At 66.3% G+C, this 56103-nt stretch carries 52 protein-coding genes and 2 tRNA genes (2 of these 54 running past the window's edge); 23 read left to right on the forward strand and 31 right to left on the reverse strand.

Going from position 1 to position 56103, the window contains the following annotated elements; all coding sequences use genetic code 11:
* The 3 genes in view from waaC to NX784_RS10230 are tightly spaced (at most 46 nt apart) and all read left to right on the forward strand, a layout consistent with a single transcriptional unit that may run on beyond the window.
* Positions 1 to 822, forward strand: partial view of a lipopolysaccharide heptosyltransferase I gene (waaC, locus tag NX784_RS10220; protein WP_258816542.1) — the 3' portion only. 150 nt of this gene lie to the left of the window's left edge; 822 of the gene's 972 nt are visible here — the last part of the coding sequence; the start codon falls outside the window, past its left edge; its stop codon occupies positions 820 to 822.
* Entirely contained in the window at positions 822 to 2084 is a 1263-nt protein-coding gene (gene waaA, locus NX784_RS10225) for a lipid IV(A) 3-deoxy-D-manno-octulosonic acid transferase (RefSeq protein WP_258816543.1), read from the forward strand. Before waaC ends, waaA begins: the two co-directional genes overlap by 1 nt.
* Before the next feature lie 46 nt (positions 2085 to 2130).
* Positions 2131 to 2685, forward strand: a complete 555-nt coding sequence (locus tag NX784_RS10230; RefSeq protein WP_258816544.1) for a YcxB family protein — start codon at positions 2131 to 2133, stop codon at positions 2683 to 2685.
* A gap of 57 nt (positions 2686 to 2742) precedes the next feature.
* Here NX784_RS10230 and NX784_RS10235 read toward each other — a convergent pair whose 3' ends face one another.
* The 7 genes from NX784_RS10235 to NX784_RS10265 all read right to left on the reverse strand — a co-directional run bounded on the left by NX784_RS10235 (position 2743) and on the right by NX784_RS10265 (position 10755).
* The gene (locus tag NX784_RS10235; protein WP_258816545.1) at positions 2743 to 3648 is read right to left on the reverse strand and encodes a M48 family metallopeptidase; all 906 of its coding nucleotides are present in this window, start codon (positions 3646 to 3648) and stop codon (positions 2743 to 2745) included.
* Positions 3649 to 3692: 44 nt separating this feature from the next.
* The gene (locus NX784_RS10240; protein WP_258816546.1) at positions 3693 to 4433 is read right to left on the reverse strand and encodes a lysophospholipid acyltransferase family protein; all 741 of its coding nucleotides are present in this window, start codon (positions 4431 to 4433) and stop codon (positions 3693 to 3695) included.
* A 32-nt stretch (positions 4434 to 4465) separates the two neighbouring features.
* Positions 4466 to 5038 (reverse strand): D-glycero-beta-D-manno-heptose 1,7-bisphosphate 7-phosphatase, encoded by a 573-nt coding sequence (gene gmhB / locus NX784_RS10245; protein ID WP_258816547.1) that lies wholly within the window; start codon positions 5036 to 5038, stop codon positions 4466 to 4468.
* 5 nt (positions 5039 to 5043) lie between these two features.
* Positions 5044 to 7140, reverse strand: a complete 2097-nt coding sequence (gene glyS, locus NX784_RS10250) for a glycine--tRNA ligase subunit beta (protein WP_258816548.1) — start codon at positions 7138 to 7140, stop codon at positions 5044 to 5046.
* A gap of 18 nt (positions 7141 to 7158) precedes the next feature.
* Positions 7159 to 8082, reverse strand: a complete 924-nt coding sequence (gene glyQ / locus NX784_RS10255; protein ID WP_258816549.1) for a glycine--tRNA ligase subunit alpha — start codon at positions 8080 to 8082, stop codon at positions 7159 to 7161.
* Between the two features lie 200 nt (positions 8083 to 8282).
* Positions 8283 to 9863, reverse strand: coding sequence for an apolipoprotein N-acyltransferase (lnt, locus tag NX784_RS10260; protein ID WP_258816550.1), 1581 nt, complete (start codon positions 9861 to 9863; stop codon positions 8283 to 8285).
* Between the two features lie 13 nt (positions 9864 to 9876).
* Entirely contained in the window at positions 9877 to 10755 is an 879-nt protein-coding gene (locus NX784_RS10265) for a CorC family transporter (RefSeq protein WP_166864124.1), read from the reverse strand.
* 152 nt (positions 10756 to 10907) lie between these two features.
* On the opposite strand from NX784_RS10265, the gene NX784_RS10270 reads away from it, so the two are divergent.
* Together NX784_RS10270 and NX784_RS10275 are read left to right on the forward strand one after the other, a co-directional pair.
* On the forward strand, positions 10908 to 11363 hold the full coding sequence (locus tag NX784_RS10270) for a (2Fe-2S)-binding protein (RefSeq protein WP_258816551.1): 456 nt from the start codon (positions 10908 to 10910) through the stop codon (positions 11361 to 11363).
* A 14-nt stretch (positions 11364 to 11377) separates the two neighbouring features.
* Entirely contained in the window at positions 11378 to 13624 is a 2247-nt protein-coding gene (locus NX784_RS10275; protein ID WP_258816552.1) for a xanthine dehydrogenase family protein molybdopterin-binding subunit, read from the forward strand.
* Positions 13625 to 13660: 36 nt separating this feature from the next.
* On the opposite strand, the gene ybeY is transcribed toward NX784_RS10275, so the two are convergent.
* Genes ybeY through miaB form a run of 3 tightly spaced genes read right to left on the reverse strand, consistent with a single transcriptional unit; the run spans position 13661 to position 16576 of the window.
* Positions 13661 to 14134 carry an rRNA maturation RNase YbeY gene (gene ybeY, locus NX784_RS10280; protein ID WP_258816553.1) on the reverse strand — a complete coding sequence of 158 codons (474 nt, stop codon included), beginning with the start codon at positions 14132 to 14134 and terminating at the stop codon, positions 13661 to 13663.
* Entirely contained in the window at positions 14115 to 15218 is a 1104-nt protein-coding gene (locus tag NX784_RS10285) for a PhoH family protein (protein ID WP_258816554.1), read from the reverse strand. Before NX784_RS10285 ends, ybeY begins: the two co-directional genes overlap by 20 nt.
* On the reverse strand, positions 15215 to 16576 hold the full coding sequence (miaB, locus tag NX784_RS10290; protein WP_258816555.1) for a tRNA (N6-isopentenyl adenosine(37)-C2)-methylthiotransferase MiaB: 1362 nt from the start codon (positions 16574 to 16576) through the stop codon (positions 15215 to 15217). The genes NX784_RS10285 and miaB overlap by 4 nt, the downstream gene beginning before the upstream one ends.
* Positions 16577 to 17310: 734 nt before the next feature.
* Between miaB and NX784_RS10295 the strand changes: the two genes are divergently transcribed.
* A complete protein-coding gene (locus NX784_RS10295; protein ID WP_258816556.1) occupies positions 17311 to 17727 on the forward strand; it encodes a hypothetical protein in 417 nt (138 codons plus the stop codon).
* Positions 17728 to 17831: 104 nt separating this feature from the next.
* On the opposite strand, the gene NX784_RS10300 is transcribed toward NX784_RS10295, so the two are convergent.
* Complete coding sequence (locus NX784_RS10300) at positions 17832 to 18674, reverse strand: HDOD domain-containing protein (protein WP_258816557.1); 843 nt, start codon at positions 18672 to 18674, stop codon at positions 17832 to 17834.
* Positions 18671 to 19003: a hypothetical protein gene (locus NX784_RS10305; protein WP_258816558.1), complete on the reverse strand. Its 333-nt coding sequence runs from the start codon at positions 19001 to 19003 to the stop codon at positions 18671 to 18673. The genes NX784_RS10300 and NX784_RS10305 overlap by 4 nt, the downstream gene beginning before the upstream one ends.
* 100 nt (positions 19004 to 19103) lie before the next feature.
* Here NX784_RS10305 and NX784_RS10310 point away from each other — a divergent pair, with 100 nt between their 5' ends.
* Both NX784_RS10310 and NX784_RS10315 read left to right on the forward strand, forming a co-directional pair.
* Complete coding sequence (locus NX784_RS10310) at positions 19104 to 19655, forward strand: DUF1697 domain-containing protein (protein WP_258816559.1); 552 nt, start codon at positions 19104 to 19106, stop codon at positions 19653 to 19655.
* Positions 19656 to 20060: 405 nt separating this feature from the next.
* The gene (locus tag NX784_RS10315) at positions 20061 to 22025 is read left to right on the forward strand and encodes an AAA family ATPase (RefSeq protein ID WP_258816560.1); all 1965 of its coding nucleotides are present in this window, start codon (positions 20061 to 20063) and stop codon (positions 22023 to 22025) included.
* A 55-nt stretch (positions 22026 to 22080) separates the two neighbouring features.
* On the opposite strand, the gene NX784_RS10320 is transcribed toward NX784_RS10315, so the two are convergent.
* Together NX784_RS10320 and NX784_RS10325 are read right to left on the reverse strand one after the other, a co-directional pair.
* The gene (locus NX784_RS10320) at positions 22081 to 22710 is read right to left on the reverse strand and encodes a Vgb family protein (protein WP_258816561.1); all 630 of its coding nucleotides are present in this window, start codon (positions 22708 to 22710) and stop codon (positions 22081 to 22083) included.
* A gap of 9 nt (positions 22711 to 22719) precedes the next feature.
* Positions 22720 to 23940, reverse strand: coding sequence for an HTH domain-containing protein (locus NX784_RS10325; RefSeq protein ID WP_258816562.1), 1221 nt, complete (start codon positions 23938 to 23940; stop codon positions 22720 to 22722).
* Between the two features lie 85 nt (positions 23941 to 24025).
* Here NX784_RS10325 and NX784_RS10330 point away from each other — a divergent pair, with 85 nt between their 5' ends.
* Together NX784_RS10330 and NX784_RS10335 are read left to right on the forward strand one after the other, a co-directional pair.
* A complete protein-coding gene (locus tag NX784_RS10330) occupies positions 24026 to 24829 on the forward strand; it encodes a DUF899 domain-containing protein (protein ID WP_258816563.1) in 804 nt (267 codons plus the stop codon).
* Complete coding sequence (locus NX784_RS10335) at positions 24829 to 25425, forward strand: copper chaperone (protein ID WP_258816749.1); 597 nt, start codon at positions 24829 to 24831, stop codon at positions 25423 to 25425. Before NX784_RS10330 ends, NX784_RS10335 begins: the two co-directional genes overlap by 1 nt.
* Here the strand turns inward: NX784_RS10335 and NX784_RS10340 are convergent.
* Complete coding sequence (locus NX784_RS10340; protein WP_258816564.1) at positions 25402 to 27093, reverse strand: cation:proton antiporter domain-containing protein; 1692 nt, start codon at positions 27091 to 27093, stop codon at positions 25402 to 25404. The genes NX784_RS10335 and NX784_RS10340 overlap by 24 nt on opposite strands.
* A gap of 148 nt (positions 27094 to 27241) precedes the next feature.
* Positions 27242 to 27877 (reverse strand): TetR/AcrR family transcriptional regulator, encoded by a 636-nt coding sequence (locus tag NX784_RS10345; protein ID WP_258816565.1) that lies wholly within the window; start codon positions 27875 to 27877, stop codon positions 27242 to 27244.
* 97 nt (positions 27878 to 27974) lie between these two features.
* Here NX784_RS10345 and NX784_RS10350 point away from each other — a divergent pair, with 97 nt between their 5' ends.
* The 6 genes from NX784_RS10350 to NX784_RS10375 all read left to right on the forward strand — a co-directional run bounded on the left by NX784_RS10350 (position 27975) and on the right by NX784_RS10375 (position 34827).
* Positions 27975 to 29156, forward strand: coding sequence for a lipid-transfer protein (locus NX784_RS10350; RefSeq protein WP_258816566.1), 1182 nt, complete (start codon positions 27975 to 27977; stop codon positions 29154 to 29156).
* A 10-nt stretch (positions 29157 to 29166) separates the two neighbouring features.
* Entirely contained in the window at positions 29167 to 30303 is a 1137-nt protein-coding gene (locus tag NX784_RS10355; protein ID WP_258816567.1) for an acyl-CoA dehydrogenase family protein, read from the forward strand.
* Complete coding sequence (locus NX784_RS10360) at positions 30303 to 31457, forward strand: CaiB/BaiF CoA transferase family protein (protein ID WP_258816568.1); 1155 nt, start codon at positions 30303 to 30305, stop codon at positions 31455 to 31457. Before NX784_RS10355 ends, NX784_RS10360 begins: the two co-directional genes overlap by 1 nt.
* A gap of 28 nt (positions 31458 to 31485) precedes the next feature.
* Positions 31486 to 32769, forward strand: a complete 1284-nt coding sequence (locus NX784_RS10365; RefSeq protein WP_258816569.1) for a DUF445 domain-containing protein — start codon at positions 31486 to 31488, stop codon at positions 32767 to 32769.
* 14 nt (positions 32770 to 32783) lie between these two features.
* Positions 32784 to 33110: a putative signal transducing protein gene (locus NX784_RS10370; RefSeq protein ID WP_258816570.1), complete on the forward strand. Its 327-nt coding sequence runs from the start codon at positions 32784 to 32786 to the stop codon at positions 33108 to 33110.
* Between the two features lie 214 nt (positions 33111 to 33324).
* Positions 33325 to 34827 (forward strand): hypothetical protein, encoded by a 1503-nt coding sequence (locus tag NX784_RS10375; RefSeq protein WP_258816571.1) that lies wholly within the window; start codon positions 33325 to 33327, stop codon positions 34825 to 34827.
* 93 nt (positions 34828 to 34920) lie between these two features.
* Here NX784_RS10375 and NX784_RS10380 read toward each other — a convergent pair.
* The 6 genes from NX784_RS10380 to NX784_RS10405 all read right to left on the reverse strand — a co-directional run bounded on the left by NX784_RS10380 (position 34921) and on the right by NX784_RS10405 (position 39667).
* Positions 34921 to 34997: transfer RNA gene (locus NX784_RS10380), tRNA-Met, on the reverse strand.
* A 69-nt stretch (positions 34998 to 35066) separates the two neighbouring features.
* Positions 35067 to 35143 (reverse strand) — tRNA-Met (locus tag NX784_RS10385).
* 86 nt (positions 35144 to 35229) lie between these two features.
* Positions 35230 to 36183: a tRNA (adenosine(37)-N6)-dimethylallyltransferase MiaA gene (miaA, locus tag NX784_RS10390; protein ID WP_258816572.1), complete on the reverse strand. Its 954-nt coding sequence runs from the start codon at positions 36181 to 36183 to the stop codon at positions 35230 to 35232.
* 8 nt (positions 36184 to 36191) lie between these two features.
* Positions 36192 to 38153 carry a DNA mismatch repair endonuclease MutL gene (mutL, locus tag NX784_RS10395; RefSeq protein ID WP_258816573.1) on the reverse strand — a complete coding sequence of 654 codons (1962 nt, stop codon included), beginning with the start codon at positions 38151 to 38153 and terminating at the stop codon, positions 36192 to 36194.
* Positions 38154 to 38226: 73 nt separating this feature from the next.
* Entirely contained in the window at positions 38227 to 38733 is a 507-nt protein-coding gene (locus tag NX784_RS10400; protein WP_258816574.1) for a cupin domain-containing protein, read from the reverse strand.
* A gap of 16 nt (positions 38734 to 38749) precedes the next feature.
* Entirely contained in the window at positions 38750 to 39667 is a 918-nt protein-coding gene (locus NX784_RS10405) for a peptidylprolyl isomerase (protein WP_258816575.1), read from the reverse strand.
* A 184-nt stretch (positions 39668 to 39851) separates the two neighbouring features.
* Here NX784_RS10405 and NX784_RS10410 point away from each other — a divergent pair, with 184 nt between their 5' ends.
* Together NX784_RS10410 and NX784_RS10415 are read left to right on the forward strand one after the other, a co-directional pair.
* Positions 39852 to 40496, forward strand: a complete 645-nt coding sequence (locus NX784_RS10410; RefSeq protein ID WP_258816576.1) for a VTT domain-containing protein — start codon at positions 39852 to 39854, stop codon at positions 40494 to 40496.
* Positions 40497 to 40642: 146 nt separating this feature from the next.
* Positions 40643 to 41728, forward strand: coding sequence for a carbonic anhydrase (locus NX784_RS10415; RefSeq protein WP_258816577.1), 1086 nt, complete (start codon positions 40643 to 40645; stop codon positions 41726 to 41728).
* Between the two features lie 12 nt (positions 41729 to 41740).
* Here the strand turns inward: NX784_RS10415 and NX784_RS10420 are convergent, their stop codons facing one another.
* Genes NX784_RS10420 through tsaE form a run of 4 tightly spaced genes read right to left on the reverse strand, consistent with a single transcriptional unit; the run spans position 41741 to position 44790 of the window.
* Positions 41741 to 42079, reverse strand: coding sequence for a hypothetical protein (locus NX784_RS10420; RefSeq protein WP_258816578.1), 339 nt, complete (start codon positions 42077 to 42079; stop codon positions 41741 to 41743).
* On the reverse strand, positions 42076 to 42894 hold the full coding sequence (locus tag NX784_RS10425) for a D-hexose-6-phosphate mutarotase (RefSeq protein ID WP_258816579.1): 819 nt from the start codon (positions 42892 to 42894) through the stop codon (positions 42076 to 42078). Before NX784_RS10425 ends, NX784_RS10420 begins: the two co-directional genes overlap by 4 nt.
* A 34-nt stretch (positions 42895 to 42928) precedes the next feature.
* A complete protein-coding gene (locus tag NX784_RS10430; protein ID WP_370662924.1) occupies positions 42929 to 44326 on the reverse strand; it encodes an N-acetylmuramoyl-L-alanine amidase in 1398 nt (465 codons plus the stop codon).
* Positions 44290 to 44790 (reverse strand): tRNA (adenosine(37)-N6)-threonylcarbamoyltransferase complex ATPase subunit type 1 TsaE, encoded by a 501-nt coding sequence (gene tsaE / locus NX784_RS10435; RefSeq protein ID WP_258816750.1) that lies wholly within the window; start codon positions 44788 to 44790, stop codon positions 44290 to 44292. The genes NX784_RS10430 and tsaE overlap by 37 nt, the downstream gene beginning before the upstream one ends.
* 31 nt (positions 44791 to 44821) lie before the next feature.
* On the opposite strand from tsaE, the gene queG reads away from it, so the two are divergent.
* Positions 44822 to 45937 carry a tRNA epoxyqueuosine(34) reductase QueG gene (gene queG, locus NX784_RS10440; protein ID WP_258816581.1) on the forward strand — a complete coding sequence of 372 codons (1116 nt, stop codon included), beginning with the start codon at positions 44822 to 44824 and terminating at the stop codon, positions 45935 to 45937.
* A gap of 3 nt (positions 45938 to 45940) precedes the next feature.
* On the opposite strand, the gene NX784_RS10445 is transcribed toward queG, so the two are convergent.
* The 3 genes from NX784_RS10445 to NX784_RS10455 form a co-directional block, all read right to left on the reverse strand.
* A complete protein-coding gene (locus tag NX784_RS10445) occupies positions 45941 to 46294 on the reverse strand; it encodes a DUF3052 family protein (protein ID WP_258816751.1) in 354 nt (117 codons plus the stop codon).
* Positions 46295 to 46434: 140 nt separating this feature from the next.
* Positions 46435 to 47028: a response regulator transcription factor gene (locus NX784_RS10450; protein WP_258816582.1), complete on the reverse strand. Its 594-nt coding sequence runs from the start codon at positions 47026 to 47028 to the stop codon at positions 46435 to 46437.
* Between the two features lie 39 nt (positions 47029 to 47067).
* Entirely contained in the window at positions 47068 to 49074 is a 2007-nt protein-coding gene (locus NX784_RS10455; protein WP_258816584.1) for a PAS domain-containing sensor histidine kinase, read from the reverse strand.
* Positions 49075 to 49196: 122 nt separating this feature from the next.
* Between NX784_RS10455 and NX784_RS10460 the strand changes: the two genes are divergently transcribed.
* From NX784_RS10460 to NX784_RS10475, 4 genes are all read left to right on the forward strand, one after another.
* Complete coding sequence (locus tag NX784_RS10460) at positions 49197 to 50225, forward strand: TRAP transporter substrate-binding protein (RefSeq protein ID WP_258816585.1); 1029 nt, start codon at positions 49197 to 49199, stop codon at positions 50223 to 50225.
* 421 nt (positions 50226 to 50646) lie between these two features.
* Entirely contained in the window at positions 50647 to 51177 is a 531-nt protein-coding gene (locus NX784_RS10465; protein ID WP_258816586.1) for a methylated-DNA--[protein]-cysteine S-methyltransferase, read from the forward strand.
* Entirely contained in the window at positions 51150 to 52055 is a 906-nt protein-coding gene (gene xerD, locus NX784_RS10470; RefSeq protein WP_258816587.1) for a site-specific tyrosine recombinase XerD, read from the forward strand. Before NX784_RS10465 ends, xerD begins: the two co-directional genes overlap by 28 nt.
* Positions 52056 to 52129: 74 nt before the next feature.
* A complete protein-coding gene (locus NX784_RS10475) occupies positions 52130 to 52312 on the forward strand; it encodes a hypothetical protein (protein WP_258816588.1) in 183 nt (60 codons plus the stop codon).
* A 161-nt stretch (positions 52313 to 52473) separates the two neighbouring features.
* On the opposite strand, the gene NX784_RS10480 is transcribed toward NX784_RS10475, so the two are convergent.
* Both NX784_RS10480 and NX784_RS10485 read right to left on the reverse strand, forming a co-directional pair.
* A complete protein-coding gene (locus tag NX784_RS10480) occupies positions 52474 to 55572 on the reverse strand; it encodes an efflux RND transporter permease subunit (RefSeq protein WP_258816589.1) in 3099 nt (1032 codons plus the stop codon).
* A gap of 3 nt (positions 55573 to 55575) precedes the next feature.
* Positions 55576 to 56103, reverse strand: the 3' portion of a protein-coding gene (locus tag NX784_RS10485; RefSeq protein WP_258816590.1) for an efflux RND transporter periplasmic adaptor subunit. It continues 690 nt past the right edge of the window; 528 of the gene's 1218 nt are visible here — the last part of the coding sequence; the start codon falls outside the window, past its right edge — the gene reads right to left on this strand; its stop codon occupies positions 55576 to 55578.

Raw genomic sequence — 56103 nt, forward strand, 5'->3', positions numbered from 1 at the left:
GTGCGCAAGGTGATCCCGTTTGCGCTGCGGCGCTGGCGCAAGGGCCTCGGCAACGCGGCCGTGCGCGCGGAACTCTCCGGCTTCTTCCGCGACTTGCGCGCCGAACGGTACGACTACGTGTTCGACACGCAGGGCCTGATCAAGACGGGCATCGTGATGGCGTGCGCCCGCGCCGGCCAGAAGATCGGCATGGCCAACGGTACCGAGGACTCGGGCTACGAAGGCGTCTCGCGCATCTTCCACAGCCGCAGCATTCCCGTCGCCCCGCGCACGCACGCGGTGGCGCGCGGGCGCGAGGTGGTGGCCGCGGCGCTGGGTTATGCCGTCGACACGCCGCCCGATTTTGGTCTGCCGGCGCCGGACGCGGGCGCGCGTCCCGCGTGGATGCCGGCCGGTGACTACGCCGTGTTCTTCCACGGGACGGCGCGCGACGCCAAGAAATGGCCGGCGGCGCACTGGATCGCACTTGGCCAGGCGCTGGCGCCCATGACGATCCTGCTGCCATGGGGCTCGCCGCGCGAGAAGGAAGAGGCCGAGCGTCTCGCCGCCGCGCTGCCGCATGCGCGCGTGCTGCCGAAGCTGTCGATGATGGACGCGGTGGAGCTGGCGCGCCACGCGGCGCTCGCCGTCGGCGTCGACACGGGCCTCACGCACATCGCCGCCGCCTTCGTGCGGCCGACGGTCGAGATCTATGCCGATTCGCCGCGCTGGAAGACCGAGGGCAACTGGTCGCCGCGCATCGTCAACCTGGGCGACACCGGCGCGCCGCCGTCCGTCGACGACGTCGTGACGGCCGCCCGCCGCCTGCTGGAGCGGCGTTGATGCGCGTGCTGTATTCGCTGATGTGGTGGGCCGCGCTCCCGCTCGTACTGGGCCGCCTGTGGTGGCGCGGCCGGCGCGAACCCGGCTACCGCACGCACCTGGGCGAGCGCCTGGGCTTTTACGGACACGCGGTCGACGAGCGCCCGACGATCATGGTGCACGCCGTCTCCGTCGGCGAGACGCGCGCGGCGGAACCCCTCGTCGAAGCGCTGCTGGCCGCGCGGCCCGACTGCCGCATCCTGCTCACGCACATGACGCCGACGGGCCGCGCCACCGGGCGCTCGCTGTTCGCGCACCATGGCGACCGAGTGATCCAGTCGTTCCTGCCATACGACACGGGCTTCATGGTCGGCCGTTTCCTGCGCCATTTCCGGCCTGCCGTCTGCATCCTGATGGAGACGGAAGTGTGGCCGAACCTGATCCACGGCTGCGCGGCGTACGAGGTGCCGGTGGCCCTCGTCAACGCGCGCCTGTCGGAGCGGTCGCTGCGCCGCGGCCGCAAGATCGGTTCCTTGATGACGGATGCTGCCCGTGCCATTACGTTGGTCGCTGCGCAGACGGATGCGGATGCGACGCGCATCGCGTCGCTGGGCGCGCCCAACGTCGCCGTCACGGGCAGCATCAAGTTCGACGTCGTGCCGCCGCAGGCCGCGCTGGACACCGGGGCCATGCTGCGCGCGCGCTTCGGCGGCCGTCCCGTGCTGCTGTGCGCCTCGACGCGCGAAGGCGAGGAGGGGCTCATCCTCGACGCGTACCGGGCCATGGACGCGCGTCCGGCCGGCATGCTGCTCGTGCTGGTGCCGCGCCATCCGCAGCGATTCGACGAGGTCGCGCGCATGGTCGAGGACCGCGGCCTGACGCTGGCACGCCGGTCGGCGCTGCCGGAACGCGTGGATACCGACGCGCTGCTGGGCGATTCGATGGGCGAGATGTTCGCCTACTACGCGGCCTGCGACTGCGCGTTCATCGGCGGCAGCCTGCTGCCGCTGGGCGGCCAGAACCTGATCGAGGCCTGCGCGCTGGGCAAGCCCGTGCTCGTGGGCGAGCACACCTTCAACTTCCTGCAGGCGACCGAGGAAGCCGTCGTCGCGGGCGGCGCGCTGCGCGTGGCCGACGCCGCAGCGCTCGTGCGTACGGCCGCCGGCCTGCTCGACGACGATGCGCGCCGCGCCGCGATGGGCGCGCACGCGCTGGCCTTCGCCGCCCGCCATCGCGGCGCAACAGTGCGCACTGTTGAACTCTTGCAACAAATTATCGCCTAGCTTTTGTTACCATTCTCTTTAGATTAGAAAACGAAAGGGGATGCACATGTTGTGGTCAAATCGCTCGCGAGCGGCCGGCAACGTGGATGGCGGGGCCGCATTGCTGGACCAGCCGGACACCGAGGATCTTGGCGCCGACGCGATGCCGGCGGCCACCATCCCGGTCGTGCATCCGCCCGCGGAGCGCTACAGCCTGCACTTCTGGGTGCGCTACTCGTTCGCGGAATACGTCGGCTTCATGTGGGAGCACGGCGGCTACCTGATCCGCCGCCGCCACATCCGCTGGCCGATGGGTGTCTACCTGCGCCTGAAAAGCACGCTGTCGGCCGCCACGCATTTCGTGCTGCTGCAGCGGGGGAAGCGCACGTACGAATTCCAGATCGACCGGCACGGCATCGTGCGCACGAGCGATACGGGCGTGAGCCTGATCGACTGGAGCGACGTGCAGCGCATCCGCACGTATTCGAGCGGCTTCATGATGATCCTGAAGCGGGGGACGCTGCCCATTCCGTTTCGGTGCCTGAACAAGGATGAAGTGAGCGCGATGCGCGGGATCGTCGAGGCACGCGCGGCGGGTGAGCTTCAGTTCCGCGCCTCGTAATTCGTCGCGCCAACGGATCGCGAAAGTCCTCGCGGGGCACGTCAACCGAGCATCACATCATTCGTCCGGGAAGAGAACCGGCATCTCCACCGACCGCTTCTTGAGCGCCGCCTTGGCGCCATCGTAATCCGGAAACACCTCGCCGACGACGGCCCAGAACGCAGGGCTGTGGTTCATCTCGCGCAGGTGCGCCAGTTCGTGCACGACCACGTAGTCCAGCAGCGCGAGCGGGTAGTGCACCAGTTTCCAGTTCAGGCGGATGTTCCCCGCCACGGTGCACGAGCCCCAACGCGTGCCGGCCGACGAGATCGCGAACGCGTTGTACGCGACGCCCACGCACGGCGCGTACAGGTCGAGACGTTCGCGGAAGATCCGTTTCGCCTCGTCCTGGAACCACAGCTTCACGCGCGCGCGGATCTGCCACGTCTCGAGTCCCGGCGTCACGCCGAGGCTCAAGGTGCGCGCGTCGGCATCGTAGACGCAGTGGCTGCGCGCGGCCGGTTCCAGGCGCAACGTGATGTCGGTACCCAGGTAGGGCAGTTGTGCGCCATCGACCCATTCCACGGGCGCGCGCTGCGCGCGCTGGGCGCTGCGTTCGCCCCGCTCGAACAGCTTGGTGAGGATCCAGCGCTGCTTGGCGCGGATGGCGCGTTCGATGTCGTCCAACGGCGCGCGGTTCGGCGACGTGACGAACAGGCCGTCGTCGCAGACCATGAAGCCGTGCGAGCGGCGTGCCGACCGGCGCAGCGCGTAGTGCACGGTGTGCGATCCGAGCTGGATGCGCCGCAGCGGCGGGTCGTTCGGGCCGACGGGGGGAATGGGCAGGGTACGGGTCGGCACCGGCGGTGCCTTGAACAGCGGCGCCGGCGGCACGGGCTTGGCCGCCGGTGCCGGTGCCGGCGTGGGCGCAGGCTTGAGCGCAAAGAGCTCCAGCTGGTTCGCGTCGGTCGTGGGGGAGGTCATGGTGGGCGGCTTCGATGATGCTGGGGTCTGCGCGCCCAATTCATTCAAGTACCTGAATAGGCGTGGGGCGAAATGACGCGCATTTCCGATTCTATCCAATTTTCGACCTCTTGCATCAGACTGTCGGGAGTGTGGTTTTCCGGCGAAATCGGCTTGCCGATCGAGACCGTGATGAGACCCGGCCGCTTGATGAACGAGTTCTTCGGCCAGCACTCACCTGAATTATGCGCGATCGGCACGACAGCCGCACCTGTCTCGATCGCCAGGCGCGTACCGCCGCTCTTGTACTGTCCTTTCTGACCAACAGGGATGCGTGTCCCTTCGGGGAACATGATGATCGACATGCCGTCCGCGAGGCGCGCCTTGCCGACCTTGACCACATGCGCGAACGCGCGCTTGCCCTTGCTGCGGTCGATCGGAATCATGCGCAGCAGCGCCATGCCCCAGCCGAAGAACGGGATGTACAGGATCTCCTTCTTGAAGACGTACACGAGCGGCCGCTTCATATTCGGCAGCATGAAGATCGTCTCCCATGCCGACTGGTGCTTCGACAGCAGGATCGCGGGTTGGGGCGGCAGGTTCTCGTAGCCTTTCACCTGGTAGCGGATGCCGCAGATGACGCGGGCGCACCAGATGATGAAGACGTTCCAGCGCGACGTGACGAAGAAACGGGTCCGGTACGGGAACGGCGCCGCGAGGAAGCAGACGCAGGCCCAGACGACGGTGGCGACCGTCATGACGATCGTGAAGAGCAGGGAACGCAGGAACAGGGCAGCAGTACGCAAAGACGTGGTCTCCAGGGCAGGAATGGCGGCGATCACGCGCTCGTCGCGGGTGTGGCGCTGGGCGCGGTCGTCGTCTTCAGGAAGGCATCGACCATCGCGGCGAGGTCGGGGAAGACTTGCGTGCCGGGCGGCAGGCCGCCTGTCGCATACGTCTTCTCGCCCTTGCCGGTCAGGACCAGGTAGGGCACGCAGCCGCAGATGAAGCCGGCCTGCAGGTCACGCAGCGAGTCGCCTACCGTCGGCACGCCCTTCAGGCTGATCTTGAAGCGCTTGCTGATTTCCTCGAACATCCCGGCCTTCGGCTTGCGGCAGTCGCAGTTGTCGACGGCCGCGTGCGGGCAGAAGAAGATCGCGTCGATGTCCGCGCCGACCAGCTGCGCGCTCGCGTGCAGCTTCTGGTGGATCGCGTTCAAGGTGGCGATGTCGAACAGCTCGCGCGCGATGCCCGACTGGTTCGACGCGATGACGACGCGGTAGCCGGCCTGGTTCAGGCGCGCGATCGCCTCCAGCGAGCCCGGGATCGGAATCCACTCCGCGGGCGACTTGATGAATTCGGACGAGTCATGGTTGATGACACCGTCCCTGTCGAGGATGATCAGCTTCATTGCGATTACGCTGCCAGTTTCGAAATGTCGGCCACGCGGTTCATCATGCGGTGCAGGATGGCCAGCAGGGCCAGGCGGTTGTTACGCAGCGCGACGTCGTCGGCCATCACCATCACGTCGTTGAAGAACGCGTCGACGTCGTCGCGCAGCTGCGCCAGCGTCTTCAGGGTGCCCGTGAAGTCGCCCCGGTCGAATGCCGTGTCGACCTCGGGCTGCACGCGCTGCACGCTCGCGTACAGCGCCTTCTCGGCGGCGTCCTGCAGCAGCGCCGCCTCGACGTTCCCGGCTTGTGCGAGCGCTTCCTCGTTCTTCTTGAGGATGTTGGAGATGCGCTTGTTGGCGGCGGCCAGCGATGCGGACTCCGGCAGCGCGGCGAACGCCTGCACGGCTTCCAGGCGCTGCACGACGTCGTCCACGCGGTCCGGGTTCTGCGCCAGCACGGCTTCCACTTCGTTCGGCGCGAAGCCGCGGTCGCGCAGCAGGCCGCGCAGGCGGTCCAGCATGAACGCGGTGACGTCGGCCGTGGGATCTTTAAATGTCGGCATGTAGTCGAACACGCCGGCGGCATCCTTCAGCAGGTCGGACAGCGCGAGCGGCAGGCGCTTCTCGACCAGCATGCGCATCACGCCCAGCGCGTGGCGGCGCAGCGCGAACGGGTCCTTCTCCCCGGTCGGCTGCAGGCCGATCGACCAGATGCCGACCAACGTTTCCAGCTTGTCCGCCAGCGCGACGGCGAGACCCGTGTTCGTCGACGGCAGCGCATCGCCCGAGAAGCGCGGCTGGTAGTGCTCGGACGCGGCCAGCGCAACCTCTTCATGCTCGCCGTCGTTGCGGGCGTAGTACGTGCCCATGATGCCTTGCAGTTCGGGGAACTCGCCGACCATGTCGGTCAGCAGGTCGGCCTTCGCCAGCTGCGCACCGCGCTCGGCCAGCAGCACGTCGTAGCCGAGGCGGCGCGCGATGGCGCCCGCGAGGCGCGTCACGCGCTGCGTGCGCTCTGCCTGCGTGCCCAGCTTGTTGTGGTAGACGACGTTGGCCAGCAGCGGCAGACGCGATTCCAGCGACTTCTTCTTGTCCTGCTCGAAGAAGAACTTGGCGTCCGACAGGCGCGGGCGCACGACGCGCTCGTTGCCGCCGATGATGGCGGACGGGTCGTCGGTCGCGAGGTTGGAGACGATCAGGAAGCGCGAGCGCAGCTTGCCGTTCGAGTCCGTCAGCGCGAAGTACTTCTGGTTCGTCTGCATCGTCAGGATCAGGCATTCCTGCGGCACGGCGAGGAAGGCATCCTCGAACTGGCATTCGTAGACGACGGGCCATTCGACGAGCGCGGCGACTTCGTCCAGCAGCGATTCCGGCATCAGCACCTGGTCGGCGCCGGCCTTGGCCAGCAGCTGGGTGCGGATCGATTCCTTGCGTTCGTCGGCATTCGCGACGACCTTGCCGAACACCTTCAGCAATTCGTTGTAGACGTCGGCGTGCGGGATGTCGAACGGATGGCCATTCGACAGGAAGCGGTGGCCCAGCGTCGTGCGGCCCGCGTGGAGGCCCAGCAGCGACAGCGGCACGATGGATTCGCCGAAGAGCGCCAGCAGCGAATGCACGGGGCGTACGAACTGCACGGTGGCGCCGTCCGGCCGCTGGTAGCTCATCACCTTCGGGATCGGCAGCTTGGCGACCGTCTCTTCCAGCACGGGTTGCAGGCCGGCTGCGAGCTCGCTGCCCGGCGCCGTGTACGTGTAGAAGAAGCTGTCGGCCTTGCCGTCCGGCGCGCGTTCCAGGTCGGCGATCCGCAGGTCGGGGAAGCCGAGGGCGGCCAGCTTCTTGGCCAGCGGCGCGGTCGGATTGCCGTCCTTGTCGAGGGCGACCGTCACCGGCAGGATTTTTTCGCGGATGGTCTTGTCCGGCGACGTGCCGCGCACGTTCGTGATCGAGACGGCCAGGCGGCGCGGCGTCGCGTACGACGTGACGACGCTGTCGGCGCCGAGGAAGTCACGGGCCTTCAGGCCGTTCGCGATGCCGCCGGCGAAAGCGGCGCCCAGTTTCACGAGTGCCTTCGGCGGCAGTTCTTCGGTCTGCAGTTCGACGAGTAGTGTCTGATTCATAGTGGTCTTGTTCTGTTCTTAGGCCGCCGCCTGGTCAGCGTTGGCAGCTTGCGGCAGCATCGGGAAGCCCAGCTTCTCGCGCGAATCGTAATAGGCCTGGGCGACGAGGCGCGACAGGGTGCGCACGCGGCCGATGTAGGCGGCGCGCTCGGTGACGGAGATGGTGCCGCGCGCATCCAGCAGGTTGAAGCTGTGCGAGGCCTTCATGATCTGCTCGTAGGCGGGCAGGGTGAGCGCCAGCTCGATCAGGCGCTTCGCTTCGCTCTCGTGGTTCGCGAACGCCTGGAACAGCAGCTCGGTGTTCGAGTGTTCGAAGTTGTACGTGGACTGCTCGACCTCGTTCTGGTGGAAGACGTCGCCGTAGCTCAGCGTCTTCTTTTCGCCGTTCTCTTCCCACTCCGTCCACACGAGGTCATACACGTTCTCGACGCCCTGCAGGTACATCGCGAGACGCTCGATGCCGTACGTGATCTCGCCCAGCACCGGCTTGCAATCGAGGCCGCCGACCTGCTGGAAGTACGTGAACTGGGTGACTTCCATGCCGTTCAGCCAGACTTCCCAGCCGAGACCCCAGGCACCCAGCGTCGGGCTTTCCCAGTCGTCCTCGACGAAGCGGACGTCGTTCTTTTTGAGGTCCAGGCCCAGCGCTTCCAGCGAACCGAGGTACAGGTCGAGGATGTTTTCCGGCGCCGGCTTCAGCACGACCTGGTACTGGTAGTAGTGCTGCAGGCGGTTCGGGTTCTCGCCGTAGCGGCCATCCTTCGGGCGGCGCGATGGCTGCACGTAGGCGGCGCGCCAGGGCTCCGGTCCGATCGCGCGCAGGAAGGTGCCGGTGTGGAAGGTACCCGCGCCGACTTCCATGTCGTACGGCTGGAGCAGGGCGCAACCCTGCTTGTCCCAGTAGGTTTGCAGAGTCAGGATGATTTGTTGGAATGTGAGCATAGTATCGGCTGTGTGCTGGCGGCTTGGCGCCGAGGCTTCGCGCGCACGGGGCGCGAACACGGTGAGTTTGCTAAAACACCAATTCTAGCGTTTTTTGCGGGCCGGTTCGAACGAATCTCGGTTTGGGTGGCCGCCCGGCGGTTTTGATTCGGCAGACTTTACTGATTAATACGGCAGAGTGGAAGACCTCGGGCGCGATTTTATGCATCGCCCTGCCGGCGGCGCCGGCCCCAGGCCCAGGCGCCGGCCAGCAGCAGGGCACCCAGTCCCAGGAACAGCAGGTTGCCGAAGCGGACGTACGGCGTGCTGCCGGCCATGCCCTGCACCGTCGCGGCCAGGGTGCCCTGGCTGTAGAACGGCAGCAGCGCCGTGACGTTGCCGCGGCCGTCGATGACGGCGGTGGCGCCGTTGTTCGTCGCGCGCAGCATCGGGCGGCCCGTCTCCAGCGTGCGCATGCGCGAGATCTGCAGGTGCTGCGGGATCGCGACCGATTCGCCGTACCAGGCCAGGTTCGACACGTTCAGCAGCACCGTGGCGGGACGCGCTTCCTCGCGCAGGTTGCGTGCGATCTCTTCGCCGAACACGTCTTCGTAGCAGACGTTCGGCAGCACCAGCTGGTCACGCACGGCGAACGGCGCCTGCACGGCGGGGCCGCGCGTGAAATCGCCCAGCGGGATGTTCATCAGGTCCGTGAACCAGCGGAAGCCCGTCGGGATGAATTCGCCGAACGGCACGAGGTGCTGCTTGTCGTAGCGGTACGACTGTCCCTGCGGGCCGATGCCGGCCACGCTGTTCGCATACACCGTCATGCTGTCCGCGAGCGGAATACCGAACAGGTAGGCGCTGCCCGTGCGCGCAGCGTAGTCGCGGAACGTCTGCAAATAGTCCGGCGGCAGCTGGTTCGGGAACACGGGGATCGCCGTCTCCGGCGCCGCGATCAGGTCGGCCGGCGCGGCCGTCATCATGGTGCGGTAGCGCGCGAGGATGTCGCCCAGGTGTTCGGCGCTGAATTTCTCGTCCTGGCGGATGTTCCCCTGCAGGAGGCGCACGGTCAGGGGTTTGCCGGCAGGTGCCGTCCACGCGACGTGCGTCAGGCCCCAGCCCGCCAGCAGCAGCGCGGCGAACAGCCCGACGGCCGGCAGCTTGCGCCGCTGCGTGAGCATCGCGATGCACGCTGCGCACACGGCCACCAGCACGCCGATGCCGTACACGCCGACGATCGGCGCGAAGCCGCCCAGCGGGGCCGTCACGTGCGCATAACCGGATGCGGCCCACGGGAAGCCCGTGAACACCCAACCGCGCATCCATTCCGACACGCCCCAGCAGACGGGGAACACGAGCAGCAGGAAGGCGGCGACCGGCAGCGACCAGCGCTTGCGCAGCCACGTGGCGACGCCGGCCGCGAACGCGCCGAACAGGCCCATATAGAGGCCCAGCAGCGCGATGGCGATGGCGGACAGCACGGCCGGCAGGCCGCCGAAGCGGTTCAACGCGATGTACAGCCAGTGCATGCCGGCCACGGACCAGCCGAAGCCGAACGCCCAGCCGAGGAACACGGCGCGGCGTACGGAACTGCCCATGCCGACCTGATAGAACAAGTAGGCGAGCGCCACGAACTGGATCGGCCACCAGCCGAACGGTTCGAACGAAAACAGGCTGCAAGCGCCCGCGAGGGCGGCGACGAGGAGGCCGGTGATACTCGGCCGCGTGCCGCGCAGCGCGGGATCGGGCGCCACGGCGGGCTTGCGGCGGCGCCGCAGGTTCAGGCTGGAGTCGAGCAATGCGGGACCTGCGTCAGTCGTGATCGTCGTCGTTGGCGGGGAGTTTTTCGACCAGCAGCACGTGGATCTGGCGCGCGTCGGCGCGCAGCACCTCGAAGCGCAGGTTCTCGAGGTCGAACACCTCGCCCTTGTGCGGCATGCGGCCCAGGTGGCTGGCGACGAGGCCGCCGATGGTGTCGACGTCGTCCTCGGGCAGGTCGACGCCGATTTCTTCGTTGAACTGCTCGATCTCCGTCAGCGCCTTCACGCGCCAGCGGGGGCCGATCTGGCCTTCCTTGATCGAGAGGATGTTGTCCTCTTCCTCGTCGAAGTCGTATTCGTCCTCGATGTCGCCGACGATCTGTTCCAGCACGTCCTCGATGGTGATCAGGCCGGCCACGCCGCTGTACTCGTCGACGACGATGGCCATGTGGTTGTGGTTCGCGCGGAAGTCGCGCAGCAGGACGTTCAGGCGCTTCGATTCGGGGATGAAGATCGCCGGGCGTAGCATGTCGCGCACATCGAACGATTCTTCCGCGTAGTAGCGCAGCAAATCCTTGGCGAGCAGGATGCCGACCACCTTGTCGCGCTCGCCCTCGATGGCGGGGAAGCGCGAGTGAGCCGTCTCCAGCACGATCGGCAGCCATTCCTCGATGGGCTTCGTGATGTCGATCACGTCCATCTGGGAGCGCGGGATCATGATGTCGCGCACCGACAGGTCGGACACCTGGAACACGCCCTCGATCATGGACAGGGCGTCGGCGTCGATGAGGTTGCGTTCGTGGGCGTCGTGCAGAACTTCCAGCAGTTCGGCGCGGTTTTCGGGCTCGGGGGAAATCAGTGCGGTCAACCGTTCGAACAGCGACCGGTGGGTTTTGCCGTCCGAACGGACGTCAGCAGGGTGCTCTGGCATAGTTGGCGTGAAGCCGTTGTTGCGATGGGCCATAGGATACACCAAAAGCCGGAATGCCCGTTTTTTACGCAGCATGCGGCCCCATGCACGCGTGCGCCATTGACCCGACCATTCGTCCTATAGTTGGCAATACGCTACGGAAAGGAATCCCCATGCCCGCCTTGAACGTGAACGGCACGTCCGCCGACCTCGACATCCCCGACGACATGCCCCTGCTGTGGGCCATCCGCGATGTGCTGGGCCTCACCGGCACCAAGTTCGGTTGCGGCGCCGCGCTGTGCGGCGCGTGCACCGTGCACCTGGACGGCCAGGCCATCCGCTCGTGTGTGACGCCCGTGTCGGCTGCCGCCGGCAAGAAGATCACCACGATCGAGGCGATCGCCAACGACCCCGTCGGCGCGAAAGTGCAGGATGCGTGGCGCAAGATCGACGTCGTCCAGTGCGGGTACTGCCAGTCGGGCCAGATCATGTCCGCCACCGCGCTGCTGCACGCGACGCCGAAGCCCAGCGATGCCGACATCGACAACGCCATGGCCGGCAATATCTGCCGCTGCGGCACCTACAACCGCATCCGCAAAGCCATAAAAATCGCGGCAGGCCAGGCATGAAAGGGAGCGAACGCATGGACCAGACCACGAAGGAACCCGCGTCGAACAAGCGCCGCCAGTTGCTGAAAGCGGGCGCCGTCGGTGGGGGCGGCCTGCTGTTCGGCTTTTCGCTGTTCGGCTGTACGAAACAAGGCCAGGCGCCGGCCGGCGACCGCAAGGAGCCGCCGTCCGAAAAAGCGGTCGGCCAGGCGTCGACGGCGATGACGAACGAGGCGCCGGGCCTCGCGCACGACGCCTTCATCCGCGTCGACCGCGACGGCATCGTCACCCTCATCATCCACAAGGTCGAGATGGGGCAGGGCACGTTCACGTCGCTGCCGATGCTGCTCGCGGAGGAACTCGGTGCGGACCTGTCGAAAGTGAAGCTGGAACAGGCACCCGCGAACAATGCGCTGTACGCCGACGCGCTGCTGGGCGGCCAGGTGACCGGCGGCTCGACGTCGATCCGGTCCACGTTCAAGCCGCTGCGCGAGGCCGGCGCCAAGGTGCGCACGGTGCTCGTGCAGGCCGCGGCCAAGAGCTGGAACGTCGACCCGGGCGAAGTGAACGTCGTGGCCGGGACGCTCCGCCACGAGGCATCGAACCGGTCCGTCCATTTCGGCCAGGTCGCCGACGCGGCGTCGCAGCTGAAGTTTCCGGCCGAGGTCAAGCTCAAGGACGCGTCGCAGTTCGCGCTGGTCGGCAAGCCGGTCAAGCGCCTGGATTCGCTGGCGAAGGTCAACGGCTCCGCGCAATTCGGCATCGACGCGCGCCTGCCGAACATGGGGATCGCGGCCGTCGCCGCATCGCCGGTCCTGGGCGGCAAGGTCGCGGCCGTCGACGAGCAGAAGGCGATGGCCGTGAAAGGCGTGCGCCAGGTGCTGCGCATCGAGGGCGCCGTCGCGGTCGTGGCCGACCACTTCTGGGCCGCTAAGCAGGGCTTGCTTGCTGCCGCACCGCGCTTCGACGACGGCCCCAATGCGAACGTCAGCCTCGCCGGCATCGTCGCGGACATGATGAAGGTGTCGCAGAACGCGGGCGCCGTCGCGACCAATAAAGGCGACGCGCTCAAGGCGCTGGACGCGGGGCCCGGCCGGCGCATCGACGTCGTCTACGAAGTGCCGTTCCTCGCGCACGCGACGATGGAACCGATGAATTGCACGGTCGACTTGAAGCCGGACGGCTGCGACATCTGGGTCGGCACGCAGGTGCCCGCGCTCGCGCAGGGCGCGGCCGCGAAGATCACGGGGCTGTCGCTGGAGAAGGTCCGCGTGCACAACCACTATATCGGCGGGGGCTTCGGTCGCCGGCTCGAAGTGGACAACGTGATCCAGGCCGTGGAATTCGCCAAGCTGGCCAAGGGGCCGATCAAGATCATCTGGACCCGCGAGGAAGACATCCAGCACGACATGTACCGCCCGTACTACGTCGACCGCATGTCGGCCCGCATCGACGACAAGGGCATGCCGGTGGCGTGGTTCCACCGCGTGACCGGGTCGTCGATCATGGCGCGCTTCGCGCCGCCGATGGTCAAGAATGGCGTCGATCCGGACGCGGTGGAAGCGGCGGCCGACCTGCAGTACTCGATTCCCGCCATCCGCGTGGAGTACGTGCGCCACGAGCCGCCGGGCCTCGCGACGGCGTTCTGGCGCGGCGTCGGGCCCACGCACAACGTGTTCGTCGTCGAGAGCTTCATCGACGAGCTGGCGTATGCGAGCAAGGCCGATCCCGTCGCGTTCCGCCGCTCGCTGTTGCAGAAATCGCCGCGCACCCTGGCCGTGCTGAACCTGGCGGCCGAGAAGGCCGGCTGGGGCAAGCCGCTGAAGCCGGTCGCGGGGCGCAAGCTGGGCCGCGGCGTGTCCACGCAGTTCGCGTTCGGCAGTTATATGGCGCAGGTGGCGGAGGTGTCCGTGGGCCCCGACGGCGACGTGCGCCTGCACCGCGTCGTGTGCGCCGTGGATTGCGGGCAGAACGTCAACCCGGACACCATCGTCGCGCAGATGGAAGGCGGCATCATCTTCGGCGCCAGCGCGGCGCTGTGGGACGAGGTGACGGTGGAGAAGGGGCGCGTGCAGCAGACGAACTTCTCCGACTACCGCGTGATGCGCATGCCGGAGTCGCCCGTCGTGGAGGTCTACATCGTGAACAGCCACGACGATCCGGGCGGCATCGGCGAGCCGGGGACGGCGGGGATCGGGCCGGCGCTGGCGAACGCCGTGTTTGCGGCGACGGGCAAGCGGGTGCGCAAGTTGCCGATCGGGGAGCAGCTCAAAAAGGCGTGACGCGAATGTCGTCCCCGCGCGCGCGGGGACGGCGGGTCAGTCGTTGTCCGCGTACGGATCCGGATACCCGAGCACTTCCATGATGTCGCGCTCGAGCTGCTCCATCTCTTCCGCTTCCTCGTCCGTCTCGTGGTCGAAGCCCTGCGCGTGCAGCACGCCGTGCACGACGAGGTGCGCCGCGTGTTCCTCGACGGTCTTCTTCTGTTCGTCCGCTTCGCGCTGCAGCACGTCCGTGCACAGCACGATGTCGGCCTGCGTCGGCTCGTCGTCGGCGATTTCCGCGCCCTCGTTGTAGGCGAACGTGAGCACGTTGGTGGCGTAGTCCTTGCCGCGGTACTCGCGGTTCAGGGTCTGGCCTTCCTCGGCGTCGACGAAGCGGATCGCGAATTCGGCCGGGCCGAGGAGGGATGCGCGCACCCAGCGCTCGACGAGGTCGGGCGTGAGGTCGGCTTCCAGGCGGGTGTCGGGATACTGGACGTCCAGTTCGAGGTTATGCTTTTTTTCGGACATGGCGGGTGGCTGGTTTGTTCAAGGTGCCCGGAAGCGCGCCGAGTTCCTGCATCGACGCGGCCTTTTCGTAGGCGTCGACGATGCGGGCCACCATCGGATGGCGCACCACGTCGGCGCTGGAGAACTGGGTGAAGGCGATGCCGCGCACGTCCTTCAGCACGTGCATGGCGTCCACGAGGCCGCTCCGCTGCGTCTTGTGCAGGTCGACCTGCGTGACGTCGCCCGTGACGACGGCCTTGCTGCCGAAGCCGATCCGCGTGAGGAACATCTTCATCTGCTCGACGGTCGTGTTCTGCGCTTCGTCCAGGATCACGAACGCGTGATTCAGCGTGCGGCCGCGCATGAACGCGAGCGGCGCGATCTCGATCACCTGTTTCTCGAACAGCTTCTGCGTGCGGTCGAAGCCGAGCAGGTCGTACAGCGCGTCGTACAGCGGGCGCAAATACGGGTCGACTTTCTGCGCGAAGTCGCCGGGGAGGAAGCCCAGGCGTTCGCCCGCTTCCACGGCGGGACGCGTCAGGATGATGCGCTTGACGGCGTCGCGCTCCAGCGCGTCGACGGCGCAGGCGACGGCGAGATACGTCTTGCCCGTGCCGGCCGGGCCGATGCCGAAGCTGATGTCGTGTTCGAGCACGGCCTTCAGGTACTGGATCTGGTGCGGCGTGCGGCCGCGCAGGTCGTGGCGGCGCGTCTTGAGCATCGGGCTGACGAGGTCTTCGTCGTCCTCGGCCGCGCCATCGCCCTTGTCGGCTTCCTCGGTGACGGCGGCGCCCGGTTCCTTCGGAGGCGTTTCGGCATCCGCCGTCTTGGGTTTCAGGCCCGCGCGCTGTTCGACGAGCGCCAGTTGCACCTCCTCGATCGGCACGACCTTGTCGGCCACGGCGTAGAAGCGCTCCAGCAGTTCGACGGCGCGCTCCGCATTGGTGCCGCTGACGATGAACTTCTCGCCGCGCCGGAAGATGGTCACGTCGAGCGCGGCCGAGATCTGGCGCAGGTTCTCGTCGAGCGGTCCGCAGAGGTGGGCGAGCCGCGTGTTATCGAGCGGCTCGGGGATGAAGTACGAAGGCGGGGTAGGCGTTTTCAACTGGCTTTGGCAATCGTATCGAGGCTGGCGACCAGGTCGCCGCGCAGGGTGTAATCCAGGCTTTCCGTGATGCGCACGTCGACCAGCTGGCCGACGAGCACGTCGCCGGACGCGCCGGGGAAGAAGTTGACGACGCGGTTGTTCTCGGTGCGCCCCTGCAGTTCGCCACCACCTTTCTTGGACGGGCCTTCGACCAGGATGCGCTGCACGGTGCCGACCATCGCGGCACTGGTCTTGCGGGTGTTGGCATCGATTTGCGCCTGCAGGCGCTGCAGGCGCGCGAGCTTGACCTCGTGCGGCGTGTCGTCCGCCAGGTTCGCGGCCGGCGTGCCGGGGCGCTTGCTGAAGATGAACGAGAAGCTGTTGTCGAAGCCGACGTCTTCGACGAGCTTCATCATCGCCTCGAAATCGGCGTCCGTCTCGCCCGGGAAGCCCACGATGAAGTCGGACGAGATCGAGATGTCGGGGCGCACGGCCTTGATGCGGCGGATGATCGATTTGTATTCCAGGCCCGTGTAGCCGCGCTTCATCGCCTGCAGGATGCGGTCGGAACCGTGCTGCACGGGCAGGTACAGGTGATTGACCAGCTGCGGGATCTTCGCGTACGCGTCGATCAGGCGCTGGGTGAATTCCTTCGGGTGGCTCGTGACGAAGCGCAGGCGCTCGATGCCGGGGATCTCGGCCACGTATTCCAGCAGCAGGGCAAAGTCCGCGATCTCTCCGCTTTCCATCGCGCCGCGGTAGGCATTCACGTTCTGCCCCAGCAGCATGATTTCCTTGACGCCTTGCGCGGCCAGGCCGGCGACTTCCGTCAACACGTCCTCGAAGCGGCGCGACACTTCCTCGCCGCGCGTGTACGGCACGACGCAATAGCTGCAATATTTACTGCAGCCTTCCATGATCGACACGTACGCGACGGGCCCGTCGACCTTGGCCGGCGGCAGGTGGTCGAATTTTTCGATTTCCGGGAAGCTGATGTCGACCTGCGCGGCGCCCGTGTGGCGGCGCAGCTGGATCATCTGCGGCAGGCGGTGCAAGGTCTGCGGGCCGAACACCATGTCGACGTGCGGCGCACGCTTGACGATGGCTTCGCCTTCCTGCGACGCCACGCAGCCGCCCACGCCGATGATCAGGTCGGGCTTCGCGCGCTTGAGTTCCTTCAGGCGGCCGAGGTCGGAAAACACTTTTTCCTGCGCCTTTTCGCGCACGGAGCAGGTGTTGAACAGGATCACGTCGGCGTCATCCGGCGTGTCGGTGCGTACGAGCCCGTCGGACGCGCCCAGCACGTCCGCCATCTTGTCCGAGTCGTACTCGTTCATTTGGCAACCGAAGGTCTTGATGAATACTTTTTTCTGCATGGAATGCTTATGAGTGCGGTTGGGGACCTGATGCTTTGACAAGTGGAGGTCCAGTTTACCGTAAATCGGATACGGGCCGGCAAAGCGGGTGCGTGCGGCCGTGCGCGCCGCCGCCGCCTGCTTCGCGGCATTAGGAATTTCCGGTGATAAATCTATATACAGTAGGTTACATTGTTAAATCTTGTATTCTTCTTGCCAGCTGTTATCTTTAAAGTTGCCGATCCGACTCGAACAGGTTTCCCGTTGTGAATCAACCAGTTCGTGTAGCTCGGCAATTGCAAAATTAGTCTAAAAAAACACTTGCGTGCGCCACAATTTGTCACCATGTGCTGAAATGACTATGTGACAAGCTTTCCACCGGTTAGCTTGATTTCGGCCAACGATTTTCGTGCTCAGGTCGAGTGTGAACCCGGCATATGAGTTTGATAATTTGTCCGAAAAACAAGTGCATGTGGGAAGCGGGAAGTACAAAAACCGCAGCAGCGACTGCTTTCTGTCGCGGCGCCCCGTCCGGCAACGCAGCCGCCTGGCGGCGCGCGGGGTACGGACAGGTTCCGACGCTGCATCGGTTTTTGGTGCTTCCCGCCGAGGGGGCGCACGCGGTCCGGTAACGTCGCCGGGAGGTCAGGTGAAGGCCTGGTCAGTCGGCAACGCGATCCGGGAACTTAGGTTGACGAAACTTAGTCATTAACACGGTTCGTAAAAGAACTATTTTAACCATTCACGAGGTCATCATGGCACATCATGCTTTGTCATCACAGGAAAGCTACAACCCTAACCACTTGCTGGACATTTTGCTCGGCAAGATGCAGCTGAAGAACGATGCGGCGCTGTCGCGCATGCTGGAAGTCGCTCCGCCGGTGATCAGCAAGATCCGTCACCACCGCCTGCCCGTCGGCGCTTCATTGCTGATCCGCATGCACGAAGTGACCGGCATGAGCATCCGCGATCTGCGTGACCTGATGGGCGACCGTCGCACCAAATATCGCCTGTCGGATGCGCAAGGCCGTCCGAAGCCTGAAGAAAAAGCTGCACAGCAAGCTGCCCAGCAAGCTGCGCAACAGCAACAGGGCCAGCAAGTTCAGCAGGGCCAACAGTCGCAACCGAACGACGCTTCGCCATCCAAGCCGTCCGGCAACTATGCGCACTGAAGCCGCAGGCATGACAGCCGGTCCTGTCATGCCTTCGGCTGGACCCGGCAGCGAGACGTCGTCGCTGCCGTCACCATGACCATCCTGGGCCTGGACGGCCTCGTTCAAGCCATCAGGATGGTCGACATCTCGCCGAACTGCACTTCCGTTTCGCGGAACAGGTGCAGATAGGCTTCCTCGTTCAATCCCATCGCATCCCACGCGACGCTGGAGACGCGCGGAACCACTTCGTCGTCTTCGCCCGCCAGGTCGAGCGCGTGGACGATGGCATTGGCCACGTGCACGATGGCCGCAAGGAAACCTGCGCCGTGCAGGTCCGGCGCGTGGTGGCAGGCGATCGCGTGGCGCATCGTGTCCGAGAAATTCCAGTGGTCGGCCAGTGCGACCCCGGCGTCGACGTGATCGATGCCCAGCACCGCGCGTTCCGCGTCCAGCCAGTCGCCGCCATGCTGCGCGCGCCACGCGACGACCTGGGCATAGGCGTCGGGATGGCCCGTCACCAGCACGAGCTTGCCGATGTCGTGCAGCAAGCCGGCCGTGAAGGCGATGTCCTGGTTGAAGCGCATCCGGCGCGCGAGCGCGCGTGCGCACACGGCCGTGGCGATCGAGTGGCGCCAGAACGCCTTGTCGTGGAACCCGGCGCAACGTCCGCTCGGGAAACAGCCGGTGACGGCTGCCGCCGTGATCAGGTTGCGCGTCGCCTGGAAGCCGAGGAAGGTGATGGCTTGCTGGATCGTCGTGACCTTGACCTGCAGGCCGAACGACGACGAATTGGCGAGGCGCAACGTCTTGGCCGTCAGCGCCTGGTCGTACGACACTTTTTTCGCCAGCACGGAAATGTCGATATCGTCTTGCTCTATGCTGCTGAGCAATTCCATGACGACGGCGGGCAGCGACGGCAAGTCTTGCACGCCGGCGGCGAGCTGTTCGGGTAACAGGCGGTTCATGCGTCCTCCCCGCGTTGCAAACGATAATCTTCCACGTAGCGGCGCAGGATGCCGGTGCCCCAGTCGCCGAGGTCGTCGCGATCGTGCATGCGGAACACATGGTCGAGCCGCGCCTGGATTGCCGCCGGATCGACGGGCACGGGCGCCGGGGCGGCTTGCAGGATGGGCAGCACGTCGATGCCGTGCCGCCCCAGCGACGCAAGCATCGATTCCGTCAAGACCACGCCCTGCGCCAGCAAGACGTTGCCCCTGCCGTCGAGCACGACATCGGACAACACCATTCCCGGACGGGTCTCGGCCAGCGGCGTCAGCTGGAAAGGACCGCTCATGCTTCCCTCGTTTATTTTTGGCAATGTCTGATATTACCATCGGGTCAGGGGCTGTGAGCCGCTTAATGCAGTCTTAATCCGGGCACGGTACGATGGCCGGATGACCAGTCAACGCTATATTGCTTTATTAAGAGGCGTGAATGTCGGACGGGCAAAACGCATTGCCATGGCCGACTTGCGCAAACTGATCGCCGATCTCGGCTACGACAATGTGCGCAGCCTGCTCAACAGCGGCAACGTCGTCTTCACCGGTCCTGCCAAGCCGCACGACACGGTGGCGGCCGAGATCGAGGACGCGCTCGTGCTCAAGCTTGGTGTCGCGTCGCGTACCATCGTGCTCGGGTGCGCTGACCTGGACGCGATCATTTCTTCGAATCCCTTGCTGGACGTGGCCACCGACCACGCGCGCCTGCTGACCTTCATTCTGACCGCCGGCCATTCCCGCGCAGCCATCGAACCCTTGTGCGGCCAGGACTGGCGGCCGGGCGCGGTGGCGCTGGGCGAGCGCGCAGCCTATGTCTGGTGCCCCGACGGCGTCCTCGACAGTAGGGCGGCCGCGGCACTGGGCAAGCAGCTGGGCGATGGGACGACGGCGCGCAACTGGGCGACCCTGAGCAAGCTGCGCGCGCTGTGCCAGGAATTGCCGGCCTGAGCCATCAGGGGGGGCGATTTCGCGCCGATGAATAGATGGCAAAGTTAATAAATTCTACATGCGACAAATACATTCATTATTCAAATGGCTATTGATAAGTTATTAAAATCCGCCGTGATTGATTGCGATTTATTTATCAAATAGATGGGATTGGCAATAAAAGGCGATATCAACTTGATCATCCGTGTTGCGATTCAAAATTTTTTCGGCGCACGGTATACACGACGCTTTTCTTTGCGAGTATAGTCTCCATATCCCCATTGCCTTCGGGCATCAAAACAATATCAAACGCACACGTTTGAATACCCCGCGGTCCCGCACCGCCGCCTTCGCGTCCACTCGGCACTTCGGAAGGCATGCAACACCCTGCCGTATCACGCACCTTCGACTTTGTAGAGTACCGATATGCCCAATTTTGCCCGACTTCAAATTGCCTTTAAGAATGTTTATGTCCGGATCCTGACGGCCGTATTGCTTGGCGTTATGGCGGGCTGGGCAATCTACAAGGCCGATATCCCGCAAGATCCGTCGCCGGTCGTCTATTCCCAGAACATTTCCGAGATCACTCAACTGGCATCTCAGAAAGACCGCCTGGACTATCTGATCGTGGCAAAGCCGCTGTCGGATTCGCCGCGCTATATCTATAAGTTCAAAGGCACGCCGGAATTGCACGTCGTGAAAGTGCCGAGCACGTCGCACCTGTCGCTGGAACGCGAAGTGCTGCTGAAGAATGCGATCCCGTATTCCATCGCCAAGGACGAATACCTGGCGTCGCACAAGGCCGTCATGCAGGACGAAGGCGAAGGCGTCGGCGCCGACGTCCTGGACTTCATGAAACGTCACGCGCTCGACCTGACCGTGCTGCTGGTGATCCTGTACGCCATGAAATTCGGCATCCCGGGCATGGGCATGAGCAGCCAGCTGATCACCCCGGACAAGTTGAAGGGCAGCATGGACGACCTGATCGGCATGGAAGACATCAAGCAGGAAGTGCTGCACCTGGAAGACATGATCCGCAACCGCGAGTTGTACAAAGAGCACAACATCGACAAGCCGTTCAATGTCATGCTGACGGGTCCGGCCGGTACTGGTAAGACCAAGCTGGTGGGCTACCTGGCCAAGCGCCTCGACATTCCGCTGATCCAGGCATCCGGCTCGGCACTGGAATCGGGCTACGTCGGCGGCGGTTCGAAGGCGTTGAACGCGCTGTACCGCAAGGCGTCGAGCAAGGGCCGCTGCATCATCTTCCTGGATGAAGCGCAAAGCCTGTTCATGCCGCGCGGCCGCAGCGAAAAGAAATGGGAAGACGATACGGCGAACACCCTGCTGGGCCTGCTGGACGGCGTGAAGAGCGACAAGGGCCAGGGCGTGATCTGGGTCGTCGCCTCGAACTTCGACGATGCGTCGACGGAGATGGACGAAGCGATGCTGCGCCGCTTCTCCGTGAAGATCAATTTCCGCCTGCCGAACAAGGGCGAGCGCAAGGAGTTGCTGCGCAGCTTCCTGGCACGCAAGAAGGAAGGCCTCGTGGACTGGAACGACCTCGACCTGGACCAAGTCGCGGAAATCACGCAGAACCTGAGCCCGGCGCTGCTGGAAACGGTGGTCGAGCGCGCGTCGATGATCTCGATCCAGGAAAAGACGATCATCAATACCGACCTGCTGTTCCGCGCCTACGAGCGCGCCACGATCGGCCTCACGGACCGCGCCACGACGGCCGAGAAGTTGAAGCAGCGCGAGCGCATCGCCGTGCACGAACTGGGACACTTCTTCATGCAGATCGACCCGTATCTGCGCGCCGGCATGAGCTTGGCCGAGGTCAAGGAAAAGTCGCATCTGCTGAAGATCAGCACGGAAGCGGTGTCCAAGATCGGTGCGCTGGGTTATGTGCTGCAGTCCGGCGAAGACATGTCGCTGCGCACCTTGGAAGAAATGGAACGCGACGTGATCGGCCTGTACGGCGGCGTCGCGGCGGAAGAGTTGTTCTACGGCGCACGCGGCATTTCCGTGGGTAGCCAGAACGACATCGAAAAGATCACGAAAATGCTGAACCTGATGGTCAACCGCCTGTCGATGTATTCGCGCGCCAAGATCGACTACAGCCAGTTGCAGAACGATGCGTCCGGCGAGCACACCTTGCGCCAGGTCGAGGAGAAATCGGACGAGCTGTACAACTACACGTTGAATTCGATCCGCGACTACAAGGACGTGATCCTGTCGATCAAGGACACGCTGCTCGACCAGTACGTGCTGTCGAAGGATGCCGTGTTCGAGCTGCTGGAAGAACACCAGGAAGCGTTGACGGCCGGCTTGAACGCGCCGCGCCACGCGAGCCTGAAGCTGTGCGCCGAAGAGGCTGCGGTGGCGTAAGTAAAAGTTTGGTGGTGGTGGTGAATGCGGCGGACAGCGATGTCCGCCGTTTTTTTTATTCCGGAAGCTGCACGACGCGGATCTTGCCGCTATGGCCACCGCCGCAGAAGAAGCGGTCGACGCCGTCGGACTCGAGGCCCGACACCATCGCGTCGGCCGGCATCTCGACGCATTGCAGCACGTCGCCCGTGCGCGGATCCACGCGGCGCAAGTCGCTGCTGTCGTTTTCCCAGGTGGCGTGCCACAGCTCGCCGTTCAACCACGTCACGCCGGTGACGAAGCGCTTCGATTCGATCGTCTGCAGGATCGCGCCCGTCGCCGGATCGAGACGGTGGATCTTGCGCGCGCGGTGCTGGCCGATCCACAGCGAGCCTTCGGCCCACGTGAGGCCGGCACCGCCGCCGTCCGGCGTCGGGATGCTCGACAGGATGGCGCCCGTGTCGGGGTCGATCTTCTGGATGCGGCTGTCCGCGATCTGGTACAGGTAGCGGCCGTCGAACGCGGTGCCCGCGTGGGCCTGGACGGGCAGGGAGCGCTGCAGCCGGCCACTGTCGGGATCGACCGCGTTCAAGTGGTCGCCGGACGCGAACCACAGCCGGAAGCCGTCGAAGGAGACGCCATGCACGTCGGGCTGGTCGTCGAAGGGTCCGTACTCGCGGACGATATGGGCAGGTGTCGTTTTCATATGGTCATTCTATTGAACGCCCGGTGCCGAGGGGAGTAACAAGCTTGTCGCGAAACCGGGCAGCGGGAGCATCGCCCAGCGGCGCGCCCTAGCCTGGCCGAACGCCTGGATCTTGCCGCCGGCCGCCAGCGCTTCCAGCGCGCGCTGGACGGTGCGCTGGCTCGTGCCCAGCGCCTGCGCGAGCGTTGAGCTGGACCACGCCTCGCCGTCCGACAGCAATGCCAGCAGCGGTGCGTGGTCGTCGTCGACGGGGCGGGCGAGCACGGCGACGTCGTGCCCGTCATGCGGTACCAATTGGAAGCCGCGCGGCGTCGCGCGCACGCCGGCCGCGTCGCGCAGCACGGTGCGCAGCCGGCCCATCTCCACACGCAGGCGGGCGCGGTGCGTCTCGTCCGGGTGGCGCGTGCGGAACGCGGCCAGGATCAGTGTGTCGCGCGGCGCATCGTGGGGCCAGGCCTCGGCCAGCGCACGCACGAGGGCGAACAGGACGGGGCGCCGCGCCAGCGGGATCTCCACGGCGCGGTGGTGCACGGCATGCATGCAGCCGTCGACCACGAGCGCGGTCGAGGCCATCAGGCGTTCCACTTCGTCGAGCAGCACGTCGCGCTGGCCGTCCGGCGTGACGAGTCGCGCGGCCGGCGCATCGAGCAGCCGCGCGGCCCACTCGACTTCGGCGCCGAGGGCGGCGATGCCGGCGGCGCGCGCGTGGGCGTCCGCGCGGGCGAGCGCCGCGCGCGCCGCCTGCGCGCGCATGCGGCGCACCGCGATGCCGGCCGCCGTCAGCTCGTGCGCGGCACGCAGCGCGCGCGGCAGGCCGGACGAGTCCAGCGCGGCCAGGCGCTGCTCGGCATCGTCGAGGCGACCCGTGAGCAGCAGGCGCCGGATCTCCAGGTAGCGGGCATGCGCCGCGTTGGCGTGATCGCCGTGCGCGTCCAGCGTGCGGCAGGCGTCGGCGAGCAAGGTCGCGCACGTGTCGAGGTCGCGCCCGGCGAGCGCGATCTCGGCCTCGGCGAGCTGGCACCGTGCGCGTGCGACGGCCTCTTTCGCACCGAACGCGCGGGCGGCGCGGCGCACGAGCTGGCGCGCGCGCGCGAGGTCGCCCAGCTGCGCCATCGCGATACCGCGCAATGCCAGCGCGGGTGCATCGTCACGCAGCGCGACGCGGGAGAGGGCGCCGAGCGGGTCGCCGTGTGCCAGCAACAGGGCCGCCGCCGTAATCATCGAGTCCATCGGAATCGCGCCAAACTTGTCACTCCCGTCATGTGCCGTGCCGTCCCTACTATAGCACCGCATTCAACCACCAAAAGGAACGACCATGACCACGCATCAGACGGCAACCCGGGACGAATGGATGGCCGCGCGCCTGCGGCTGTGGGAGGCGGAGCGCGAGCTCACGCACCGCGGCGACGAGCTGGCGCGCCAGCGGCAGGCCTTGCCCTGGGTCCGCATCGACAAGGACTACCGCTTCGACACCGAGGCCGGCACGGCCACGCTGGCCGACCTGTTCCAGGGCCGCTTGCAACTGCTCATCTACCACTTCATGTTCGGCGTCGACTACAAGGCCGGCTGCCCGTCATGCTCGGCGATCGCGGACGGCTTCGACGGCATCGTCACGCACCTCGGCAACCACGACGTCACGTTGATGGCCGTGTCGCGCGCCCCGCAGGCCAGGCTGCAGGCGTACAAGGACCGCATGGGCTGGAGCTTCCCGTGGGCGACCGCGCAGGCGCTCCCGGGCGAAGACTTCAACGCCGACTTCAACGTCTGGTTCTCGGAAGCGCAGCAGCGCGAAGGCGGCATCGAGTACAACTACCGCCGCGAACCGCCGATGCTGCAGCCCGACCGCACCGACCGCACCGACTGGACGATGCGGGACAGCGGCAGCCCGGCCGCGCTGCAGGCCGCCGCGACCGGCACCGACCTCTCCACGTACACGCGCGACCGTCCGGGCGTGAGCGCCTTCGTGCTGGAGGACGGCGTCGTCTACCACACGTATTCGGCCTACGCGCGCGGCCTCGACGGCCTGTGGGGCATGTTCCAGTGGCTGGACCGCGCACCGAAGGGCCGCAACGAGGACGGCGTCTGGTGGCGGCGCCACGACGAGTATCCCGTGCGGTGATGGGACAGATCCCGATGTCCGGCGGCTGGGCCATGGCGGCGATGTGGTTGCCCATGTGCGGCCAGTCGCGGCTCGGCGCGATGGCCGGCTTCATCGGGACCTGGGCGGCGATGATGGTGCCGATGATGCTGCCGCTCGCCGTGACGCCGTTGCGCCGTTATCGCGCGGCGCTGGTCGGGACGGGACGGTGGCGGGCACGCCTGCTCACGGCGATGGCTGGATGCGCGTGGGCCTTGGCCTGGACGGCGCCGGCCGTGCCGCTGTACGTGGCCGGCACAATCGTGGCCCAGGCGCTGCTGAATCTGCCCGCGCTGGCGCGCATGGTGCCCATGCTGGCGCTGGTCGCCGGCATGGCAGGCGCCGGCTGGCATGCGGCGTCGTGGTGCCGCCGTCCGGCGCATGCGTTTGACGCCGCGTGCGGGAGGCCCTTGGTCGCCGCGGCGCTGCGGCAGGGCGCGCGGCTGGGCAGCCATTGCGTGCGGCGTTGCGCGGGCATGACCGTCGCGATGGTGGCGGCCGGCTTCATGGAGAAGGGCACGATGGCCTGCGCCATCGCCATCGTGGCCGTGGAATCAGTGCGCCTGCGCGAGCGCTAGGCCGTCCAGCACGTGGCGCGTCATGCTGCGCGCCAGTTCGTGTTCGTCGACGAGGACCGTGCCGCCCGTCTCCGCGCGCAGCAGGCGTGCCTCTTCCTCGTTGTGCGTGCGCACGACGCAGCGAATGGCGGGATTCAGCGCCTTGGCCGTTTCGACCATCGCGCGCACGTGGAAGGTGTCCGGCGTCGCGATCACGAGCATGGCGGCGCGCGCGATGTGCGCCTGGATCAGCACCGCGGGCTCGGCCGCATTGCCCGCCACGGCCGGCTGGTCGCGCCGGCGCAGCTGGTCGACGATGTCGCGGTTCTGTTCCGCCACCACGTAATGGATGCCCGCGCCGTCCAGTTCCTGCGCGATGCGCTTGCCCACGCGGCCGTAGCCGACCAGCACGACCTGGTTCGTCAGGCGCCCGTGGTCGACCGTCATCGGCAGCTCGGCCAGCGGGTCGGGCGAGCGCGCCAGCCTGCGCGCGCGTTCGGATGCCGACAGCATCCGCTCCTGCAGCGGGCCGACCAGCTTGAACATCAGCGGATTCACGGCGATCGAGATGATGGCCCCCGCGAGGATCAGGTTCTGGCCCATCTCCGGCAAGAGGCCCAGCGAGATCCCGAGGGCAGCCAGGATGAACGAGAACTCGCCGATCTGCGCGAGGCTCGCGGACACCGTGATCGCCGTATTGAGCGGATAGCGCAGCGCCAGCACGAGGACGAACGCGGCCAGCGATTTGCCGACGAGGATGATGGCGACGACGCCCAGCACTTCCAGCGGCCGCTCGACGAGCACGCGCGGATCGAACAGCATGCCGACCGAGACGAAGAACAGCACGGAGAACGCGTCGCGCAGCGGCAGCGTCTCTTCGGCCGCGCGGTGGCTCAGCTCCGACTCGCGCAGCACCATGCCGGCGAAGAAGGCGCCCAGCGCGAACGACACGCCGAACAGATGCGACGAGCCGTAAGCGATGCCGACGGCGGCCGCGATCACGGCCAGCGTGAACAGCTCGCGCGAACCGGTCTTCGCGACGCGCCACAGGAACCACGGGAACAGCTTGCGTCCGACGAGCAGCATGAAGGCGATGAAGGCGCCGACCTGCAGCAGGGTCTTGCCCAGCGAGAGCCACAGCGAACCGCCGTCGCCCTTGCCGCCCAGCGGTCCGGCCAGCGCGGGCAGCAGCACGAGCACGAGCACCGTCACGAGGTCTTCCACGACGAGCCAGCCGACGGCGATGCGGCCGTTGAAGGAATCGAGCTGGCCGCGGTCTTCGAGCGCGCGCAGCAGCACCACGGTGCTCGCGACCGACAGCGCAAGGCCGAACACGAGGCCGGCCCCGAGGTCCCAGCCCCACAGGTGCGTGAGGCCCATGCCGAGCAGCGTCGCCACCGCGATCTGCAGCACGGCGCCGGGCAGGGCGATGCCTTTCACTTCCAGCAGGTCGTCCAGCGAAAAATGCAGCCCGACGCCGAACATCAGCAGCATCACGCCGATCTCGGCCAGCTGCGACGCGAGGTGCACGTCGGCGACGAAGCCCGGCGTGGCGGGGCCGATGATGACACCGGCGGCGAGATAACCGACCAATGCGGGCAGGCGCAGACGCACGGCGAGCATGCCGAACAGCAGGCCGAGGCCGAGGGCGGCGGCGATGGTGGTGATCAGGCTGATGTCGTGCTGCATCCCCGCTCCTTCATATGAACCGGGTCAGTATAAGCGACGGGTAGGGTGGACGGGTTCCCCGTCCACGCGGTGATTGTTGGCGGCTCCTTGCTCGTCTACGATATCGGAGCCGTCGCGTATCAGCGCGTGGACGGCCGAGCCGTCCACCCTACGGTACGGTGGCGAGATTCAGCAACGCCTTGCGCAGCGCCGCCCGCACCGCGAGGAACTGGTCGCGGCGCGATTCGCGGTCGAGGCGGAACAGCATCAGGCCCTCGATCTGCGCCACCATCAGGATCGCGCGCTGCATGTATTCCTCGTCGGGGATCGCGGGATTCAGCCCGCGGATCAGGTTGTAGACGGTCTTGCGCTCGCGGCCCAGCATGCGGTCCATCAGGCTGGAGGCGAACGCGTTGCGCGATGCCAGCGCCCAGATCTCGAAGAACAACGCGTGCGTGACGGGGTTCGTGATCTCTTCCAGGAACATGTCGGTCGTCGACACGAATTGCTCGAGGCGCGGCCGGTCGCTCATCTCCGCGGAGATGCGGTCCATCTTGGCCTGGAACTCGTCCATCGTGGACAGCAGCACGGCTTCCAGCAACACCTCTTTGCTGCCGTAGTAATGCTGGACGTTCGACAGGCTCATCCGGGCCTCGGCCGCCACCCGACGCATCGACAGGCCGGCATAGCCGTCCGCTGCCAGCAGCCGGCGTGCGGCCTGCAGGATGGCGTGCACGCGCTCCCAGCCCTTTTCCGTCGTCAGGGAGGATTTGTAGCGCAGGGTCTGGTCGAGCGTCGGATGCATGGACGCATTATCGCACGGCATGCTTTCAAAACCAGTACGACTGACCTATAATCGTTTCGATAGGTCGGCTGACCTGATAAAAAACGAGGAGACGACGATGAGCCGCAAAGTCCATGTGACGGGAGTCGGGATGATCCCATTCGCCAAACCGGGGGCGAGCGCCCCGTACCACGAGATGGGAGCGATGGCCGCGCGCGCCGCGCTGGAAGACGCGGGCATCGCCTGGGACGACGTCGAGCAGGCCTATGCGGGCTACGTCTACGGCGATTCCACGTGCGGCCAGAAGGCCTTGTACGGCGTCGGCATGACGGGCATCCCGATCGTCAACGTCAACAACAACTGCTCCACGGGTTCCACCGCGCTGTACCTCGCGCGCCAGGCCGTGCAGGGCGGGGCGGCCGACTGCGTGCTCGTGCTGGGCTTCGAGCAGATGAGTCCCGGCGCGCTGGCGTCCGTGTTCACCGACCGGCCCGCGCCGTTCGACGACTTCGACGCCGTCACCGACCGCCTCGTCGGCAAGCCGGAGATCCCGCTGGCGCTGCGTTACTTCGGCGGCGCCGGGCTCGCGCACATGGAAAAATACGGCACGCCGCTCGAGGCGTTCGCGCGCATCCGCGCCAAGGCGAGCCGGCATGCGGTGAACAACCCGCTCGCGCTGTTCCGCAAGGAGGTCAGCGTGCAGGACGTGCTGGACGCGCCCGCGATCTGGCCCGGCGTGATGACGCGCCTGATGGCCTGCCCGCCCACGTGCGGCGCCGCCGCGGCCGTGCTGGTGTCCGAGGACTTCGCGAAGAAGCGCGGCCTGCGCGCCGACGTCCACATCGCCGCGCAGGCGATGACGACGGACCGTCCCGGCACGTTCGAGGCGAACGACATGATGCGCCTCGTCGGCTACGACATGAGCCGGGAGGCCGCGCAGAAGGTCTACGAGCAGGCCGGCGTGGGGCCGGACGATCTGGACGTCGTCGAGCTGCACGACTGCTTCGCCCACAACGAATTGATCACGTACGAGGCGCTGGGCCTGTGCCCGGAAGGCGGCGCCGACAAGTTCATTCGCGACGGCGGCAACACGTATGGCGGCCAGGTCGTCACGAATCCGTCCGGCGGCCTGCTGTCGAAGGGCCACCCGCTCGGCGCGACGGGGCTTGCCCAATGCTTCGAGCTCACGCACCAGCTGCGCGGCAGCGCGGGTGCGCGCCAGGTCGAGGGCGCGCGCACGGCGCTGCAGCACAATCTCGGGCTGGGCGGCGCCTGCGTCGTCACGCTGTACCAGGTTTGAGGAGGCGGCCATGACATCTCCCTGGATGACGCCGGAACTGGACACCTTCCGCGACGCCGTACGCCGCTTCGTCGCGCACGAAGTCGTGCCGCACCAGCAGCGCTGGCGCGAGCAGCGGCACGTCGACCGCGCGCTGTGGAACAAGGCCGGCGAACTCGGTCTGCTGCTCGCGGACGTCCCCGACGATTTCGGCGGCTCGGGCGGCACGTTCGCCCACCAGGCCGTCGTGTTCGAGGAGCTGGCTCTGGCCGGCGACACGGCGTTCGGCCTGCACGTGCACGCGATCGTCGCGCACTATCTGCTGCACCACGGCACGGAAGACCAGAAATACAAATACCTGCCGCGCCTCGCGAGCGGCGACATGATTGCCGCGATTGCGATGTCGGAGCCGGGCGCCGGGTCCGACCTGAAGGGCATCCGCACGACGGCCGTGCGCACGGACCGGGGCTATCGCCTGAACGGTTCCAAGACCTTCATCTCGAACGGCTACCTCGCCGACCTGATCCTCGTCGTCGCCAAGACCGATCCTGCTGCCGGCGCCAAGGGCATCTCGCTGATGCTGCTGGAAACGCGCGACAATCCGGGCTTCCGCGTCGGCCGCATCCTCGAGAAAATGGGGCAGAAAGGCCAGGACACGTGCGAGCTGTTCTTCGACGACGCCGCCGTCCCCCTCGCGAACGTGCTGGGCGGCGTGGAAGGCCAGGGCTTCGCCCAGCTGATGGCGGAGCTGCCGTACGAGCGCACGATCGTCGGCGTGGCCGGCGTCGCCTGCATCGAGCGGGCGCTCGAGCTCACGGTCACGCATGCGAAGGAGCGCCGCGCGTTCGGTCAAGCCCTCATCGACATGCAGAACACGCGCTTCGTGCTGGCCGAGTGCAAGACCGAGGCGACAGTGGCACGCGCCTTCATCGACCGCTGCATCGAGGACCTCATCGCCGGCCGCATGGACACGGTGCGCGCGTCGATGGCCAAGTACTGGATCACGGACTTGCAGTGCAAGATCGTCGACCAGTGCCTGCAGCTGTTCGGCGGCTACGGCTACATGCTCGAGTACCCCATCACGCAGATGTACCTGGACGCGCGCGTGCAGCGCATCTACGGCGGGGCGAACGAGATCATGAAAGAAATCATCGCGCGGTCGCTGTGATGACGAGCGGACCTTTGCAGGGCCTGCGCGTCATCGAGATGGTCGGCATCGGCCCGTGCCCGTTCGCCGCGATGATGTTGGCCGATATGGGCGCCGACGTGATCCGCATCGACCGCAAGCCGGACCCGCATGCGCCGAACCCGTACCCGACGTTGGGCACGAAGTACGACGTGATGGCGCGGGGCCGGCGCTCGCTGGCGCTGGACTTGAAGTCGCCGCGCGCACATCAGCTGCTGCTCGACCTCGTGGGCAAGGCCGATGCGCTCGTCGAAGGCTTCCGGCCCGGCGTGATGGAGCGACTGGGCCTCGGCCCGGACGTGTGCCGCGACCGCAACCCGAGGCTCGTGTACGGCCGCGTCACCGGCTGGGGCCAGGCGGGTCCGCTCGCGCAGGCGGCGGGGCACGACCTGAACTATGTGGCCCTGTCCGGCATGCTGCACGCGATGGGCGACGCGGACCGGCCGCCGACTCCACCTTTGAACCTCGTCGGCGACTTCGGCGGCGGCGGCATGATGCTGGCGTTCGGCGTCGTCTGCGCCCTGCTGGAGGCGCGCGCGTCGGGCCGCGGGCAGGTCGTCGATGCCGCGATGACGGACGGCGCCGCGCTGCTGGGCGCCATGACGTACGGCCTGCGTGCGCACGGCACGTGGTCGGCCGCGCGCGGCGCCAACCTGCTCGATGGCGGCGCGCCGTTCTATGCGACCTACGCCTGCGCGGACGGGCGCTTCATCGCCGTGGGTGCCATCGAACCGCAGTTCTACGCGCGGCTGCTGGCGTTGACGGGGGCGTCGGATCCGGCGTTCGCGCGGCAGTGGGACCAGGACGACTGGCCGGCGCTGAAAGAGCGATTCGCGGCGCTGTTCGCCACGCGCACGCGCGACGCGTGGTGCGCGCTGCTGGAAGGGACGGACGTGTGCTTCGCGCCGGTGCTCGACATGGACGAAGCGCCGCATCACCCGCACAACGCCGCGCGCAAGACGTTCGTCGACGTCGACGGCGTCACGCAGCCGGCGCCCGCGCCGCGTTTCTCGCGCACGCCGGGCCAGGCGCGGCCCGTGGCCGCCGCGCCGGGGCAGGACGGGGCCGCCGTGCTGGCCGACTGGGGCTGGACCGGGGACGCCATCGCGAGGCTGCGGCGCGACAATATCGTCTAGGCTGGGCTACCATGGCGGCATGGAGACCATGCCTCACAAGGAACGCGAGCTGCGCCAGTCCAAGCGCCTGGCGCTGGGCTTCTTCGTGGGCGCCGCCGTGCTGTTCGTCGTCGCGCTGCTCATGTCCACCCGCTGGCCGGGCAATTGGTGGATCGGCCTGCTGAAGGCGTTCGCCGAGGCCGCGATGGTGGGCGCGCTGGCCGACTGGTTCGCCGTCGTCGCGCTGTTCCGGCGCGTGCCGATTCCGCTCGTGTCGCGCCACACGGAGATCATCCCCGCCAACAAGGAGCGCATCGCGGACAACCTGGCCGCGTTCGTGCGCGACAAATTCCTCGACACGGATTCCATCGTCCGGCTGATCCAGCGCCACGACCCCGCGCAGAAGGTCGCGGACTGGCTCACGAAGCGGGAGAACACGGACCGCCTGGGCGACACGCTCGTGCGCGTGGCCGGCTTCGCGCTCGACGTCATCGAGGACGCGGCCGTGCAGAATTTCATCCGCCGCGCGGTGCACGGGGCGATCAAAGGCATCGACCTGTCGCAGACGGCGGGCACCATCCTGGAAAGCCTCACGCGCGACGGCCGGCACCAGCAGATCCTCGACGAGGGCATCGATCAACTGGCGCACCTGCTGGCGAACCCCGACACGCAGGCGTTCGTCGCCCAGGGCATCGTCGACTGGCTGCGCGACGAGTACGCGTTCATGGAAAAGATGCTGCCGACGGAACTCATCGGCCGCAAGGGTGCGGACATCGCCGTGCGGCTCGCGGCCGGCATCCTGACGCGCGTCAGCGCCGACCCGGACCACCCGCTGCGCCAGCGCTTCGACGTGTTCACGCACGACTTCATCGAGCGCCTGAAGACCGATCCCTCGTTCATCGAGAAGGGCGAGGACATCAAGCGCCACCTGATCGGCGACGCCGCCGTGAACGGCTACATCGGCTCGCTGTGGGGCGATCTGAAAGGCTGGATCAAGGCCGACCTGCACCAGGAGGACTCGGTGCTGCGGCGCCGGATCGTCGCCACCGGCGCATGGATCGGCAAGACGCTCGCCGAGGACGCCGTCCTGCGCGCGGCGCTGAACGAGAACCTGGAACTGGCCGCGCGCGGCGCCGCGCCCGAATTCGCGGGGTTCCTGACGCGCCACATCGCCGACACGGTCAAGCACTGGGACAGCGGCGAGATGTCGCACCAGGTCGAGATCAACATCGGCAAGGACCTGCAATACATCCGCATCAACGGTACCATCGTCGGGGGGCTGATCGGCGTCGCGCTGTACCTGCTGTCCGCGCTGCCGGGCTGGCTGGGCTGACAAGGAGAATCATCATGCAAGCATCGAGCGACATGCTGAACGCGGCGCTGACCGGCGCACCGGACCTGGCGCGCCTGCCGGGCCGCGACCTCGTCGAGGTGGCGCGCTACCTGATCCCGCTGGAGGCGAACCTCGTGCAGGGCTGCCTCGCCGCGTCGGGCGTGCCGGCCGTGCTGGCCGACGCGCACCTCGTGCAGACCGACCTGCTGCTGGCGCCCGCGCTGGGCGGGGTGCGCATCCTCGTCCCGCACGATCATCTGCAGCAGGCGCAGGCCGTGCTGGAAGCGTTCGCGCGTGGCGAGTTTGCGCTGGGGGAGGATGCGGACGTGAGCGGTGGCTGAACCGCGCACACGACATTCACAGGCTTTCTCGTTGCCAGGCAAACCCAGGCATAGGTCCTGTGCAGGAATTTTTACATAAACTGCATGGATTGGAACCCGCAGTGGGTTTTGGAGAGATTCCGATCTGCGCCGATCTTTACAATGGTGGCCTATTTACTAACAGGAAACCACCATGCTATCGGTGTCGCCGCTGCGTCTCCTCGCGGCAATCGCAATGTCTGCCATTCTCGTCGCCTGCGGTGGCGGCGGTGGCGGAGGAAATACCGCTTCTACGCCGGTTGTGTCGGCTTATTCGATTCCGGCCGGCGTGTGGGCCGCACCTGCCGCCGCGGTGCCGGCAAGCGGCAATTATCTCTACCTGCAAAGCGACGTCGGCGACACGGCCGGCGGGGGCCGCACCTACCTGTACACGAATGCCGACAGCGTGATGACGCTGTCGAATGGCGCCCTCACGCTCCATGTCGATACAAAAGGGATCAACAACTGGACCGGCGACGTGTTGCTGCCCAAGGCGGCCGGCATGCTGCAGGCCGGTTATTTCAATGGATTGACGCGGACTTCGGGCGCGGACCCGGCGGTCGGTGGCGTCGAGTGGACGACCCTGGGCGGAGTCTGCAATACAATCGGCGGGTGGGTCGTGATCGACAAGATCACGCTGACTGCAGGCGTCATGACTGCGCTCGACATGCGTTTCGAACAGCGTTGCAACGGGTCCGGCCCGGCTCTGCATGGGCAGATGCATTGGACGCAGGCGGACGCCAGCAACGTACCGACGGGCCCGTCCACCATCCCGGCCACGTCGTGGAAAGCGCCGGCATCGGTCGTGCCCTCTACCGGCAATTACGTGTACATGGAAAATCGCTGGGGCAAATACTTGTACGTGCCGTCGAATGCGGTGCTGACGACGCAGCAATCCGGCGCCCATCTGACCGTGGACGTGGCAGGCGACCAACTGTGGACCGGTAACTTCGCGGGCATGCTGGGCCTGTCGCAACTGGCCGTCGGCTATTACCCCGGGTTGCATCGCTACCCTTTCCATGACCCGCTGTTCGGCGGGCTCGATTGGTCCGGCCCTAGCGGCGACAACTGCAACAGGTCGGACGACTGGTTCATCGTCGACAAGGTCGCGTACAGCGGTACGACGCTGACGTCGATCGATCTGCGCTTCGAGCAGCTGTGCGAAGGCAGCACGGTGCCGACGCGCGGTCAGCTGCACTGGGATGCGTCCAGTCAGCCCGTAGCGACAGGACCGCTGGGTGTGCCGACAGGCTTGTGGGCGCCGGCGGCGACGTTCGTGCCGCCTGCCGGTAACTACGTCTACCTGGTCAGCGACGCCGGTGACTTCATCGGTGCCGGCGCCACGCAACTGCTCACGTCGGACAGTGCCCCGTTCAACGTCTACACAGCCACCATCGGGCCCGGCGTGCAAATGTACGTCGGCGACTGGAGCGGCAGGTTTGGCGCGCCGACATCGCTGACGCAATTGCAGCCCGGATATTACGGCGGCGTCGTGCGTTACTCAGCGGACAATCCCATCAAGGCCAGCATGGACTGGTCGGGCAACGCACGTGGCTGCGATACGGTGACGGGCTGGTTCGTCGTGGACAAGGTGACGTACACGATGAACGACGTGACGGCGCTCGATCTGCGCTTCGAGCAGCATTGCGACGCCGCGACGCCGGCACTGCGCGGCGTGATCCACTGGGTCAAGCCTTGACGGCCTGACCCTTCGGCAGCGGCAGGCCCACAGCGGGCCGCGACCGCAAATGAAAAAGCCGCCGGTCCTTGCGAACCGGCGGCTTTCCGAATCTGGTGGTGATAGGTGGACTTGAACCACCGACCCTAGCATTATGAATGCTATGCTCTAACCAACTGAGCTATATCACCAAAACCTGTGGGTGTTGCTAAAAACAAAATGGCTCAGCATTACGCGCCAAGCCATCTCGCTTGAATCTGTGGTGGTGATAGGTGGACTTGAACCACCGACCCTAGCATTATGAATGCTATGCTCTAACCAACTGAGCTATATCACCGGAACGGGGTGCATTATGCCGTTCGGCCCCGGAAGTGTCAAGGCTACCCGCTCCGGATCACCCTGTCCAGACCCGTTCGAATCGTCTCACCCCCGCAACGTGGCCAAATGGTCAAGCATCCGCCGCGCCGGATCCGGGCCCAGGCAATCGATCACGATCCGCTCCGGCATCGACCGCAGCCACGTCAGCTGGCGCTTGGCCAGTTGGCGCGTGGCGACGATGCCCGTCTCGCGCAACTGGGCGCGGTCGATCGTGCCGTCGAGGTATTCCCACGCCTGGCGGTAACCGACGCAGCGCATCGACGGCAGGTTCGGATGCAGGTCGCCGCGCGCGCGCAGGCCCGCGACCTCGGCCACGATGCCCGCGTCGTCGCGCTTGCCCAGCATCTGGTCGAAGCGCAGCGCGATGCGTTCGTGGAGCACGGCGCGATCAAGCGGCTCCAGCGCGAACGGCACGAGGTCGAACGGCAGCTCGGGCTTCGCGCGGCGCGCGAGCAGCGCGGACATCGGCTTGCCCGACAGTTCGTAAATTTCCAGCGCGCGGTTGATGCGCTGGGCGTCGTTCGGCGCGAGACGGTCGGCCGTCACCGGATCGACGTCGCGCAGCTTTGCATGCATGCCGGGCCAGCCGATGCGCGCGGCTTCCGCGTCAAGGCGCGCGCGCACGCCGGCGTCCGCGGTGGGCAGGTCGTCCAGGCCGTCGTTCAGTCCTTTGAAGTACATCATCGTGCCGCCGACGAGCAGCGGCAGCCGGCCGCGCGCCTGGATCTCGGCCACGAGCCGGATCGCGTCTTCACGGAATTGCGCGACGGAGTAGGCGTCGAGCGGATCGATGATGTCGATGAGGTGGTGCGGCGCGCTCGCCAGTTCCGCAGGCGACGGCTTGGCCGTGCCGATGTCCATGCCCCGGTAGACGAGGGCGGAGTCGACGGAGATGATCTCGACGGGCAGTTCTTTGGCGATGGCGAGGGCCGCCGCCGTCTTGCCGGACGCGGTCGGGCCCATGATGGCCACGGCCAGCGGTTTGTGTTGCGATGTCATGGGATGCTTTACTGGCCGCGCAGGAACAGCTTGTCGAGGGCGGCGATTTCGAGTTGGACCCAGGTGGGGCGGCCGTGGTTGCACTGGTCGGCGCGCTCCGTCGCTTCCATCTGGCGCAGCAGGGCGTTCATCTCGGGCTGCGAGAGGATGCGGTTCGCGCGCACCGCCGTGTGGCAGGCGAGGGTGCCGAGCAGTTCGTTGCGGCGCTCGATCAGCACGCGCGAGCCGCCGAATTCGCGCACGTCGCGCAGCACGTCGCGCGCGAGCGTCTGCGCGTCGGCGTTCTTGAGGAGCGTCGGGACGGCGCGCACGGCGAGCGTCGTGGGCGACACGGCGGCGATGTCGAAGCCGAGCGCCTTCAGCGTCTCCTGCTCTTCCTGCGCCGTGCCCACTTCGATGGCGCCGGCGAAGAACGTCACGGGGATCAGCATCTGCTGGACCTGCATCTGCTCGCCGCCGGCCTGGGCGTCGAGCGCATTCTTCAACTGCTCGTACAGGATGCGTTCGTGCGCCGCGTGCATGTCGACGAGGACGAGGCCCTTGCGGTTCTGCGCCAGCACGTAGATGCCGTGCAGCTGGGCCAGCGCGAAGCCGAGCGGGAAGTCGTCGTCGGACGCGGGCCTGGTCGTCTCCGGCAGCGGCGCTTCCTGCACGCCGAGCGGCTGCGTGGTCTTCGGCGCGCCGGTGAACAGCGCGCCATAGCTCTCCGTGCGCTGCGGGATGCCGGCGGACGTCGGCGCATCCCAGCGGCTGCCGGCCGGGAATGGCGACGGCGAGAACGTCGACGATGCGCGCGAACCACCGCCACCGCCCGTGCCGCTGCCCGAGGCCCATGCGGGCGATGCCAGCTGTGAGCCGAACGTCGTCTGCTCGTGCGGGCGGCGCCATGCCGCATCGCCCAGCGACGTGGACGATGGCGTGATCTCGGCCGCGCTCACGGGCGCGGGCGCGTTGCCGTGGGCGGTCGCCGACGTCTGTGCGAGCGCGCGCTGCACGGCATGGAACACGAACTGGTGGACGGCGCGGCTGTCGCGGAAGCGCACCTCGATCTTCGACGGGTGCACGTTCACGTCGACCATCGCCGGGTCGAGTTCGAGCGCCAGCACGTACGACGGGAAGCGGTCGCCGTGCAGCACGTCCTCGTACGCGGCTTTCACCGCATGGACGAGCAGCTTGTCGCGCACGAAGCGGCCGTTGACGTAGAAATACTGGCTGTCGGCGCGCGCCTTCGATGCCGTCGGCAGGCCCACGTAGCCGTGCAGGCGCAGCGGGCCGGCGCTCTCGTCCAGTTGCAGGCGCGCTTCGGCGAAGTCGCCGCCGAGGATCTGCGCGCTGCGCTTGGCCGACTCGCTCGTGTTCCAGTGGTCGATCGTGCGGCCGTTGTGCGTCAGACTGAACGATACGTCCGGCCGCGCCAGCGCGATGCGACGCACGACTTCCGCGCAGTGGCCGTATTCGGTCTGCTCCGATTTCAAAAACTTGCGCCGCGCCGGCGTATTGAAATACAGGTCCTGCACGTCGATCGTCGTGCCGAATGGCCCGGACGACGGCGACACCGTGCCCTGGTGCGAACCGACGATCTCCCACGCGTGCGCGGCGCCATGCGTACGCGACGTGATCTTGACGGCGGCGACGGACGCGATCGACGCGAGCGCCTCGCCGCGGAAGCCGAGCGTGTTGACGTTCTCGAGGTCCGTGAGCGATGCGATCTTCGACGTCGCATGGCGCGCCAGCGCGAGCGGCAATTCCTCGGGCGGGATGCCGCGGCCGTTGTCGGTGATGGCGATGCGCTTGACGCCGCCTTCCTCGAGCCGGACCGTGACCTGCGTAGCGCCGGCGTCGAGCGCGTTTTCCAGCAACTCCTTGACCACGGCCGACGGCCGCTCGACGACCTCGCCGGCGGCGATCTGCGAGATGAGCTGGTCGGGAAGCTGCTGGATGGGGCGGTGGGTGGGGGCCGGGGCGTTCATCCCCCGATTATAGCTCGCGACCGACCCCGGAAACGCCGCTGTTTGATTTTTGCCAAACCGTAGTTTGCGCCCGTCAGTTGCCGTCCCAATAATCGAGCGACTGGTCCGCGCGGCCGATGAAGGCGAAGCGGTCGTTCGAGCCGGGGCGCTCGGCCAGGATGCCGAACTTGCCGGAATCCGGGTAGTCGACCAGCTCCGGCGATTCCTTCGTGCTGACGGCCAGGTAGCGCATTTCCTCGGTGCCCGTGTTCACGATCTGGTGCGCCACGTCCTTGCCGCCCGGCGGGCAGGCGATGACGTCGCCCGTGCGGATCGGGTGCACCGCGTCGCCCATCCGCAGTTCGCCGCTCCCCTGCAGGATGAAGAACATTTCTTCGTTGACCTGGTGATTGTGCAGCGGAAAGGCGCGCTTGCCCGGCGGTACCGCCGTCAGGTTGTAGCCCAGCTTGCGGGCGCCGATGCGCGTCCCGATGAAACCCATCTTCGCATCGTACTTCTCGGCGGCTTCGCCCTTCGGTGCCATCGCCGGCGGGCGCGGGTCCAGCGTGACGTCGGCGATGTTGATGATCGGCTTGTCCATGCTTTCCTCCTGAAGGTCAAGGTTGTTCGCGCACCGGGATTGGCGCGGCGCACAGGTCGAGGTGGCCGGCCGGGACCTTGGTCCACGGCCCGCCGCGGTTGCGTTGGGCGTCCAGCACGGCCTGGTACGTCGCGCTGTCGGTGCGCATCACTTCGACATGACTGCGCTGGGCCGGCGGGACGTCGGCCGCGACCTTGATGCTGGTGATCGGCACGTTCATCTCCGGCTTGTCGTAGAAGCCCATCGGCGCCGGTCCGCGCGGCAGCGCGGCCAGTTGCGGCATGCCGGAGATCACGCGGCCCACCACCGTGATGTTGCGGTCGAGGTGGCGCGCCGGGCCGATCACGGCGTACAGCGCCGTGCCGCCGCCGCTGTCGGCATCGTTGTCGCGACCCACGCCGACCATGCCGTAGCAATGCGCGAGCCACGTCTCGCCCGTCTTCGGATCGCGTCCGACGGGGAAGCCGTTCGAGTGGCCGACCTGCGGCGCGTAGCCGTCGACGTCGGGCAGGCGCGTGAAATGCGTGTCGTTCTTGATGGGGACGGTGAATTCGGCTTTCAGCGTCTTCTGCGCGCCCTTCACGGGCCGGGCCTTGTCGTTGTCCTCGTTCGGGTCAGCCCATTGCACGACCCAGTTGTCCTGCACGCGCACGATGGCCAGGCCGTCGAAATAATGCTCGCGCACGAGCGCCTTGATGTTCTTCACGTGGTTCGGTGCGAATGCCGGCGCCAGTTCGATGACGACGCGGCCGAACGGCATGTCCATGTACAGCGTGTTGTCGGGATCGAGGGGGCGCCAGTCGGACGGTTTCGATGCCTTGACGATGTCGGCGACGCTGGGTTTCGGCGGGAGTTCCCGCGCGGTGCCGGCGGTCGCGGCGAAGAGGGCGCAGGCGGCGACGAGGAACGTGCGCCGGAAGGTCGGGTAAGCCATCAATCTCGTCTCCTTGGCCGCTTGTGGCGGGCCCTGTCGGGTGGGTGTGCCGCCGATTGTAATATGGAGAATGGTCAAAACGGAAAGCATTTGACACTCGAGAAAAATCGCGGCGCAGACAGGCCTGCGGCCATTTGCGGTGCCGGACTGATGGTATGATTCGGCGCTACCATTTAGGAAAATTATGGATCTGATGCAATTCATCGACATGATCCTCCATGTCGATAAAACCCTGGGCACACTGCTGGCCCAATACGGGGTGTATGTATATGCCGTGCTGTTCGCCATCGTGTTCTGCGAAACCGGTCTCGTGGTCCTGTTCTTCTTCCCCGGCGATACGCTGCTGTTCATCGCGGGCGCCTTCTGCGCCACCGGCGAGATGAGTTACGCCTTGCTGACGACCCTCTTGATCGTCGCGGCGGTCACGGGCAACACGTTGAACTATTACATCGGCGGGGCGATCGGCCACCGCGTGTTCACGCACGATTACCGCTGGCTCAACAAGGAAGCCTTGCACCGTACCCACGAATTCTTCGAGCGCCACGGCGGCAAGACCATCATCCTCGCCCGCTTCGTGCCCGTCGTGCGCACGTTCGCGCCGTTTGTCGCGGGCATTTCGGACATGACCCATGCCCGCTTCCAGATGTACAACGTGACGGGCGCCGCCGCTTGGGTCATCAGCCTGGTGACCGGTGGTTACTTCTTCGGCAATATCCCTGTCGTACGCGACCACCTGACCGTCATCGTGCTGGTCGGCGTCGGCGCGGCCGTCGTGCCGCTCGCGCTGGGCGGCCTGTACAAGGTGGGGCGCCGGATGATCAGTCGCTGAGCACGGTGTTCATCCGGTCACGCAGCGCGCCGCAAGCCGGCGCGTTTGCGTTTACGGCTCTCTTGATACAAGGAATTATTCCCTGGGCTCAAGTTTACTGTCGGTCACGCCGATAACGCAGGAGAGAGCAACACTACTGGATTCCCATGCGTAACTTGATCGCCTTGTTTGCCTGCAGCTGCGTCACCTTCTGCGCAAGCGCCGCGAACGATCCCGCGGCCGCCGCAGCGGCCAAACTGGCGGCTTCCGTGTCCCGTCCTGCATCGGCCATGGTGCCCGTCGCGAAGAAGGCCGAGCCCGTCGAGAAGAAGGCTGAGCCTGTCGAGAAGAAGGCCGAGCCGGCCGAGAAGAAGGCCGAGCCGGCCGCGACGAACGAGGAGGAGGCCGAGGTCGAACTGTCGGCGAAAATCGCCCAGCGCCTCGCCGCCTTGCGCGAGCGCCAGCAGGCGCGCGCCACGGCCGCCGCGCGGGCGAAGAAACTCGCGGACGCCAAGCGCCGCCAGGACGAGCAGGCTGCGCTTGCCGCCGCCGCTGCTGCAGCTGCCGCGCCGAAGCACGGCACCGTGTGGTCGTACGAAGGCGAGACGGGCCCGGCCAATTGGTCGAAGATCAATGTCGACTGGGCCAAGTGCGGCACGGGCAACCGCCAATCCCCGATCGACCTGCGCGACGGCATCAAGGTCAACCTCGAACAGATCAGCTTCGACTACCACCCGTCGTCGTTCAGCGAAGTCAACAATGGTCACACGATCCAGGTGACGGTGGGCGGCGGCAACTTCATCACCGTGGGTAACATGGCCTACGAATTGCAGGAAATCCATTTCCACCGTCCGTCCGAAGAAAAGGTCAACGGCAAGGGCACGGAAATGGTGATGCATCTCGTGCACCGCAGCGCCGAAGGCAAGGTCGCGATCATCGCCGTGCTGCTCGAGCGCGGTCAGCCGCACCGCCTGATACAGACGATCTGGGACAACCTGCCGCTGGAAAAGCACGACGTCGTGTCGCCGTCGATCGTCATCGACCCGACGGATGCGTTGCCGGAACGGCGCGAGTATTTCACCTATATGGGGTCGCTGACGGAACCGCCGTGCACGGAAGGCGTGCTGTGGATGGTGTTCAAGCAGCCGATGCAGGCGTCCCCGGCGCAGATGGCCTTGTACTCGCGCATGTATCCGCTCAACGCGCGCCCCCTGCAGGCGACGTCCGGCCGGATGATCAAGGAATCGAACTGAGCGGCGACGCCATCAGTGCCAGCGCCGGCCACCCCGGTTCCAGCCGCGGCCACCGCGATCGTACTCGTGATAGCTGAAGTCGAGCGAGACGGGCGGCCCGACATAGGCCGGGCCGTAGCCGTACGGCGAATAAGGTGCGTCGTAGGCGTAGGGCGGTGCGTAGACGGCACAGCCCGACAAGGCCCCGCCGGCCGCCAGTACCAGCGCCAGGCGTTTCACCCAGCCAGTCGTTCGCGTATCCATTGCATCACCCCGTTTGGTTGCCTGACTGTAGTCTAGGCCGGCCCGCGAGGTTTGCCGTTCTTTTTTGCTACAAAATGAAACGCCGGCAAGCGCCGGCGTCGTCGTCATCCCGCCTGTACGACGGCCCGGTAGGTGCCGCGCCACGTCCCGCCCGGTTCCAGCTGCTGCGGTCCCAGCAGCGCGGGTTCGATGCAGACGAAGCGGCGGTATTCCTCGTCATCCATGTCGGACAGCGCCGCCGCGTCGGCCGCGCCCGGGTTCCATACGACGGCATCCGTGAAGCCCGTCTGCTCCAGCACCACCTTGTCGGCGCCGGAGTCGAACGTGATGGCGCCGGGGATGCGTTCGAACACCTGGTCGAGCTTGTCGGTGAGGGCGAGCGTCTCCGACTGCACGCCGTCGATGCGCACGGCGTCCACGTCGTCGACGAGGTGGTACGTGTGAAGCGCGGCGGCGAACGGAAACGCTTGCGTGCCCGTGTTGCGCACGGCAAGTATCATGTCCAGCTCGGCGGCGCGGACGGCCACGCGCAGCTGCAATTCGAAGGCGTAAGGCCATGCTGTGGCCATCTGCTGCGGCAGGTCGGCCTGGTTCAGCACGAGCACGGCGAACGCGGCGCCGTCGGCCTCGCCCTGGTCGACGACGCGCCACGTGGCCACGCGCGCGAAGCCGTGGCGCATGCCGTTGCCGCGTTCGGCGAACTGGGGAAAGATGACGGGGACGCCGCCCCGGATCGCCTTTTGTCCGTCCAGTGCCGACAGGCTGCTGAGGAACAGGCGTTCCTGCGCCGTTCCTCCGGTCGTCGGCACGGGCTTCCACGACACGAGGTGGGCGCCGTACAACGTGATGGTGGCCTCGGCGCCGTCCGGCGCGCGAAGTTGCAAGGCGGGCAATTGCCCGAATTGAGTGGTCGTTGCGTTCACGAGAATCCTCCTCAGGGACGCCCGTGGGCGCCCATTAAGTGATGCGGCTCTTCGCCAGCGGCGGATTGTACGCGAAGTAGCGCTTGATGCCTTTCGTGATCGCGTCGGCCAGCTGGTTCTGGTAGGCGTCGTCCTTCAGCCGCGCCTCTTCCTCCGGGTTGGAGATGAACGCGGTCTCGACGAGGATCGAGGGAATGTCCGGCGCCTTCAGCACGGCGAAGCCGGCCTGTTCGACGACGCCGCGGTGCAGGCGGTTGATGCCGCCGATCTCCGTCAGCACGGCCTTGCCGAGCTTCATGCTGTCGTTGATCTGGGCCGTCTGCGACAAGTCGATCAGCACGCTGGCCAGTTCGCGGTCGTGCGTGCCGAGATTGACGCCGCCGATCAGGTCGGCCTTGTTCTGGTCGTTCGCGAGCCAGCGCGCGGCGCTCGAGCTGGCGCCTTTTTCCGACAGCACGAACACGGAGGAGCCGCGCGCCGTCCGCTCCACGAAGGCATCCGCGTGGATCGACACGAACAGGTCGGCCTGCACCTTCCTCGCCTTTTCCACGCGCTGGCCGAGCGGGACGAAGAAGTCGGCGTCGCGCGTCAGCATCACGCGCGTGTTCGGCATGTCTTCCAGCTTGGCCTTCAGGCGCTTCGCCACCTCCAGCACGATGTCCTTCTCGTGCACGCCGGTGGCGCCCGTCGCGCCGGGGTCCTCGCCGCCGTGGCCGGGGTCGAGTGCGATGGTCACCATGCGCATCACCTTTTGACCAGGCGCCGCCTTGGCCGGCTGCGGCGTCGTCGGCTGCGGCTGCGCGGGCGTGGACCCGGCGCGGGCCGCGTCCGCTTCCAGCTTCGCGATGGCGTCCGGACCGGCCTGGCCGACGGTCGTGTCGCCCGGCTGTACGGCCGGGGTCGGCGTGGCGGGCGCGGCGTCCGCGGACCAGTTTTCCTTGGCGATCATGCTCGCGAGCGGGTCGACGGCCTTGACGGGATACAGGTCGAAAATCAGGCGGTGGTGGTAGCCGGCGATGGGCGCGAGCGTAAAGACCTGTGGCTTGACGTCTTCCTTCAGGTCGAACACGAGGCGCACGACGCTCGGCCGGTTCTGGCCCACGCGCACCTGCTTGATGTACGGGTCGTTCGATTCGATCTTGGCGACGAGGCTTTTCAGCGTGTCATTCAGTGCGAGGCCCTCGATATCGACGACGAGGCGCGGCGGGTCCGGCACCATGAAGTGCGTCGTCTTCAGCTCGCCGTCGTTTTCCAACGTGACGCGCGTGTACTCGTCGGCGGGCCATACGCGCACGGCCATGATCTGGGCGGCGGACGCGGGCAGCGGGGCGATCACGGACAACAGCAGCGTGCCGCCGGCCTTCAGGATCGTGCGTCGCGTCAGGGAGCCGGGAATCAGGGCGTCGGGGGGTAATGCAGGCATTCGAGGCATAGCAGGCCCAGGTCGGACAACGCTTGCAATTCTACCTCACGCCCGGAACCGCTGACCTTAAGCAACACTTTAACGTCGGGTGGCGGCAACACCGGCGCGCCTTTTTCCGGCCACTCGACGATGCAGACGTTGTCGTTGTTGAAATCTTCACGGAAGCCCGCGTCCAGGAATTCCTCGGGGCTGGACATACGATACAGGTCGTAGTGGATCACGTTGACCATCCGGCCATCCAGCTCGACGCGGTACGGTTCCGACAGCGTATAGGTCGGGCTCTTGACGGCGCCCTTGTGGCCGGCCGCGTGCAGCAGCGCGCGCGTGAGCGCCGTCTTGCCCGCGCCGAGGTCGCCGTGCAGATACATGACGAGGCCCGGGCGCAGCGCGCGCGCGAGGGCGGCGCCCAGGGCCTGCGTGGCCGATTCGTCGGGAAGATAAGCGTTCAGTTGTCGTTTCGGTTGCTGCTGCATCGAATAAAATATGAGGTTTGTAGGTCCGCCCATGTCCGCCCAGCTTCCCGTTCAGATTCCCGTCGAGCCCGATCTTGCCGCACTCGCCCAGGCCATCAAGACCTGGGGCGCGGAACTGGGCTTTGCCGACGTGCGCATCACCGACGTCGACCTGGCCGACCAGGAGCCGGGCCTGCAGGCATGGCTGGACGCCGGCCATCATGGCGAGATGGATTATATGGCAAGCCACGGCATGAAGCGCGCCCGGCCGGCCGAGCTGGTGCCGGGCACGGTGCGCGTCATCAGCGCACGCATGGACTACCTGCCGATGGATACGGACGCCGACTGGCGCGCGCGCGAACGCCTGCGCCAGCTCGATCCGCAGGCGGCCGTGGTGTCGATCTATGCGCGCGGCCGCGACTACCACAAGGTGCTGCGCAACCGGCTGCAGCAACTGGCAGACCGCATCCGCGCCGCCGTCGGCGACTACGGCTACCGCGTGTTCACGGATTCCGCGCCCGTGATGGAGCTGCCGCTGGCGCAGAAGGCGGGCCTCGGCTGGCGCGGCAAGCACACGTTATTGCTGAGCCGGGAGGCCGGCTCCACGTTCTTCATCGGCGAGATCCTCGTCGACCTGCCGCTGCCTGTCGACGAGCCCACTGGCGCCCACTGCGGCCAGTGCAGCGCCTGCATCGACGCCTGTCCGACGGGCGCCATCCTTGGGCCTGGCCGGCTCGATGCGCGCCGCTGCATCTCTTATTTGACCATCGAGTTGAAGGGCGCGATTCCCGAAGACTTGCGTTCCCTGATCGGCAACCGCATCTACGGCTGCGACGATTGCCAGCTGGTCTGCCCTTGGAACAAGTTCGCGCAGCGTTCGAGCCTGCCCGATTTCGACGAGCGCAACGGCCTCGGCGCGGCGGGGCTCGTCGAGCTGTTCGGCTGGAGCGAGGACGAATTCAACCGCCGCCTCGAAGGCAGTCCGATCCGGCGCATCGGGCACGAGCGCTGGCTGCGCAACCTTGCTGTCGGTCTTGGTAATGCGGCGATTGAGGCCGCAACGTCGAACGAGATCGTCGCCGCGCTGCGCGCCCGCGTGGACCACCCGTCGGCCCTCGTGCGCGAGCACGTCGCGTGGGCGCTCGCGCGCCACGGCGCGGCGGGGTGAGCGTTACGGTTCGATGCGCTTCATGCGCAGTCCCGACCAGTCGCCATCGATGGAAATCATGGCGACGCCCGTGATGCCGTTTTCCTTGGCATAGGCATTGATCGAATCGCGGTTGATGTCGGTGGCCTTGGAGGCCGTCTGCTTCAGGTAAGCGACCCACAGCGAGCCCTTGTCGCCGAGACGTTGCTTGGCGACCGGGAAGTATTGTTCGAGTTCCTTGCGGTTCATGGCGAACAGCAATACCACGTCGACCTTGTCCTGGTCCGGCTTGATGAGACTCGCCGGCATCTGCGACACCATGCCCGGGTGAACGTTCCCGTTCAGGATCAGCATCGATTTCGCGGTTTTCAAGAACATTTTGTCGGCAATTGTCTTCTCGCTCATCTGCGTTCCCTAAAGAATGTTTCGACGTGGTGAGTTCGACCACTCCATGTTCAGGTTGATTTTACAAGCGAACCCCGTGCGGCACAGGCCACGCGGCCAGCCGTGCGCAGGTGTTACTTTAACAATCCGGCCAGCTCGACGGCCGTCTTGACCTGCATCTTGTCGAAGATGTGCGCCCGGTGCACTTCGACCGTGCGCATGCTGATGCCGAGCTTGTCCGCCACGACCTTGTTCATATTCCCGGCCAGGATGAGGTCGAGGACTTCGCGCTCCCGTGCCGACAACGTGGCGAGGCGCGCGCGGATGGCGTCGCCGGAGGCGGCCTTGCGCGAGGCGGCGAGGGCTTCGTCGACGCGGTCCATCAGCTGGTTGTCGTTGAACGGTTTTTCGAAGAAGTCGAAGGCGCCGCGTTTGAGGGAATCGACGGCCATCGGCACGTCGCCGTGGCCGGTCAGGAAGATCACGGGCAGGCGCGCCAGCAGGCCGCGCGCCACCAGCTGGTCGAACACGGCGATGCCGTTCATGCCCGGCATGCGCACGTCCAGCAGCACGCAGTCGCCATGCTCGGCGTCGGCCGTGAAGCGGTCGCCCAGGGCGTCGAGGAAGGCCTGGCCGCCCGCATGGCCGCGCGCCGGCAATCCGCGCGAGTGCGCCAGCCATTCGAGGGCGTCGCGGATGACGTCTTCGTCGTCGACGATGTGCAGCATGCGTGTCTCCTTTTTTTCGCCGTATTGTAACGGGAAGGCTCAGGTAACGGGCGCTTCCTGCGCTTGCTGCAACGTAAACGTAAAGACGGTGCCGCCGCCCGGATTGGCGGCGTGCGTGAGGGTACCGCCGTGGAATTCGATCGCCGTGCGGCAGATCGACAGGCCCATGCCCATGCCTTCCGCCTTCGTCGAGAAGAACGGCGAGAACAGGCGTTCGGCCACTTCCGGCGCGATGCCGTGGCCGTTGTCGATCACGGACACGGCCACCTGACCCTGTTCGCTCATATGCCCCGCGATGCGGAGCACGCGCCGCTCCGGATCGACGGCCTGCATGGCCTCGATCGCATTGCGCGTGAGGTTCAACAGTACCTGTTCGATCAGCACGCGGTCGGCCAGCACGGGCGGCAGGTCGGGCGGGACGTCGACGACCAGGCTGACGTAGCTCTGGCGCGCCTGCAGTTCGACGAGGGCGCGGATGCCGTCGACGACGTGGGGAATGGCGACGGTCTCGCGGCGCGGCTCGCGCTTCTTGACGAATTCGTGCACGCTGCGGATGATCTGGCCGGCCCGGCGCGCCTGCGTGTTCGCCTGTTCCAGCGCGCGCTTGAGCATGCCCGCGTCGAGCGCCGTTTTCGCCCCATCCGCGCCGGCGCCGTCGGCGCGCGCGAGGACGTTCAGCGCGCCCGCCGTGTAGCTGGAGATGGCGGCCAGCGGCTGGTTCAGTTCGTGCGCGAGCATCGACGAGATCTCGCCCATCGTGGCGAGACGTGCGCTCGTTTCCAGTTTTTCCTGCTGCTGGCGGTTGAGTTCCTCGGCGCGCTTGCGGTCCGTGATGTCGAGGATGGAACTCATCCAGCCCGTGTGCTGGCCGTTGGCGTCGACGAGAGGCGCCTCGAACACGAGCACGGGCACCCGCACCCCGTCCGAGCGCTGGAACACCGTCTCGAACTGCGGCGTCGCGTGGCCGGACAGCACCTGGCGGAAGCGGCTCTCGTATTCGGCCATCGCTTCCGGCGCCCAGTAGGGCATCGGCGGCGTCTTGCCCAGCAATTCTTCCGGCGGCAGTCCGACGATGCGGCAGAACGCGGGGTTGACGTAGGTGACGCGGCCTTCGAGGTCGCGCGCGCGCAGGCCCGTGAGCAGCGAATCTTCCATCGCCGTGCGGAACGCCATCTGCTGGCGCAGCGCGTTCTCGGCCGCGATCGTGCGCGCGATGTGGCGCCACAACGCCACGAGCGAGATCACGAGGCCCAGCGCCAGCACGACCACGGACCCCACGAGCAGATTCGGCAGCAGCTTCGGCGCGCCCTTGACGCTGTCGGTGGACAGCACGATTTGCGACCCCGGCAGGTCGAGCGCGCGCTTGTGCGTGTAGACGCCGCGGCCCGGACCGCCCGCGGCGCGCTGCGCCACGACGTGGTCGTCGCGGTCGAGCAGGGCGAGGGCGTTGTCCTGCGCGAACCACCACGGCACGTTCTCGTCCAGCAGCGTCTGCAGGTTGTAGGTGGCCACGAGGCTCCCCATATACTTGCCGGCGTGGTACAGCGGCAGGTGGAAGTCGATCAGGCCGTGTACGAGGCCCTTGGCGCCATACGGTTCGCTGTAGCGGCCCAGGCGCGTGCTGCGCGACATCACCGCGGCGTCGCGCGACGACTGCGTGAGGCCGTCCGGCGGCAGTTCCAGCCCGCGGCTCGCCTTGACCTGGCCGTTCGCGTCGTACCAGATGATGCGCTGCAGTTCGTGGCCGTTCTTGAACATCTGCGCGAGGCGCGCCTGCAGGGCGGCCGGCGGCGGGGTCTCGATGGCGAGGTCGGCGCCCAGCGCTGCCAGCGCTTCCTCGCTGCGCGCGAGTTCGAAGCGCAGCGTCTGCTCGACCCACAAGGTGTCGGCGATCAGCTGTTCCTGGCGCTCGTTGCTCTCCATCTGGCGTGCCTGCCACGGCAGCCACAGCAGGACGAGCAGGAATAGCAGGACGAGCAGCACGGGCACCAGCCAGCGCCATGGGCCTTCCGGAACGGGGCGGGGCAAGGTAAAGGATGTTTTCATGTGATAACGTTTCATCTTTTGCCAGCAACCGTCTGTCGTGGTTTTCCACGATAGCGGCCAGGCAGCCGAACCGGCACACTGGTAATCGGTATCCGAATATACACCGCGGTAAGAGGAAATTTATGCGCATCAAAGCCATGCTGGCCGCGCTCGCCGTGCTGGCGGGACTCGGCGCCGCCGGCGGCGTGCAGGCCCAGGCTCCGATCATCATCAAGTTCAGCCACGTCGTCGCGCCGGACGCGCCCAAGGGCCAAGCCGCCGAACGCTTCCGCGTGCTCGCGGAACAGCTGACGCACGGGCGGGTCAAAGTCGAAGTCTATCCGAACAGCCAGCTGTACAAGGACAAGGAAGAGCTGGAAGCGCTGCAACTGGGCGCCGTGCAGATGCTGGCGCCGTCGCTCGCGAAGTTCGCGCCGCTGGGCCTGAAGGAATTCGAGGCGTTCGACCTGCCGTACATCTTCCCCACGAAATCGGCGCTGTATGCCGTGACGGAAGGACCGATCGGCAAGAGGCTGCTGCAGAAGCTGGAATCCAAGGGCATCACGGGGCTGGCATACTGGGACAACGGCTTCAAAGTGATGTCGGCCAACCGCCCGCTGCACAGCCCGGACGACTTCCACGGCCTGCGCATGCGTATCCAGGGCTCGAAGGTGCTCGACGCGCAGATGCGCGCGCTCGGCGCCGTGCCGCAGGTGCTGGCGTTTTCCGAAGTCTATCCGGCGCTGCAGGCGCACGTCGTGGACGGCACGGAGAATCCGCCATCCAACATGCTGACGCAGCGGATGAACGAGGTGCAGAAGTACGTGACGGTGTCGAACCACGGTTATCTCGGCTACGCCGTCATCGTCAACAAGAAGTTCTGGGACGGCCTGCCGCGCGACATCCGCGACGAACTGGAACAGGCCATGCGCGAAGCCACCGCCTTCGAGAAGACGATCGCCCAGCGCGACAACGACGCGGCGCTGGACGCGATCCGCAAGACGGGCAAAACGAAAGTCTATACACTGACGCCGCAGGAACAGGCCGACTGGCGCCGCGCGCTGCTGCCCGTGCAAAAACAGATGGAAGCGCGGATCGGCAAGGACCTCATCGATGCGATCAACCAGACGACGTCGCGCACCATGGCGCCCATGACGGCGAAGGCCTGGTGACCACGCCAGCAGCCGGTGCACCAAAAGGCGTCTCCACCGAATATTAGTTACCTGCAATCAATGAAACACGGGGGTAGACTGTTTTATGACATGTCGCGGGGGCTTATGACCGAAATATATTTCGTGAATGTATATAAAAAACTACGCTTTTCTTATGCGGTTGCGTTATGATGGGGCACCTTTTGGCACCAACCTGGTGCGGCGAAAGCGAACCGAATACGATTTGGGGAGAGGGAAAAGAAACCGGTAAATACAAAATTTACTGGAAAACAGTTAGGAGGAGACACACGTTTTATATGATGCCGCCGGCATTGACCAGGCAGCCGAAAACGTGACCAAATTAAAAGCGCACCCGAGGGTGCGTTTTTTTTTGCCCGGGCCGGGACTTGCGATCGTGCGTGCCGGGTCTTACACTGCATCGATGAACACACAACAAGGCAGCGACATCTTCAGCGCCATCATCGCGGCGCCGTTTGGAGCGATGGGCATCCGCACCGAGGATGGCCGGCTGCGCGAGCTGGTCTACCTGCCGGCGCATTACCAGGAAAAATCGGCGCAGGACGCCGTCGCCGAGCAGGCCGCCGTCCAGGTGGCGCGCTATTTCGACGATCCCGATTTCCGCTTCGACCTGCCGCTGAAGGAAGCGGGCAGCGCGTTCCAGCGGCGCGTGTGGGACACGATCTGCGCGATCCCGCGCGGCAGCGTGCGCACGTACGGCGAGATCGCCAAGCAGCTGGAATCCGCACCGCGCGCCGTCGGCCAGGCCTGCGGCGCCAACTGGTTCCCGCTCGTGATCCCGTGCCACCGCGTGACGGCATCCGGCGGCCTGGGCGGCTTTTCCAGCAGCGACGACGAACACGGATTCCAGCTCGGGATCAAGCGCTGGCTGCTGCGCCACGAAGGCGCGCTGGCGCTCGAGATGCCATGGCAGCAGCAGTCAATCTTCCCCTGATCGACGCGTTCTGCGACACGCTCTGGCTCGAGCACGGCCTCGCGAAGAATTCCCTCGACGCCTACCGGCGCGACCTGCGCCTGTTCGCGCGCTGGCTGGAAGTCAAGCGCCCCGACCGGCGCGACCTGTACGCCGTCGAACCGCACGACATCGCCGCCTATTTCGCCGAACGCCATGAAGACACGAAGCCCAGCTCGGCCAACCGCCGGCTGTCGGTGCTGAAGCGCTTCTATCAACTGGCGCTGCGCGAGCGCCGCATCGACACCGACCCGTGCCTGAAGATGGCGTCGGCAAAACAGCCGCAGCGCTTCGTGCACACGCTGACGGAAGCCCAGGTCGACGCGCTGCTGGCCGCGCCCGACGTGGCGACGCCGCTGGGCCTGCGCGAGCGCACGATGCTGGAGCTGATGTACGCGAGCGGCCTGCGCGTGTCGGAACTCGTCGCGTTGAAGGTGGTCGAGCTGAGCCTGAACGACGGCGTGCTGCGCATCACGGGCAAGGGCAGCAAGACACGCCTCGTGCCGTTCGGCGAGCAGGCGCGCGACTGGCTGGAGCGCTATATGAAGGAGGCGCGCGGCGTCATCCTCGACGGCCAGGTCGACGACGCGCTGTTCGTCACGAACCGCGGCGGCGCGATGACGCGCCAGATGTTCTGGGTGATCATCAAGAAGCATGCGGCGAAGGCGGGCATCAAGGCGCCGCTGTCGCCGCACACCCTGCGCCACGCGTTCGCCACGCATCTGCTGAACCACGGCGCCGACCTGCGCGTGGTACAACTTCTGCTGGGCCATTCCGACATTTCGACGACCCAGATCTACACCCACGTCGCGCGCGAGCGCCTGAAGCACCTGCACGCGCAGCACCACCCGCGTGGTTAATTCTCAAGACGACGCGGGATGACTGGTCCATAATGGCCCGGTACGACATTTCCAACGACAGCCTCGAGGTGAGCATGGCCAAGACAAATTTCCAGTACGAAAAACGGCAACGGGAGTTGGAGAAGAAGCGCAAGGCCGAAGAAAAGGCGCGCAAGAAGCAGGAAGCCAAACAGCACAAGGGCGAAGGCGGGGAAGACGGGCCGGCGCTCGATGAAGATTCAGGCGAGGAAGCGCAGCAGGAGCACGATCCGGCTTGACCTTGTTTGTGGCCCGACCATCGCCGGGCAATCGTAGGGTGGACGGCTTTGCCGTCCACGCGTTCAACGAACGGCTCCGCTCTCGTGCTCGACCGCTGTCACGGCGCGTATCACCGCGTGGAGTCATTGGGTCCGGGGGACCCAATGACAACCCGTCCACCCTACGGCGTTACTGCAGCGTTCTCGTCGTGCCCGCGCTTGAACCACGCGGCCACGCGCTTGCCGAAGCTGTCGAGATAGGTGTAAGCGACCGGCACGACCACAAGCGTCAGCAAGGTCGACGTGATCACCCCGCCGATCACCGCGCGCCCCATCGGTGCCTGCGTTTCGCCGCCTTCGCCCATGCCGATCGCCATCGGCAGCATGCCGAAGATCATCGCCAAGGTCGTCATGAGGATCGGGCGCAGGCGCACCTGTCCGGCTTCCATCAGCGCGTCGAATTGTCCGCGGCCTTCGCGCTGGCCGTGGTTCGCGAAGTCCACGAGCAGGATCGCGTTCTTCGTCACGAGGCCCATCAGCATCACGACGCCGATGACGGAAAAGATGTTCAACGTGGTCTTCGTCACGAGCAGGGCGACGAGCACGCCGATCAACGAGAGCGGCAGCGACACCATGATCGCGATCGGCTGCAGGAAGCTGCCGAACTGCGACGCCAGCACGAGGTAGATGAAGATGACGGCGATGCCCAGCGCGACGCCGAAGCCGGCCATCGTCTCGTCCATCTGCTGGGCGTCGCCGCCGACGTCGAAGCGCACGCCGTCCGGCAGCTGCATGGCCTTCATCGCCTTGTTCACTTCGCCCATGACGTCGCCCAGCGGACGGCCGTCGAGGCCCGCGAACACGGCGACGCGGCGCTGCAGCGCCTGCCGCTTGAGCATCTGCGGGCTCGTGGACGGGACAAATTGCACGACCTGGCGCAGCGGCACCATCACGGGGTTGCCCATCGCGTCGCGCTTGCTCGACGCCACCGACAGGTCGGCCAGGTCGGCCACCTTCTCGCGGCCCGACTTCGGCAGCTGCACGTTGACTTCGTAGTTCTGGCCATCCGGCGCGAGCCAGCGGTTGGTCTGGTCGCCGGCGACGAACGGGCGCAGCGCCGTGCCGATCTGCTGCACGGTGAGCCCGAGGTCGGACGCCAGTTCGTGATTGATCTTGACGATGGTGGCCGGGTTCGCGCCTTCCTGGCTGTACTCGATGTCGGCCACGCCGCGGATCTTGCGCATCTTGTCCATCAGCGTGTGGGCGACGGCGTCCAGTTTCGTCTCGTCGTTGCCGAGGATGGCGATGTAGATCGGGCGCTGGCCCACGGTCAGCGAGATGCCGGCGATTTTCTCGAGGCGTTCGCGGATGACCTTTTCCATCTCCTGCTGCGAGCGGCGGTGCGTCTTGTGCACGTTCGTCAGTTTCAGGTTCACCTGCGAGTAGTTGCGGCCTTCCCACGAACCGACGATCGTCGAGACGCTCTCGATTTCCTTGAACCCGGCCAGCGCGGCCTCGGCCTGGCGCAGCTTCGCGTCCGAGTAGTCGAGGCTGGAGCCGATCGGCGTCTTCAGGCGCAGCTGGATGAAGCCGTCGTCGACCTGCGGCACGAACTCGCCGCCGATCTTCGGCACCAGCAGCAGGCTGCCCGCGAACAGCACGACGGCCAGCAGCAGCGTCGATTTGCGCCAGTTAAGCGCCAGCGCCAGCACCTTCGCGTACACGCGATGCAGCCACTCGATGCCGTGCTCGATGCGTGCCATCAGGCGTCCCAGCCACGGCACGTACTTGAAGCGGTCCTTGGCGGGGTCGGGCCACACGGACGACAGCATCGGGTCGAGCGTGAAGCTGACGAACAGCGACACCAGCACGGCCACGGCGACCGTGATCCCGAACTGCAGGAAGAAGCGGCCGATGATGCCCTTCATGAAGGCGATCGGGACGAACACGGCGACGATGGCGAACGTCGTCGCCATCACAGCGAGGCCGATCTCGTTGGTGCCGTCTTCCGCGGCGCGCACGTGGTTCTTGCCCATGCCGAGGTGGCGCACGATGTTCTCGCGCACGACGATGGCGTCGTCGATGAGGAGGCCGATGCACAGCGACAGCGCCATCAGCGTGAGGAAGTTCAGCGTGAAGCCGAACCATTTCATCGCGATGAAGCTGGCCAGCACGGAGATCGGCAGGGTGAGGCCCGTGATGATCGTGCTGCGCCACGAATGCAGGAAGAAGAACACGATCACCATGGTCAGCAGGGCGCCCTCGACGATCGTTTCCTTGACGTTGTCGACCTGGCTCTGCACGTTCTTCGCCTTGTCGTCCAGGATGCGGAATTCGATGTCCTTCGGCAGCGTGTCCTTCATCGCCGCGATGGCGGCCCGCACGCCGTTGCCCACGTCGACCGTGTTGGCGTCCTGGATTTTCGCGATCTCCAGCGTGATGGCGCGCACGCCGTTCACGCGCGAGATCGATTGTTCTTCCGCGGCGCCGTCCGAGATGTCGGCCACCTGGCTCAGGTAGATCGGGCCGCCCGTGCGGTTGGCGACGACGATGCGCTTGAAGTCGGCCGCTTCCTTCATCTTGCCTTCGATGCGCACGAGGTTCTCGCGCGCGCCGTGGCTGATGCGGCCCGCGGGCAGGTTGGCGTTCGTCGCCGTGATGGCGTTCATCACCTCGTCGATGCCCACGTCCAGGCTTTTCAGCTGGTCGGGGCGGATGTCGATCAGCACCTGGCGGTCCTGCTTGCCGTTGACGCGGACCTGGCCCACGCCGGCCACGGCCTGGATGCGCTTGACGATCACCTGGTCCGTCAGCATCGACAGGTCGCGCAGGCTGCGTTCCTTCGACGTCAGCGCCAGCAGCACGACGGGCTGCGTGTTTTCGCCTTCCTCGCGGAACACGACGGGTTCCTTCACCTCGCGCGGGAAGCCGCCGCGGACGGTGCTGATGCGGTCGCGCAGGTCCTGCACGGCGCGGTTCATGTCGACGGTCAGCTGGAATTCGATGCCGACACCGGAGCGGCCTTCCCACGACGTGGCGCGGATCGTCTTGATGCCGCCCACCGTGTTGGCCGCTTCCTCGAGCGGACGCGTGACGTCATTCTCGACCTGTTCGGGCGACGCGCCCGGATATTGCGTCTCGATGAAGACGGCCGGGATCTCGATGTTCGGCATGCTCTCGACGCCCAGGCCGCGGTACGCGAACAGGCCGAGCACCATCAGGCCGACCATGACCATCGTGGCGAAGACGGGATACTTGATGCTGGTGCGGGTGATCCACATGGCTCAGCCTTTCTTCGCCAGGGCGGCCGTATCGGCGGTGGCGGCATCGGGCAGTTTCACCTTGCTGCCCGGCTTGACGCCGTCCAGCGGCACCGCGAGCACCGTCATGCCGGCCTGCGCACCGTCGAGCGCTTCGACGAGGCCTTCGTCCTGGTTGCGCAGGCCCAGGGTCACGGGCTGCGCGACGACCTTGCCCGCCTCGACGCGGTAGACGACGTCGCGGCCGTTGTCCTTGCGGACGGCGCCGATCGGCAGCAGCGGGTGCGGTGCCGATTTCTCGGTGACGATCGTCCCTTTCGCGAACATGCCGGCGCGCAGGACGCCGTCCGGGTTCGCCACGTCCACGTACACGATCATGGCGCGCGAGCCCGTCTCCGTAGCCGGGTTGATGCGCGCGACCTTGCCGGCGAACGTGCGGCCGTCGAAGCCGTCGACCTTGAACTGCACGTCCTGGCCGACGCGCACGCGCGGGATGTCGGATGCCGGCACCTGCGCGTCGAGCGTCAGGTGCTTCAGGTCGACGATCGAGAA

The organism is Massilia pinisoli, assembly GCF_024753285.1.
GTDB lineage: Bacteria > Pseudomonadota > Gammaproteobacteria > Burkholderiales > Burkholderiaceae_D > Telluria > Telluria pinisoli.

Excerpts from the sequence above, each read along its gene's own strand:
- NX784_RS10330 (WP_258816563.1), top strand. The coding sequence starts at position 24,026 with ATGACCACGCATCAGACGGCAACCCGGGACGAATGGATGGCCGCGCGC.
- miaA (WP_258816572.1), bottom strand. The coding sequence starts at position 36,183 with ATGACATCGCAACACAAACCGCTGGCCGTGGCCATCATGGGCCCGACC.
- NX784_RS10465 (WP_258816586.1), top strand. The coding sequence starts at position 50,647 with ATGAACACACAACAAGGCAGCGACATCTTCAGCGCCATCATCGCGGCG.
- NX784_RS10335 (WP_258816749.1), top strand. The coding sequence starts at position 24,829 with ATGGGACAGATCCCGATGTCCGGCGGCTGGGCCATGGCGGCGATGTGG.
- NX784_RS10430 (WP_370662924.1), bottom strand. The coding sequence starts at position 44,326 with ATGCCTCGAATGCCTGCATTACCCCCCGACGCCCTGATTCCCGGCTCC.
- tsaE (WP_258816750.1), bottom strand. The coding sequence starts at position 44,790 with ATGCAGCAGCAACCGAAACGACAACTGAACGCTTATCTTCCCGACGAA.
- NX784_RS10275 (WP_258816552.1), top strand. The coding sequence starts at position 11,378 with ATGGACCAGACCACGAAGGAACCCGCGTCGAACAAGCGCCGCCAGTTG.
- glyS (WP_258816548.1), bottom strand. The coding sequence starts at position 7,140 with ATGAATCAGACACTACTCGTCGAACTGCAGACCGAAGAACTGCCGCCG.
- NX784_RS10320 (WP_258816561.1), bottom strand. The coding sequence starts at position 22,710 with ATGAAAACGACACCTGCCCATATCGTCCGCGAGTACGGACCCTTCGAC.
- NX784_RS10305 (WP_258816558.1), bottom strand. The coding sequence starts at position 19,003 with ATGAGCGGTCCTTTCCAGCTGACGCCGCTGGCCGAGACCCGTCCGGGA.
- NX784_RS10480 (WP_258816589.1), bottom strand. The coding sequence starts at position 55,572 with ATGTGGATCACCCGCACCAGCATCAAGTATCCCGTCTTCGCCACGATG.
- NX784_RS10460 (WP_258816585.1), top strand. The coding sequence starts at position 49,197 with ATGCGCATCAAAGCCATGCTGGCCGCGCTCGCCGTGCTGGCGGGACTC.
- miaB (WP_258816555.1), bottom strand. The coding sequence starts at position 16,576 with ATGCAGAAAAAAGTATTCATCAAGACCTTCGGTTGCCAAATGAACGAG.
- NX784_RS10300 (WP_258816557.1), bottom strand. The coding sequence starts at position 18,674 with ATGAACCGCCTGTTACCCGAACAGCTCGCCGCCGGCGTGCAAGACTTG.
- NX784_RS10475 (WP_258816588.1), top strand. The coding sequence starts at position 52,130 with ATGGCCAAGACAAATTTCCAGTACGAAAAACGGCAACGGGAGTTGGAG.
- ybeY (WP_258816553.1), bottom strand. The coding sequence starts at position 14,134 with ATGTCCGAAAAAAAGCATAACCTCGAACTGGACGTCCAGTATCCCGAC.
- NX784_RS10315 (WP_258816560.1), top strand. The coding sequence starts at position 20,061 with ATGCCCAATTTTGCCCGACTTCAAATTGCCTTTAAGAATGTTTATGTC.
- NX784_RS10405 (WP_258816575.1), bottom strand. The coding sequence starts at position 39,667 with ATGGCTTACCCGACCTTCCGGCGCACGTTCCTCGTCGCCGCCTGCGCC.
- waaA (WP_258816543.1), top strand. The coding sequence starts at position 822 with ATGCGCGTGCTGTATTCGCTGATGTGGTGGGCCGCGCTCCCGCTCGTA.
- mutL (WP_258816573.1), bottom strand. The coding sequence starts at position 38,153 with ATGAACGCCCCGGCCCCCACCCACCGCCCCATCCAGCAGCTTCCCGAC.
- NX784_RS10445 (WP_258816751.1), bottom strand. The coding sequence starts at position 46,294 with ATGTTCTTGAAAACCGCGAAATCGATGCTGATCCTGAACGGGAACGTT.
- NX784_RS10265 (WP_166864124.1), bottom strand. The coding sequence starts at position 10,755 with ATGCCAGAGCACCCTGCTGACGTCCGTTCGGACGGCAAAACCCACCGG.
- NX784_RS10230 (WP_258816544.1), top strand. The coding sequence starts at position 2,131 with ATGTTGTGGTCAAATCGCTCGCGAGCGGCCGGCAACGTGGATGGCGGG.
- NX784_RS10310 (WP_258816559.1), top strand. The coding sequence starts at position 19,104 with ATGACCAGTCAACGCTATATTGCTTTATTAAGAGGCGTGAATGTCGGA.
- NX784_RS10295 (WP_258816556.1), top strand. The coding sequence starts at position 17,311 with ATGGCACATCATGCTTTGTCATCACAGGAAAGCTACAACCCTAACCAC.
- NX784_RS10420 (WP_258816578.1), bottom strand. The coding sequence starts at position 42,079 with ATGACGACGACGCCGGCGCTTGCCGGCGTTTCATTTTGTAGCAAAAAA.
- xerD (WP_258816587.1), top strand. The coding sequence starts at position 51,150 with ATGGCAGCAGCAGTCAATCTTCCCCTGATCGACGCGTTCTGCGACACG.
- NX784_RS10340 (WP_258816564.1), bottom strand. The coding sequence starts at position 27,093 with ATGCAGCACGACATCAGCCTGATCACCACCATCGCCGCCGCCCTCGGC.
- NX784_RS10325 (WP_258816562.1), bottom strand. The coding sequence starts at position 23,940 with ATGGACTCGATGATTACGGCGGCGGCCCTGTTGCTGGCACACGGCGAC.
- NX784_RS10455 (WP_258816584.1), bottom strand. The coding sequence starts at position 49,074 with ATGAAAACATCCTTTACCTTGCCCCGCCCCGTTCCGGAAGGCCCATGG.
- queG (WP_258816581.1), top strand. The coding sequence starts at position 44,822 with ATGTCCGCCCAGCTTCCCGTTCAGATTCCCGTCGAGCCCGATCTTGCC.
- NX784_RS10410 (WP_258816576.1), top strand. The coding sequence starts at position 39,852 with ATGGATCTGATGCAATTCATCGACATGATCCTCCATGTCGATAAAACC.
- NX784_RS10370 (WP_258816570.1), top strand. The coding sequence starts at position 32,784 with ATGCAAGCATCGAGCGACATGCTGAACGCGGCGCTGACCGGCGCACCG.
- glyQ (WP_258816549.1), bottom strand. The coding sequence starts at position 8,082 with ATGCTCACATTCCAACAAATCATCCTGACTCTGCAAACCTACTGGGAC.
- NX784_RS10375 (WP_258816571.1), top strand. The coding sequence starts at position 33,325 with ATGTCTGCCATTCTCGTCGCCTGCGGTGGCGGCGGTGGCGGAGGAAAT.
- NX784_RS10450 (WP_258816582.1), bottom strand. The coding sequence starts at position 47,028 with ATGCTGCACATCGTCGACGACGAAGACGTCATCCGCGACGCCCTCGAA.
- NX784_RS10360 (WP_258816568.1), top strand. The coding sequence starts at position 30,303 with ATGACGAGCGGACCTTTGCAGGGCCTGCGCGTCATCGAGATGGTCGGC.
- NX784_RS10350 (WP_258816566.1), top strand. The coding sequence starts at position 27,975 with ATGAGCCGCAAAGTCCATGTGACGGGAGTCGGGATGATCCCATTCGCC.
- NX784_RS10235 (WP_258816545.1), bottom strand. The coding sequence starts at position 3,648 with ATGACCTCCCCCACGACCGACGCGAACCAGCTGGAGCTCTTTGCGCTC.
- NX784_RS10355 (WP_258816567.1), top strand. The coding sequence starts at position 29,167 with ATGACATCTCCCTGGATGACGCCGGAACTGGACACCTTCCGCGACGCC.
- NX784_RS10345 (WP_258816565.1), bottom strand. The coding sequence starts at position 27,877 with ATGCATCCGACGCTCGACCAGACCCTGCGCTACAAATCCTCCCTGACG.
- NX784_RS10400 (WP_258816574.1), bottom strand. The coding sequence starts at position 38,733 with ATGGACAAGCCGATCATCAACATCGCCGACGTCACGCTGGACCCGCGC.
- NX784_RS10270 (WP_258816551.1), top strand. The coding sequence starts at position 10,908 with ATGCCCGCCTTGAACGTGAACGGCACGTCCGCCGACCTCGACATCCCC.
- NX784_RS10415 (WP_258816577.1), top strand. The coding sequence starts at position 40,643 with ATGCGTAACTTGATCGCCTTGTTTGCCTGCAGCTGCGTCACCTTCTGC.
- gmhB (WP_258816547.1), bottom strand. The coding sequence starts at position 5,038 with ATGAAGCTGATCATCCTCGACAGGGACGGTGTCATCAACCATGACTCG.
- NX784_RS10365 (WP_258816569.1), top strand. The coding sequence starts at position 31,486 with ATGCCTCACAAGGAACGCGAGCTGCGCCAGTCCAAGCGCCTGGCGCTG.